We start from the raw sequence: 56,897 nt of genomic DNA, 5'->3' as shown, positions 1-56,897 counted from the left end.
GGGGCTGGTAGCGCTCGGGCACGACGGGCAGACCGGGCGGCGCGGTGACGGTGGCGCCGGCCGCGAAGACCTGCTTGACCAGGCGGTCTTCGAGGGAGTGGTAGGCGAGTACGGCGATACGGCCGCCGACGGCGAGGGCCTTCACCGCGGCGGGGATCGCCGCCTCCACGGAGGACAGTTCGCCGTTGACCTCGATGCGCAGGGCCTGGAAGGTGCGTTTGGCGGGGTTGCCGCCGGTGCGTTTGGCGGCCTGCGGCAGGGCGTCGCGGATGAGTTCGACCAGCCGGGCGCTGTTGCCGAAGGGCTTGTCGGCGCGTTCCCGGACGATCGCCGAGACGATGCGCTTGGCCTGCTTCTCCTCGCCGTACGCCCGCAGGATGCGCACCAGTTCGCCCGGCGGGTAGGTGTTGAGGACCTCGGCGGCGCTCATGCCGGCCGACTGGTCCATCCGCATGTCGAGCGGGGCGTCCTGGGCGTACGCGAACCCCCGCTCCGCCTCGTCGAGTTGCATGGACGAGACGCCGAGGTCGAAGAGGACGCCCTGGACGCGCGGGATGCCCAGCCGGTCGAGCACGTCGGGGAGTTCGTCGTAGACGGCGTGCACGAGGGTGGCCCGGTCGCCGTACGGGGCGAGGCGCTCGCCGGAGAGCCGCAGCGCCTCCTTGTCCCGGTCGAGGGCGACCAGCCGGGCGGCGGGGAAGGTGCTGAGCAGTGCCTCGCTGTGGCCGCCGAGCCCGAGGGTGCAGTCGACGACGACGGCGCCGGGTGCGGCGAGGGCGGGGGCGAGCAGTTGGAGACACCGGTCGAGCATCACCGGAACGTGCCGGGTCGCGGTCATACGCGGTCCTCGCGGGGCCCGGTTGGCTGGCTGCGCTCGCTCATGCGCCCTCTCAGGTCCGGCGTGGACGGACGTACCGCCGAGCGTGAGGAGGCCGGGCCGCACGTACGCCGCACACGCGGGGGAATTCGGGGAGTGTTCCGGCAGGGTGTTCAGGATGTCCGTGAACTCGGCGTCACTTTAGTCCACAGGCCATCCCGGTCAATCAACCGGCCAGCGCGTCGCACGGACCGCTGCGGGCGGAGCGGCGGCGGGGTCCGGCGGGGGAACGGGCGTCGGACGACGGCGATCCGACGGTGCGTCGGCGACGGGCCGGACGGAGAACCGTCGGAGCCCGGAGGGAGGCCGGACGGAAACCGGAGGGACGTCGAAGGGAGGCCGGAGGGACGTCGGAGGGGAAGCCGGGGGGCTCGGACGGACGCCGGGGCGGAGATCTCGTGAAGATCCGGACGGGGCCGGTGACGGGATCGCGTGCGATCGACAGCGGCGTCCCCGCTCGTCCGCGGAACAGGATCCGCACCCGTGTGGCTTACCTCACACCGGCCCTCGTTGACGATGTTTGTCCCGTCGTACAGCGGTCCCCGGAGGGGGCTGAGCATTACCGTCTATGGGTATGTCGACTTCCGCGCACCTCCCCGCCGCGCCCGCCCCGGCTTCCGCCGGCGCCGCCCGCACCGACGGTACGGTCACCGATCGACTCGTGGACGCCAACCGGCGCTACGCCGAGAACTTCGGCGACCCCGGCATGGACGCCCGCCCGGTGCTCCGCGTCGCCGTGGTCGCCTGCATGGACGCCCGTCTCGACCTGCACGACGCGCTGGGCCTGGAGCTCGGCGACTGTCATACGATCCGGAACGCGGGCGGCGTCGTCACCGACGACGTCATCCGCTCCCTCACCATCAGCCAGCGCGCGCTGCGGACCCGCAGCGTCGTCCTCATCCATCACACCGGCTGTGGCCTGGAGGCCCTCACCGAGGACTTCAGGCACGAACTGGAAATGGAGGTCGGGCAGCGTCCGGCCTGGGCCGTGGAGTCCTTCCGGGACGTGGACCAGGACGTACGGCAGTCGATGCGGCGGGTACGGACCTCACCGTTCCTTCCGCACACCGACGACGTGCGCGGCTTCGTCTTCGACGTGTCGACCGGTCTGCTGCGGGAGATCGACCCGGCGGGCTGACCGCGCCGCGCACACCGACGACGCGCTCCGCCGACCCCACCGCACAGCCCACGAACCGCACGGCCACGCACCACCACGCCGCCGACGACGTACCCGGCCGACGGCGCGTACACCAGAAACCCGGCCAACTCCGGCAATCCACACCCACTTATCCACAGGCGAGTGACACGAAGCGGTAACGGCAACAAGAATGCGTGAGTGACGGCGGCGGTCCGGTCTTTCCGGACCCTCGCCCGTATTGCAGGGGTGGGCCGGGCCGTGAGAATGCCTCGGCCCGTATGAACGGGCCGAGGAGGGCCGGGTGACGACCTATGACGATCGAGCGAGCCTCACAGATCTGACCACCACAGCGGAGCGTGTCCGCGCATCGGTGGAAGGTGTGATCGAAGGCAAGCCTGAGGTCGTACGGCTTTCGCTGACAGTGCTGCTCGCCGAAGGACATCTGCTCATCGAGGATGTCCCCGGCGTCGGCAAGACCATGCTGGCCAAGACGCTCGCGCGGTCCATCGACTGCTCGGTGCGGCGTATCCAGTTCACGCCCGACCTGCTGCCCTCGGACATCACCGGGGTGTCCATCTACGACCAGCAGCGGCGCGACTTCGAGTTCAAGCCGGGAGCGATCTTCGCGCAGATCGTGATCGGCGACGAGATCAACCGTGCCTCGCCGAAGACCCAGTCGGCGCTCCTGGAGTCCATGGAGGAGCGCCAGGTCACCATCGACGGGCAGACGTACGAACTGCCCAGTCCCTTCATGGTGGTGGCGACGCAGAACCCGGTCGAGATGGAGGGCACCTACCCCCTCCCCGAGGCCCAGCGCGACCGTTTCATGGCCAGGGTCTCCATCGGCTATCCGAGCGCGGAGGCCGAACTGGAGATGCTGGACGTGCACGGCGGGGTCTCACCGCTGGACGACCTCCAGCCGGTGGCCCACGCGCACGACATCGTGAAGCTGATCGACGCCGTGCGGAACGTGCACGTGGCCCCCTCCGTCAAGCGGTACGGGGTGGAGCTGGTCGCCGCCACCCGTGAGCACCCGGATCTCCGGCTCGGCGCCTCGCCGCGCGCGACGCTGCATCTGCTGCGCGCGGCGAAGGCGTCCGCCGCCCTGAGCGGCCGGGAGTACGCGCTGCCGGACGACGTGCAGGCGCTGGCGGTGCCGGTGCTCGCGCACCGGCTGCTGCCGACCGCGCAGGCACAGCTCAACCGCCGGACCGCCGAGCAGGTGGTGCAGGAGATCCTCGGGCGGGTCCCGGTGCCGACGGCCGACGGCGGCCGGCAGGCCCCCACGGCCGCCGCGCCGCTCTACGACCGGCAGCAGCCGGGCGCACGGCGGCTGTGATGGAGCCCGGCGCCACCGCCTCCGGCGCCGACGACAAGGGCGGACTGCGGGCGGCGCTGGGCGGTCTCACCACCCGCGGCCGGTCCTTCTTCGCCGCGGGCATCGCGGCGGCGGTCTGCGCCTACGTCCTCGGCCAGGCGGATCTGCTGCGGGTGGGGCTGCTGCTGGCCGTCCTCCCGCTGGTCTGTGTGGGCGCGCTGTACCGGACGCGCTACCGGGTCGCGGGCAGCAGACGGCTCTCGCCGTCGCGGGTGCCGGCGGGGTCCGAGGCCCGGGTCCATCTGCGGATGGACAACGTGTCGCGGCTGCCCACCGGTCTGCTGATGCTCCAGGACCATGTGCCGTACGTGCTGGGGCCGCGTCCCCGGTTCGTCCTGGACCGGGTCGAGGCGGGCGGACGCCGGGAGGTCTCCTACCGGGTGCGCTCGGACCTGCGCGGGCGCTATCCGCTCGGACCGCTCCAGCTCCGGCTGAGCGACCCGTTCGGCATGTGCGAGCTGACGCGTTCGTTCAGCGCCCAGGACATCCTGACGGTCGTCCCGCGCACCGAACCGCTGCCGCCGGTGCGGCTGGCGGGAGCCGCGGCGGGGTACGGCGACGGGCGGCAGCGCTCCATGGCGGCGGCCGGCGAGGACGACGTCATCCCGCGCGGCTACCGGCACGGCGACGACCTGCGCCGGGTGCACTGGCGCTCCACGGCGCGCTACGGCGAGCTGATGGTGCGCCGCGAGGAACAGCAGCAGCGGGCCAGATGCACGGTGCTGCTCGACACCCGGCAGGTCGGTTACGAGGGCGCGGGTCCCGAGTCGGCGTTCGAGTGGGCGGTGTCGGGCGCGGCCTCCGCGCTGGTGCACCTGCTGGAACGGGGCTTCGCCGTACGGCTGTTGACGGACACCGGACGCTCGGTGCCCGGCGAGGGCGCCGAGGGGTTCGCCGGCTCCTCGCACCAGTCCGCCGACACGGCCGGACTGATGATGGACACGCTCGCCGTCGTGGACCACTCCGACGGTACGGGGCTCAGCCGCGCGTACGAGGTGCTGCGCGGCGGCAACGAGGGGCTGCTGGTCGCCTTCCTCGGTGATCTGGACGACGACCAGACCGCCGTGGTCGGCCGGATGCGGCAGCGCGCCGGCGCCGCGGTGGCGTTCGTCCTGGACAGTTCCGCGCGGCTCCAGGACGGCGGCGACCTGCCCGCGCCGGTCCAGGAGCGGCTGCGGCGGCTCCGTGAGTCCGGGTGGACGGTCCTGCCGGTACCGGCGGGGGCCGCCCTTCCCGAGCTGTGGCAGCAGGCGGCACACCAGCGCGCCGAGTCGGGTACGACACCGGGCTCGGCCGGTTTCTCCGGAGGTTGGTCATGAGCGGTGCCGCGAGGCTGGCGCTGTGCGCGTTCGCCGCCACGATGATGTCGGCGGGCGCGCTGCTGCCGCTGGTCGATCCCGCCATCTGGATCCTCCAGGCGGCGCTGATGGTGGGGATCGTCACCGGGGTCGGTGTGCTGGCGAGGCGGGTGCCGCTGGCCAGGGCGCTGACGGTGGCGCTCCAGACGGTCGCCGGACTGCTGATGCTCACCGTGGCGTTCGCCTCCGAGGACGCCGTCCTCGGTGTGCTGCCGGGTCCGGAGGTCTTCCTGCGCTTCGGCGAGCTGCTGAACGAGGGCGGTCAGGACGTCGGCCGGTTCGCGATCCCGGCCCCCGCGACCGACGGCATCAAACTGATGCTGGTCGGCGGCGTGATGGTGATCGGTCTGGCCGTGGACGTGCTGGCCGTGACGATGCGCGGCGCGGCGCCCGCCGGACTGCCGCTGCTGGCCCTGTACTCGGTCGCCGCCGGTCTCTCCGGCGGCGACGCCTCCTGGCTGTGGTTCCTCCTGGCGGCGGGCGGGTATCTGCTGTTGCTGCTGGCCGAGGGCCGCGAACGGCTCTCCCAGTGGGGCCGGGTCTTCGGCAGTGCTCCACGGCGGCCGGGCGACCTGACCGGGGCCGCGAACGCCCTCTCGGCCCCGGTGCGCACGGGCCGTCGTATCGGTGTGATGGCGCTGGGCATCGCCCTCGTCGTGCCCGCCGCGCTGCCGTCCCTGAACGGCGGGCTGCTCGACGGCACGGGGTCCGGCGCGGGTTCGGGTCTGGGCGGCGGCACGATCTCGGCCGTCAATCCGCTGGTGTCGCTCCAGGACAACCTCAACCAGCCCGAGGACCGGGAGGCGTTGCGGTACCGGACGAACGCGGAGGACACCCGGAACCTGTATCTGCGGATCATGGCTCTGGACGACTTCGACGGCGCGTCCTGGCGGTTCTCCCAGCGCAGTGTGGAGGACGTGCCGGACCGCCTTCCCGGCCCGCCCGGCCTGAGCGGTGACGTCAGCACCACCGAGATCACGACGAACATCACCGCCGCCGGCTGGTACCGGCAGAACTACCTGCCGATGCCGTACCCCGCGTCCGAGGTGGACATCGAGGGACGCTGGCGCTTCGAGCCGAGCGGCCGGACCCTGGTCGGCGACCGGGGCGAGACGACACAGGGCGCGCGCTACCAGGTGACCAGCCTGCTGGTGGAGCCGTCCCGGGAGCAGCTGGCGTCGGCGCCGCGACCCCCGGCGTCGGTCGTCCGGGAGTTCACGAAGGTCCCGGACGTCCTGCCGGACATGGTGCGGACCACCGCGCGCGACGTGACCGCGGGCGCGGCGAACGACTACGAGCGGGCGGTCCGGCTCCAGGACTGGTTCTCCGTGGAGGGCGGCTTCACGTACGACACGCAGGTCTCCTCCGGCACGGGTGTCACGGCCATCAGCCGCTTCCTCCGGGAGAAGGAGGGCTTCTGCGTCCACTTCTCGTTCGCGATGGCGGCCATGGCCCGCACGCTGGGCATACCGGCGCGGGTGGCGGTGGGCTTCACCCCGGGCACGCCCCAGCCGGACGGCACGACGTCCGTGGGGCTGCGGGACGCCCATGCCTGGCCGGAGCTGTATTTCGAGGGCGCCGGCTGGACGCGTTTCGAGCCGACGCCGAGTCGGGGCAGCGCACCTGACTACACCATTCCGGAGGCTCCCTCGGCCGAGGCCGAGGACCCGTCCCAGCCCGAGGCCAGCGCCTCGGCCGCGCCGGACGCCTCGCCGTCCGCGTCGGAAAGCTGCCCGCCCCAGGCGGCCCGGATCGGCGACTGCGGCCCGCTCACCCAGGCGGGGGCGCTGCCTCCGACCGACTCCGGCCCGTCCGCCGGGACGATCGCCCTGGTGACGCTGATCGTGCTGGTCGTGCTGCTGGTGCCCCTGTTGCCGCTGCTGTGGCGGACCAGGGTCCGGGCCCGGCGCCTCGGTTCCGGGGGGCGTACGCCCGCCGATGCCACGGCGCGGGCGCTGGGCGCCTGGCGGGAGATCGTCGACTCGGCCTGGGACCACGGTGTCCGTCCCGACGACGCGCGGACTCCGCGCCGGACGGCGGCCCGGATCGTGCGGCTGGGGCAGCTGGAGGGTGAGCCCGCCGACGCCGTGCACCGGGTGGCGAGGGCGGTGGAGCAGGTGCTGTACGCACCGGAGCCCCGGCCCGTTCCGGGGCTGGCCGAGGACGTGCAGCGGGTGCGCGCGGGGCTGGGCGAGGCGGCCGGCCGCTGGACCAGGCAGCGCGCGCTTCTTCTGCCGCGCTCCTCCATTCGGGTGATGTGGGCGCTGACCGCGCGCTGGGCCGCCGTGACCGATCGCTGGGGGATACGGCGCCTGGAGCTGGGCCGCCGGTGGGCGGCGCTGTTCCGCAGGCCGTCCCGGCAGCAGGGCTGATCCCGGCAGGCGGAAAGCGGTGCGGGGCGGGCGGGGTACGAGGGCGGTTCCGGGCCTCGTACCCCGCCCTCCGTCGTCCGCCCGCTACCGTCCGCCCGCTGCCTCTCCGCCTGTCCTCCGCCCGGGGTCTGCCCCTCTCAGCCCCTCTCAGCTCAGCGCCTCCCAGCCCGTCGCGAAGGCGCGGTGCGGCCACCAGGTGCGGACGGAGAGGCCCGTACGCGCGAAGACGGGTGAGGGGCGAACGCTGTCGCGTTCGCCCCTCACCCGTCTCAGCCGTTTCTCACGGCCGTCGCACCACTACTGCGAGTCCGGAAGCCTCTGTGCTCGTCCTACTGCCCCTGCTCGTCACGGCGGCGCTGCCACCGCTGCTCGATCCGGTTCATGAACGAGCGGCGCTGCCGTGGTTGTCCGCGGTCGCCCGCGGCCTCGCCGGGTGCCTGCTGCTCACCCGGTTTCGGAGCCTTGCGCCAGCCGGTGACCGCGAGAACCGCGCAGCCCAGCATGACGAGGAAGCCCACCACGCCGATCCAGATCTGTTTGGCGACCATACCGGTCATGAGGAGCGCGATACCCACCAGAAAGCCAGCGACCGCCTGGTAGACCCGTCGCCGGGTGTATGTACGCAGCCCGCTTCCCTCAAGCGCTGTCGCGAACTTGGGATCTTCGGCGTACAGCGCTCGCTCCATTTGCTCGAGCATTCGCTGCTCGTGCTCCGAGAGCGGCACGGAGTCCTCCTAGTCGTCGGTCGCGGGGGGCGACCGGTATGCGGCCCCTTCAGGATAGGCAGGGAATCGCCCCCGTGAAACCCGCCCTCTACGCCATTTCGCCAATCCGGGCCGCCATGCCGACTCGGCCGTTGAGGCGTTGATTCCCCAACCGTCGACCCGTCATGCCGGAAGGCGTACCCCGATCATACGGCGCCGAGCGCTCCGCCGGGGGGCCTGTGGCGCACTCCATGCGATGCTGCGTCGCTGATCAGCCCCGCGATCAGTGCTCCGGGGCCACTCCGTCAGGCCCGCTTCTCGCCCAGGACGTGCAACTGGCTCGCGACGGAGTGGAAGGAGGGAAGCTCCGCGGCGGCCGTCTCCAGCTTCAGCAGGGCCTCCAGAGCCCCCGGCTGAGTGTCCACCAGAACACCCGGGACCAGGTCCGAGAAGACCCGTACCCCGTGCACCGCGCCCACGTCGACACCGGCCTTGTCGACCAGTCCGGTGAGCTGGTCGACGGTGAAGCGGCGGGGCACCGGGTCGCCCTCGCCCCAGCGGCCCGCCGGGTCCGTGAGCGCCTGCCGGGCGTCGGTGAAGTGCCCGGCGAGGGCCCTGGCGAGGACGGCGCCGCCGAGCCCGGCCACCAGGAGGCTGAGGGCGCCGGAGGGGCGCAGCGCCTCGACGGCGTTCCGGACGCCGTCGGCCGGGTCGTCGACGTACTCCAGGACGCCGTGGCAGAGCACGGCGTCGTAGCCGCCGCGCTCCACGACGTCGAACAGGCCGTGGATGTCGCCCTGGACGCCGTGGACCCGGTCGGCCACGCCCGCCTCGGCGGCCCGGCGCTCCAGCGCGAACAGCGCGTTGGGGCTCGGGTCGACCACGGTCACCCGGTGGCCCAGGCGCGCCACGGGCACGGCGAAGTTACCCGTGCCGCCCCCGGTGTCGAGGATGTCGAGGCCCGCCGTACCGACGGCGGCGTTACGGGCGGCCAGGGCGCGCTCCAGCACCTCCCACACCACCGCGGTGCGCAGGGAGTTGCGGGGGCGCGACGGCGTCTCTCCGCCGACGGCAGGGGAAGGGTCCGACACGGCAGGTGACTCCTCGGCGCGGCGCCGCCCCTGGTACCCGGGGCGTGAACGGTGCGGGCTCCGCACAGCCTATTGCCTCCGCCGCGCGGCGCCCGCCTCCGCCGTCCGCCACCCTCCTCCCCCGTCACCCCGGCCGCGCGGCTCGTCACCCGGCGGCGTCACCGTCCCCCGGCTGTTCGGGCGCGGGCCGGGGCAGCACCGGCTGGAGGACGAGCAGCCGTTCCACGAGGCGCAGGAACATGGCCACGTCCCGCAGCAGGTCGTCGGCGTCGCGGGTGCTCGCCGCGCCCTGGATCCCGGCCTCGGCCCGCGCCCGGCGGGCGGCCCCGGAGGCGAAGAGGGCGCTCCACTCGGACAACTCGGGCGCGATCTCCGGCAGCACCTCCCAGGCGCTCCGTATGCGCTTGCGGCGCGCGTTCGTCGTGGGTTCGGGCCGGCCCCGGGCGGCCAGCACGGCCGCCGCCGTGCGCAGGGCGGCCAGATGGGCCCTGGCATAGCGCTCGTTGGGCGTTTCGAGGGCCGCCGCCTCGTCCAGCCCCGCGTGGGCCTGGGCGAGCAGATCGAGAGCGGCGGGCGGCGCGGTCTCGCGCCTGAGGACGGGGTGGACATCGTTCGCGGCGCCGGTCAGTGAGGGGGCAGGGCCGCCTGTGCTTCGCCGGTGCGCGGCTGCGGCGTAGGAACGGGCCATGACGAACCTCCTGGTCGTCTCTGTGACGGCTCTGTGGCCGTATGTGCCCATGGTGGAGCACGCCACTGACAATCGGTCCTGACCTGGACATCTACCCCGTCGGGCCGCTCGTACCGCGCTGAGCGCCGACCGGACGGGCCTCAGCCGTCCGCCGCCCCGCCGCCCCGCCGCCCCGCCGCCCCGCCGCGCCCGGGGCCGGGGCCGGGGCCGGTGGCCCGGCTCCGTCCGGAATTGAGCCATGCGCCGGATACGCGCGCCCGCACCTGTGACAATCACGCGCATGGACAGGAGCAGCGCCCGCCGCCAGGCCACCCGTCGGAAGCTCTACGAGGCCGCGGTGACGCTCATCGCGGAACAGGGCTTCTCGGCGACGACCGTGGACGAGATCGCCGAGCGCGCCGGAGTCGCCAAGGGCACCGTCTACTACAACTTCAAGAGCAAGACGGATCTCTTCGAGGAGCTCTTACGGCACGGCGTCGGCGTGCTGACCGGCTCCCTCCGGGACGCGGCCGACGCGACGGCGGGGCGTGGCGGGAGCAGCGTCGAGGCGCTGGACGCCATGATGCGGGCGGGTCTGGACTTCATCGACCGGCGCCCGGCCTTCACCCAGCTGTACGTCGCCGAGCTCTGGCGCACCAACCGCCCCTGGCAGTCCTCCCTGCTGACGGTGCGTCAGCAGGTCGTGGGGGTCGTGGAGAAGGTGCTGCGGGAGGGCATCGAGCGGGGTGAGCTGAGCCGGGGGATCGATGTCCCGCTGACGGCCGCCGCGTTGGTGGGGACGGTGCTGGTGGTGGCGCTCGACTGGCAGGCGTTCCAGCCCGAGCGGTCGCTCGACGAGGTGCACGCGGCGCTCTCGCTGCTGCTGCGCGGCCGGCTCGCCGGCGAAGGCGACAGCTGATGCCCGACCCCGAACCGGCACCTGGAACCGGCGCCTGAGGGCGGTCGGCCGGGCGGCGGACGAGCCCGAACCCGAGACGCGGACGAGCCCGCGCCCGGGACGGACGCCGGGCCCGAGCCCGGGAACAAGCCCCCCAGAAGCCGAGGTGACGGCGCGCCGTCGGCCCCCGGCGGCGAAAACGCGCCACTCCGGCCGGGCTTCCTCACTCCGGGCCCGACCGGAACGGCTCACCGCCCACCTCGTACCGGTCGGGGTGCCACACCGCTCCGCCGCCCCGTGCCGGCGGTCTCGGCACCGCGCCCCTCCCGTTGCCCCCACTCTGCCGTCCGCGCAGGTGGGACCCCATCCGCGCGTCTACTCATCTCATGTCCTAGGTACGGATACTCACGTCGGCGTTCCGGAGCTCACCCGTCCGGCGGACACGCTGGCTACGCTCTGGTCCGTGTCCGTACTTCCGCTTGTCTTCACCAGTGGCTGGGCCAGCGGGATCAACGCCTACGCGGTGGTCCTCCTGCTCGGCATCTTCGGCGCGACCGGGCTGACCGACGAGGTCCCGGAGTCGCTCCAGCGCACCGACGTGCTGATCGTCGTCGGTGTGCTCTTCGTCTGCGAGGCGGTGGCGGACAAGATCCCGTACGTCGACTCGGTCTGGGACGCGGCGCACACGGTGATCCGGCCGGTGTCGGGCGCCGTGGTGGCCGCGCTGCTCGCCGGGCAGAGCGGTTCGCTCCCGGAGATCACGGCGGGCGCGGTCGGCGGATCGACCGCGCTGGTGAGCCATCTGGTGAAGGCCGGTACGAGGATGGCGGTCAACACCTCCCCCGAGCCCTTCAGCAACATCGCCGTGAGCACGGCCGAGGATCTGGCCGTGGCCGGGCTCATCACCTTCGCGATCTTCCACCCGCTGGCCGCCGCGCTGATCGCGGGCGGACTGCTGCTGAGCGGCATCGTGATCATCTTCTTTCTGGCCTCGAAGATCCGGCAGTTCCGGCGGCGCCGGGCGGACCGGCGCGCGGAGCGGGAGACCGCCGTCCCCTGGCCGCCCTGACACTCCCCGGCCGCCCTGACGCCCCGTCGGTTCGGCTCCCCCGGCCGGGCATCCCGGGCGCGGTGCCGGGAAAAGGGGCCGCTAGGGTCCGTTCCATGGCACGGATTGCGGTGATCGGCGCCGGGATGGGCGCGATGGTGGCGGCTGCCCGGCTGGCGGTGGCGGGGCACCGGGTGACGGTGTACGAGCGCTCGGCGACGTACGGCGGCGCCCTCGGCCGGCTGGAGCGCGACGGGTTCGCGTACGACACGGGGCCGGGCCTGCTGCATCTGCCCGCCGTCTACCGGGACTTGTTCCTCAAGACCGGCAAGCAGCCTCTTGAGGAGTGCGTGCGGATGACCCAGGTCGATCCGGCGAGCCGGCATCTCTTCCCGGACGGCACCGACGTGGCGCTGCCCAACGCGTCGCGGGCGGGTGTCGTCGCGGCCCTGGACGCCGCGCTCGGCGCGGGCGCGGGCGAGCGCTGGGGTGATTTCCTCGGCCGGGCCCGGGACGCCTGGGACCGTTCGCGGCGGCCTCTGCTGGAGGAGCCGCTGCGCGCGGACTGGCAGGTGCTCGGGCGCGATCCGTATCCGGCCGTCCCGCGGCGGCGGCTGCTGCGCGCGCCGCTGCTCGCGGGCACCGTCGCCGAGGTGGGGGCCCGGGAGCTGGCCGATCCCCGGCTGGCCGCGCTGCTGGAGGGGTACGCCCTGGCGTACGGGCTCGATCCCCGGCACACCCCGGCGGGCGCCGCCCTGCTGCCGTACATGGAGCAGACCTTCGGCAGCTGGTACGTGCGGGGCGGTATGCGGGCACTGGCGCACGCCGTGTACGAGCGGTGTCTGGCCCGCCGGGTGGAGTTCGTCTTCCACGCCGATGTCGTCCGGGTCGTGGAGAAGGACGGCCGGGCGGCGGGTGTGGAGCTGGCGCCGGGGCCCTCGGCCGGGGGCTCGGCCGTCGTGGCGGCGGACCATGTGGTGGCGGGCACGGCGCCCGCCGGGCTGGTGGACCGGGACCTGTGGCCGGCCGGCGGCGTACGGCCCCCGGCCGCCGGGGCGCCGCCGGTGCCCGGCCGGTTCTCGGTGCTGCTGGCCCTGCGGGGCGGCCGGCCGGACGGTACGGCGCACCGGACGGTGGTCCACTCCCCCGTCGGCGGCGCCGAGGCCGACGCGGTGTTCTCCGGGCGGACGGCGGAGCGGCCCACGGTCACGGTGCTGCGGCCCGACGACCCGACGACGCGTCCGGACGACGGGCACGAGGCGGTGACCGTCACGGCGACGGTCGCGCCGCAGGGGCCGGTGGACTGGACGGACGCCGGGCTGCGGGAGCGGTACGCGGACGTGCTCGTGGCGGTGGCCGGTGCCGCCGTGCCGGGGCTGCGGGAGCGGCTGCTGCGGCGGGAGATCCTGACGCCGGCCGATACGGCGAACCGGACCGGGGCGCGGGGCGGTTCGGTGCCCGCGCCCTCGCTGGCGGGTGCCGGGGGGCGGCTGCTGCGGCCGGCCAACACCACGCTGCTGCCCGGTCTTCATCTGGTCGGCGGCGAGGCGCACCCGGGGGGCGGGCTCGCGCACGCGGGGATGTCCGGGACGCTGGTCGCCGGGCTGATCGTGGAGGGGGCGGACTTCCGCGGCTCGCGCTGATCCGGGGCGGCGGTCCTGCCCCGAACCCGCCCGCACAGGGCGGCAGTTGCGGGCCCGTCAGCCGCCCGTCCGAGGGCCCGTCGAGGCCGACGGGCCGTCAGGGACGGTCAGTAGCGGTAGCGCTGCTCGTCGTAGGCGGGGTCGAAGCCGTACGGCCGGGGCTCCTGGTCGGGCATCGGGGGCACGTCCTCGCCCTCGCGCTGCTGCGGGACCCAGACACCGCCGGGGGGTGTGTCCGCCGCGTACTCCTGACGGGCCGCCTGCCCGTTCTGCTCGTCGTAGGGCTCCGCGTACTGCTGCTGCCGTCCGTCGTAACCGTCGTACCCGCCGTAGGAGTCGGTCGTGGCGCCGCTGTACGGGTCGGTGTAGGCGGCGTACTGCTGCTGGCCGTTGCCGTAGTCGTACTGCCCGTTCTGGCCGGCGCTCTGCCCCGGGTACCCGTCCTGCGCGCCGTAGCCGTCCTGGCCGCCGTACGCGTCCTGGCCGTGGCTGGCGTACGGGTCCGTGGCGCCGTACGTGTCGGCCGTGCCGTACGCGTGCTGCTCCTGGCCGTCGTAGGCGTCGCCGTTCGCGTAGCCCGTCCCGCCGCCCGTGGGGGCGTCGTAGCCGGTGTACGGGTCGTAGTTGCCGTACTGGGTGGCCTGGTAGGCGGCGTCGCTGTACACGCCGTACTGCCCGGTGTCGTCGGGCATCGGCTCCGGTTCGTACACGGACGCGGAGGGGGACGGGGCGTAGGGCGGCTCGTCGGGCACGGCCGCAGTGAGGTCCGGGAATTCGGGGTCGGGCCGGTACTCCAGGCCGGAGACCTCCAGGCTCGGTTCACGCACGTCGGACGCGGGCCCGGCGGCCCGGCGGCGCCGGCTCGCGCCGGGGCTGCCGCCGATCGCCCACCCGGTGGAGAAGCCGCGCCGGAACGACAGCGTCACATAGGTCTGGCCGACCGCGAACGCGATCGCGCCGACCGCGATGACCGGGACGGAGGCCATCAGGACGCCCAGCACCACACCGACGAAACCCGTGAAGGCGAGTAGTCGCCAACGGAGCCGCGCCTTGTACTGGAGGAGTACCTCGCCCAGTAGCCACAGCGCGACGATGCCGAACGCGATGTAGAGGACCGTCCAGCCCATGCCCGCCCCTCTCCTGCGGTCACCGCCCCGGGACAGGGCGGGTACGACCGGTCACGACTGCTCGTGCAGTCCGAGATTCTCGTAGATTTCGAGCGTCGCCGTGGAGTTGTTGAGTGTAATGAAGTGGAGTCCGGGGACACCCTCCGCACGCAGCGTCGCGCAGAACTCCGTCGCGTACTCGATACCGATGGAGCGTACAGCGGCGGCGTCGTCCTTGACGGAGAGGATCCGTTCCCGCAGTGCGGGAGGCACCTCCGCGTTGCTCAGCCGTGAAAAACGTTCCAGCTGGCGGACGTTGGTGATCGGCATGACCTCGGGGATGATCGGGGTGTCGCAGGCGGCGGCCGACACCTTGTCCCGCAGGCGCAGATAGTCGACGGGGTCGAAGAACATCTGGGTGATGGCGTAGTCGGCGCCCGCGCGGCACTTGGCGACGAAGTGCCGGATGTCGCTCTCCCAGTCGGTGGAGCGCGGGTGCATCTCGGGGAAGGCCGCGACGCCGACACAGAAGTCGCCGGAGTCCTTGATGAGCCGCACCAGGTCGGCCGCGTACGCCAGGCCCTCGGGGTGCTGGACCCACTCGGCCATCGGGTCGCCGGGCGGGTCGCCGCGCACGGCGAGGATGTTCCTGATGCCGGCGTCCGCGAACTGGCCGATCATGTTGCGCAGCTCGGCAACCGAGTGGTCGACGGCGGTGAGGTGGGCGACCGGGGTGAGCGTGGTGTCGGCGGCGATCTGCTGGGTCGCCCGCACCGTGCCCGCGCGGGTGGAGCCGCCCGCGCCGTAGGTGACCGAGACGAAGTTCGGGGCGACGGCCTCGACCCGCCGCAGCGCGTTCCAGAGGTTCCGTTCGCCCTTCTCCGTCTTGGGCGCCCAGAATTCGAAGGAGTACGACAACCTGTCGGTCGCCAGCAGTTCACGCACCGTACGCGCGTGATCCGTCCTGGTCGAGGCTGTACCAAGGGCCATGCCGCAAGGCTATCGAGGGTGACCCCCGGACCCAACCAGAGCCGGGCTGTTTGTCCATTTCACACCATCCCTGTCCACGCCTCGGACAGTTCCCGCACCTGGGACGGTGCGGGAACAGGGCGGGCGGGAGACGGGCGGGGCGGCCCTTGGGTCAGGCGACGCGGTCCCGGACGCGCTTGGCGAGACCGGCGGCGGCCGTGGCCGGATCGTCCGCCTCGGTCAGGGCCCGGACGACCACGACCCGGCGGGCGCCGGCGTCGAGCACCTCTTCCAGATTGCCCGCGTCGATCCCGCCGATCGCGAACCAGGGGCGCCGGGTGGCCAGCGACGCGGCGTACCGCACGAGGCCGAGTCCCGGCGCGGACCGGCCGGGCTTGGTGGGGGTCGGCCAGCAGGGACCGGCGCAGAAGTAGTCCACGCCGGGCTCGCCGGCCGCCGCCATGGCCTCGGCCTCCGAGTGGGTGGAGCGGCCGATGAGCGGCTCCGTGCCGAGGACGGCGCGGGCGGCGGAGACGGGCAGGTCGCCCTGGCCGAGGTGCAGCACGTCGGAGCCGACGGCGTGGGCGATGTCGGCCCGGTCGTTCACGGCGAGGAGCCTGCCGTGGCGCCGGCAGGCGTCGGCGAAGACCTGGAGGTGCTCCAGCTCCTCGGCCGCCTCCATGCCCTTGTCGCGCAGCTGCACGATGTCGACCCCGGAGGACAGGACGGCGTCCAGGAACTCGGGGAGGTCCCCCTGCCGTTTCCGGGCGTCCGTGCACAGATAGAGCCGGGCGTCGGACAGCAGGTCGAGTGCGCTGGGCGCGCCGGGCACTGCGGGCATGCGGATCTCCCCCGTCGGGTGTTCGCCGTCGGACGGCCGCCGGCCGGCTGTGCCGGGGACGGCCGTACGCGGAGCGGTGCCGGCCGGACCGGGCCGGCCGGACTCGTGTCGTGGGGCGGGCCGTGCGCGGGCCGGGGCGGCCCGGTCCGCGCACGGCCGGTGGTGGCGTCGTCAGACGGCGAGCGCCTGCGCGCGGCGCTTCACCTCCGTACCGCGGTTCTCACCGAGTGCCTGCGCGGGCGTGCCCGGCAGGGACGGGTCGGGAGTAAAGAGCCACTCGAGCATCTCTTCGTCGGTGAAGCCGTCGTCCCTCAGGAGCGTCAAGGTCCCCGCGAGGCCCTTGACGACCTTGTCGCCGTCGAGGAAGGCGGCCGGCACCTGGAGCGCGCGGTTCTCACCGCGGCGTACGGCGATGAGCTGGCCCTCCTTCACCAGCTGGCGCACCCGCGTCACCTCGATGTCGAGCATTTCGGCGATATCGGGCAGGTGGAGCCACGCGGGGACGAGAGCATCGATCTTTGCGTCAATCTCAGTCACAGGACAAGCCTGCCATCCCGGACTGACAGTCGGAAGCCGAGCGGGCAACCGGGCGGGCCGCCGGGCGGCGCGACACGGCCTCGTACGGCGCCCGGAGCGTGTTCAGAGAGCTGCCGCCTTCAGGGGTACGCCCGGGTCGGCGGCCCGCGCCGGGTCGATCCGCGCGGCCGACGCGACGAGTTTGCGGCCCTGGGCCAGATCGCGCGGCCGGCCGACCGCCAGCAGCGCCACCAGGACCCCGCCGCGCAGCCAGAGGACCGACCAGGAGGCGTCGGCCGGGTCGCCGCGCCACAGCGGGGTGTCGGCCCCGGCGTGGTGGCCCGCGTACTGCACGAAGCGGCCGAACTGCTCGGACCAGAAGTACGGGACCGGGTCGTACGGCGCGTGGGCCTCCCCCACGATGTCGGCGGCGACCGTACGCGGCCCCTGGAGGGCGTTGTCCCAGTGGTGCACCAGCAGCCGCTCGCCGTAGCGGGCCGAGGGGAACGAGGCGCAGTCCCCGACCGCGTACACACCGGGCACCGAGGTCCGCAGCCGGTCGTCCGCCGTGACGGCGCCCTCGGGGCCGGTCGCGATACCGGAGCCCGCCAGCCAGGCCGTGGCGGGCCGGGCGCCGATGCCGACGACCACCGCGTCCGCCACCAGTTCCCGGCCGTCGGCGAGGGACACCGTGCCGGGCCCGACGCTCGCCACGCGCGCGTGGGTGAGCAGTTCGGCGCCGCTCTCCGCGTACCAGTGCGCCATCGGAGTGGTGACCTCGGCGGGGAGGGCACCGGCGAGGGGACGGCCCGCCGCCTCGACGACGGTCACCGCGCAGCCTGCCTCCCTGGCCGCCGTGGTGAACTCGGCGCCGATCCAGCCCGCGCCGACCACGACGACGTGCCGCTCGGGCGCCAGGACGGGGCGCAGCCGCGCGGCGTCGTCCAGGGTGCGCAGCAGATGGACACCGGGTACGCCGTGGGCGCCCGGCAGGGTGACCGGTTCGGCGCCGGTGGCGACGACCAGCACGTCGTACGGGACGGGGCCCGTCCCGGTGTCCAGTTCCCGGTCCCCGGGGCGTACGCCGGTCACTTCGAGACCGAGGCGCAGGTCGACCGAGAGCGCGTCGAAGTCCACGTCGAACGCGGAACTGTCCTCCTTCCCCAGGAGGACGGCCTTCGACAGCGGGGGCCGGTCGTAGGGCTGGTGCGGCTCCGCGCCGATGAGGGTGAGGGCGCCCTCGTACCCCCGTTCACGCAGGGCCACGGCCGTCTGCACGCCCGCCATGCCCGCGCCGACGACGACGACGCGCCGCTGGTCCGTCTGCTTCCGCTGCTCGCTCACCCGATCACCTTAAGGACCCGGCGGCAGCGGCGACTCCCTTACCGGGCGCGGGAGACCGGGTTAGGCTGACCCGTGAAGCACTCATCGGCACTGACGCACAAGAGACTTCACACCTCGCGGGAGCCCGGACGCAGCGGGCTGAGAGGGAGGCTGACGCGGCCTCCGACCGTACGAACCTGATCCGGGTCATGCCGGCGAAGGGAGGAGCTGGACAGCCATGCGGTCATCCCACGTTCCGTTCGGAGAGTCCGTCGCGGACACGGCACCCGACCCCGGGGACGGACCCCCGGATCCTCAGGACAGATCACCGGGCACGGCATCGGGCCCCTCCACGGGGACCGGGCCCCGGGGAGGTGGCGTCCTGGTCGTCGGCGGCGGGATCATCGGTCTGGTCACCGCCTGGCGGGCCGCGCAGCGCGGGCTCGGTGTCACCGTCGTCGACCCCGCGCCGGGCGGCGGCGCGGCCCTGGTCGCGGCCGGGATGCTGGCGGCCGTGAGCGAACTCGACCACGGCGCGCAGGCGCTGCTGGGGCTGAACATGGCGTCGGCGCGGCTGTACCCGGACTTCGTCGCCGAGTTGGAGGCGGTCACCGGCCGGGACACCGGCTACCGCGCGTGCGGCACGCTCGCCGTCGCCCTCGACACGGACGACCGGGCCCAGCTGCGTGAACTGCACGCCCTCCAAAGGAGGTCGGGCCTGGAGTCCGAGTGGCTCACCGGACGCGAGTGCCGGCGGCTGGAGCCGATGCTCGCGCCGGGTGTACGCGGCGGGCTGCGCATCGACGGCGACCACCAGATCGACCCGCGCAGGCTCGCGGCGTCCCTCCTGACGGCCTGTGAGCGGGCCGGGGTGGTCTTCCACCGGGCCTGGGCCGAGCGCCTGCGGGTGGTACGGGACCGGGCGGCCGGGGTGACCCTGCGGGGCGGCGGCGAACTCGGCGCCGATCAGGTCGTCCTGGCCGGTGGCAGCCTGAGCGGGCGGCTCGGCGGCGTACCGGACGACGTCCTGCCGCCGGTGCGTCCCGTCAAGGGGCAGGTCCTGCGGCTGACGGTGCCGCGCCCGTACGCGCCGTTCCTGTCCCGGACGCTGCGGGCCGACGTCCGGGGCGGCCATGTCTATCTGGTGCCGCGCGAGAACGGCGAGCTGGTCGTGGGCGCGACGAGCGAGGAGCTCGGCTGGGACACGACGGTGACGGCGGGCGGGGTGTACGCGTTGCTGCGCGACGCCCACGAGTTGCTGCCCGGCATCACCGAACTGCCCCTCACCGAGACCCGTGCGGGGCTGCGTCCGGCCTCGCCCGACAACGCGCCGCTGCTCGGGCCGACCGCCCTGCCGGGCCTGCATCTGGCGACCGGGCACCACCGCAACGGGGTGCTGCTGACCCCGATCACCGGCCGGGTGATGGCCACCGTCCTCACGACCGGCGAACTGCCGGACGAGGCACGGGCCTTCACGCCCGGCCGCTTCTCGCCGACGGGCGCGCCCCGCACCCGCCCGTCGCGGTCCCTCTCCCCCGCCGTCTCCGCAGGTCAGGAGAAGCACGCATGAGCGACCCCGCCAACCGATCCGGCGACCGATCCGCCAACCGGTCCGCCAACCGATCCGTCGACCGATCCGTCGACCCGTCCGTCAACCCGGCAGGCCCGAGGTCCGTGACCGTCTCGGTGAACGGGGAGCCGCGCGTCCTGGCCGGACCCGTCACCCTCGACGTGCTCGTCGCCACCCTCACCCCCGCCCGGTCGGGCGTCGCCGCCGCACTCAACGAGACGGTCGTCCCGCGCGGTCGCTGGTCGGAGACACCCCTCGCGGACGGCGACCGGGTCGAAGTCCTCACCGCCGTCCAAGGAGGCTGAGCCCGATGTCCGACGACCGCCTCGTCATCGACGGCACCGTCCTCGGCTCCCGTCTCATCATGGGCACGGGGGGCGCGCCCAGCCTGGACATCCTGGAGAGGTCGCTGCTCGCGTCGGGCACCGAACTGACCACGGTGGCCATGCGCCGGCTGGACCCCACCGTGCGCGGTTCCGTCCTGTCGGTGCTCGACCGGCTCGGCATCCGGGTGCTGCCGAACACGGCGGGCTGCTTCACCGCCGGTGAGGCCGTCCTGACCGCCCGGCTGGCGCGGGAGGCGCTGGGCACCGACTGGGTCAAGCTCGAAGTGGTGGCCGACGAACGGACCCTGCTGCCCGACCCCGTCGAACTGCTCGACGCCGCCGAGACGTTGGTCGACGACGGCTTCACCGTCCTGCCGTACACGAACGACGACCCGGTGCTCGCCCGGAAGCTGGAGGACGTGGGGTGCGCGGCGATCATGCCGCTCGGGTCGCCGATCGGGTCGGGTCTGGGCATCCGCAACCCGCACAACTTCCAGCTGATCACCGGCCACGCGCGCGTGCCGGTGATCCTGGACGCCGGGGCCGGTACGGCGTCGGACGCCACGCTCGCCATGGAGCTGGGCTGCGCGGCCGTCATGCTGGCGTCGGCGGTCACCCGCGCCCAGGAGCCCGTCCTGATGGCGGAGGCGATGCGGCACGGGGTGGAGGCGGGCCGTCTCGCGTACCGGGCGGGGCGTATCCCGCGCCGGCACTTCGCCGACGCGTCGTCCCCCACGGAGGGGCTGGCGATGCTGGACCCGGAGCGGCCGGCGTTCTGAGGGCGGGTCCCCGGGTGCCCGGAGCGGGGGCGGGCCGTTTGCGGCGGGGCGGTGCGGGGGCTGTCACAGAACGGCACCATTGGCGTGTCGGGCCCGTTCCGGGGCTGCGGGAGTGTCGGCGGCGGCTCGTAGACTCGCCGGGTGGACACGACGCTTAAGGACCCGCTCGTCGGGCAGGTGCTCGACGGCCGCTACCGGGTCGACGCGCGTATCGCCGTGGGCGGCATGGCCACGGTCTACCGGGCCGTCGACACCCGGCTGGACCGTGTCCTGGCTCTGAAGGTGATGCACCCGGCCCTGGCGACGGACGCCGTCTTCGTGGAGCGTTTCATCCGTGAGGCCAAGTCGGTGGCGCGGCTCGCGCATCCGAACGTGGTCGGGGTCTTCGACCAGGGCGCCCACGGCGCGTACGTCTATCTGGCCATGGAGTACGTCGAGGGCTGCACGCTGCGCGACGTGCTGCGTGAGCGCGGCGCCCTGCGGCCGAGGGCCGCCCTCGACATCCTGGAGCCGATGCTGGCGGCGCTGGGCGCGGCGCACCGGGCGGGTTTCATCCATCGCGACGTCAAGCCGGAGAACGTCCTGATCGGGGACGACGGCCGGGTCAAGGTCGCCGACTTCGGTCTCGTACGGGCCGTGGGCTCGGTCACGAACACCACGGGCACGATCCTCGGCACCGTGTCGTATCTCGCGCCGGAGCAGATCGAGTACGGCACCTCCGACACCCGCGTCGACGTGTACGCGTGCGGTGTCGTGCTCCACGAGATGCTGACCGGTGCCAAGCCGCACGGCGGCGACACCCCCGCACAGGTGCTGTACCTGCATCTGAACGAGGACGTGCCCGCGCCGTCCGCAGCGGTGCCGGGGATGGCGGCCGAGCTGGACGACCTGGTCGCGGCGGCCACCGCGCGCGATCCGGACCGCCGTCCGGAGGACGCGGTGGCGTTCCTCGCGCGGGCCCGGCGTACGCGCGCGGCGCTGAGCGACGCGCAGCTGGACGCGGTGCCGCCGGAGGCCGCGAACGCGGACGCGCGGGCCGGTTCGGGCGCCGGCGGCGGGCGCGCGGGCAGGGCGTCCGCGCCGTCCCGGGACGGCCTGGGCAACGGAGCCGACAGCGGGTCGGGGCGCGCCCACGACGCCTCGACCGCGTCGGTGGCCTCGCACGACGCCTCCTCCTACGGAGTTTCCGCCGGTCCCGCCGACGGCTCCGACGATCCGACGAGCGTGCTGACCCGCCCCGCGCGCCCGCACCCGTCGCCCGGCCCGTACGGCGCCCCCGACCCGTCTTCGGACGCGGGGGACAGCGGTGTCCGCCGGACCAGCATTCTTCCGATGCCGCCTCCGGGGCCGCCGGACCCGCCGCGACGGCCGCCCGCGCGCCGTTTCCCCGGGCGGGGCTCCGCAAGGCCCCGCAGGGGTGTCCTGGCGGCCGTGGCGGGCGCGCTGCTGGTGCTCGGTCTGGGCCTCGGTGTCTGGTACATCAACTCGGGGCAGTTCACCCGGGTCCCCTCGGTGCTCGGACAGACCGAGCAGGCCGCGAAGCAGCGTCTCGGCGAGGCGGGTCTGGACGCGCGCGTGGAGCGGGACTTCAGCGAGGCGTACGAGCGCGGCACGGTGATGCGTACCGAACCCGGGCCCCGCGCCCGGATACGGGGCAACGGCTCGGTGACCCTGGTCGTCTCGCGCGGCCCGTCGATCGTGCGGGTGCCCGACCTGGCCGGCCTGTCGCTGGCCGAGGCCAGGGACGCGCTGAAGGAGGCCGGGCTCGCGCCCGGCGTCGTCGCCCGGACCTTCGACGCGGAGACCGCCCAGGGCGACGTGATCCGCTCCCAGCCGAAGACGGGTACGGAGCTGCGGCCGGACGCCGGGGTGGCGCTCGTCGTCAGCAAGGGCAGGCCGGTCCACATGCCCGACGTGACGGGGCAGTCCGAGGAGGAGGCCACCGCCGCGCTCGAATCCGCCGGTCTCGATGTGAAGATCGCCGCCGAGCGGGTCAACTCTCCTGAAGAGGAGGGCGCGGTGGCCGCGCAGTCGGCGAAGGAGGGCGCCCGGCTCGCCGGGGGCGACACCGTCACGCTGACTCTCTCCAAGGGCCCCCGGATGATCACCGTCCCGGACGTCACGGGCCTGTCCGTGGACGCCGCCAGGACCGAGCTGACCGGGGCGGGCTTCCAGGTGGAGGTCGACCGGACCTTCCCGTTCTTCGACGACACCGTGGCGAAGCAGTCCGTCGAGGGCGGGCAGACGGCCCCCGAGGGCGGCACCATCACGCTCACGACCAAGGGAATCTGAGGCTTGACGCTCCCCGACCGCCCGCGCAATCCCGTCGGCGGCCATGTTCCGGTCGCGGGCGGTCTCGCGCGCGTGGGGCTCGCCTGGGCCCGGGACATCGGCGCCGAGACCGTCCAGGTGTTCGTCGCCAATCCGCGCGGCTGGGCGACCCCGGCCGGGAATCCGGCGCAGGACGAACGGTTCCGCGCGGAATGCGCCGCCGAGGGGCTGTCCGCGTACGTCCACGCGCCGTATCTGATCAACTTCGGCTCGCACACACCGGAGACCGCCGAGCGGTCCGTCGACTCGCTGCGGCACAGTCTGCGGCGGGGCCGGGAGATCGGGGCCCGGGGCGTGGTGGTGCACACCGGTTCGGCGACGGGCGGGCGGTCGCGTGAGGTGGCGCTGGCGCAGGTACGGGAGCGGATGCTGCCGCTGCTGGACGAGCTGACGCGGGACGACGACCCGTATCTGCTGCTGGAGTCGACGGCGGGCCAGGGCTCCTCGCTCTGCTCGCTGGCCGAGGACTTCGGGCCGTACCTGGACGCGCTCGACGCGCACCCCCGGGCCGGGATCTGCCTCGACACGTGCCACATCTACGCGGCGGGCCACGATCTGGCGGCTCCCGGCGGGACCCACCGCATGCTGGACCGGCTGGTGGAGACGGCGGGGCCGGGGCGGCTGCGGCTGATCCACGCCAACGACTCGAAGGACGTGTCCGGCGCCCGCAAGGACCGGCATGTGAACGTCGGCGCGGGCCATATCGGCGAGGCGCCCTTCCGGGCGCTGTTCTCGCATCCGGCGACGGAGGGCGTGCCGCTGGTGATCGAGACGCCGGGCGGCAAGGAGGGGCACGCGGCGGACGTGGCCCTGCTGAAGAAACTGCGGGAGGACGGGCGGCCGTAGGGCGTTCGTTCCGTGGGGGCGGGCGCGGGTGATTTCAGAGGTCCGGGACGAGCCGGCGGCGGGCTCCGTCGACGGGCGGGCTCCGGGCCCGCGCGGGTGGTTTCAGAGGTCCTCAGAGGTCCGGGCTCAGAGGTCCGGGCCGTCGCCGGGACCCTCCTGGTACGCGTAGCGCTGCTCGCGCCAGGGGTCGCCGATGTTGTGATATCCGCGTTCCTCCCAGAATCCGCGCCGGTCGGCGGTCAGGTATTCCACGCCCCGGACCCATTTCGGGCCCTTCCACGCGTACAGGTGCGGCACGACGAGCCGCAGCGGAAATCCGTGTTCGGCGGTGAGGAGTTCACCGCCCTTGTGCGTGGCGAATACGGTCCGTTCCGAAGTGAAATCGGAGAGCCGGACATTGGCGCCGTACCCGTACTCGGCCCAGACCATGACATGGGTGACGGCCGGCGCCGGCGGAGCCAGTTCCAGGATCGTACGGGCGAGGACGCCACCCCATTCGGCCCCGAGCATGCTGAATTTCGTCACGCAATGCAGATCGGCGATCACTGTCGAGAACGGCAGGGCCGAGAACTCCTCGTGATTCCAGCAGTGCTTGTCCCCGTCGGCCGTGGCACCGAAGACACGGAACTCCCAGCGGGCCGGTCTGAAGGTGGGGACGGGCCCGTAGTGCGTGACCGGCCAGCCGCGCTGGAGCCGCTGACCGGGCGGAAGCCCGGACCGCGCGGACTCCCGTTTCTCCCGGCTTTCCGGCTGACCCATGCGTTCCATGGTGACAGACCGCCTGCGGTGCTCATGACCAGGTACGGCCCGATTGGTGCAACCACTACCAAGGTGGGCCTTACTGGACGGTCTTCGGATCTCAGTGCGAGGATGCGCGCAACCTGGCCAGTCCCCGCGTGGAAGGAGCCTCTGCGATGCAGGGCGACCCCGAGGTCCTTGAGTTCCTCAATGAGCAGTTGACCGCCGAATTGACCGCGATCAACCAGTACTTTCTGCATGCCAAAATGCAGGAGAACTTCGGCTGGACGAAGCTCGCGAAGTACACACGGGCCGAGTCCTTCGACGAAATGAAGCACGCGGAGATCCTGACCGACCGGATTCTCTTCCTGGACGGTCTGCCGAATTATCAGCGGCTTTTCCATGTACGGGTGGGACAGACCGTCACCGAGATGTTCAACGCCGACCGGCAGATCGAGGTGGAGGCGATCGACCGGCTGCGGCGCGGGGTCGATGTCATGCGCGCCAAGGGCGACATCACCTCGGCGAAGATCTTCGAGTCGATTCTCGCGGACGAGGAACACCACATCGACTATCTCGACACCCAGCTCGAACTGATCGAGAAGCTCGGCGAGGCGCTCTACATCGCCCAGTTGATCGAGCAGCCCAGCAGCTGACCGGCCCGGCCGGCCCCGGTACGGATCGGGGACGCAGCTCGGGGACACAGGTCGGAGTTGCGGGTCGACCCGGCGCCGGCGCGCACGCCGCCCGCTGTACGGTCAGGCGGCTTTCAGACGCGCGGCATCCAGGCCCACGGGCTCCAGACTCGCGGGCTCCCGATGCGCGGTGTCCGGCCGCGCGAGCGCCGTCTCCGCCACGGCCGACTCCACGGCGGCCGTTCCCAGCAGATCCCGGCGGGGGCATCCGCCACGGCCGAGGATCGACTGGATGCTGCGCACGCACGAACCGCAGTCCGTGCCGGCCTTGGAGGCCGAGGCTATCTGGCGCGGGGTGCGGGCACCCGCCGCCGCGTGTTCCCGGACCTGCTTCTCGGTGACGCCGAAGCACGAGCAGACGTACACGCGGGTCCACCTCCGGGCAGGACGGTTCGTACGACACCGCCCCCTTCCGGGCGGTGAGGCAAACCTAACCTTACCTGCCGTCCGGGGCACCGCACAGCCCCCCGGACGGGTGTGGGGCGCGGATCACATCGCGATCCGCGCCCCACTGTGCGTATGTGCCCCGCGGTGCGTACGTGCTCCGCTTCGGCCGTTCCGGCGGGCTACTGCGCCCGGTACATCTCCGCGACCAGGAAGGCCAGGTCGAGCGACTGGCTGCGGTTGAGCCGGGGGTCGCAGGCCGTCTCGTACCGCTGGTGCAGGTCGTCGACGAAGATCTCGTCGCCGCCGCCCACGCACTCGGTGACGTCCTCGCCGGTCAGCTCCACATGGATGCCGCCGGGGTGCGTGCCGAGGCCCTTGTGCACCTCGAAGAAGCCCTTGACCTCGTCCAGCACGTCGTCGAACCGGCGGGTCTTGTGGCCGGACGCCGCCTCGAAGGTGTTGCCGTGCATCGGGTCGGTCACCCACGCCACCGTCGCGCCGGACGCGGTGACCTTCTCGACCAGGTCGGGGAGCTTGTCCCGGACCTTGTCGGCGCCCATCCGGACGATGAAGGTCAGCCGGCCGGGCTCACGCTCGGGGTCGAGCCGGTCGATGTAGCTGAGCGCGTCGTCCACCGTGGTCGCCGGGCCGAGCTTGATACCGATCGGGTTGGCGATCTTCGACGCGAACTCGATGTGCGCGCCGTCCAGTTGACGGGTGCGCTCGCCGATCCAGACCATGTGGCCCGAGACGTCGTAGAGCCTGTCGGTGCGGGAGTCGATCCGGGTCAGAGCGGTCTCGTAGTCGAGGAGCAGGGCCTCGTGCGAGGAGAAGAACTCGACCGTGCGGAACTCCGCCGGGTCGGTGCCCGCCGCCTTCATGAAGTTCAGCGCGTTGTCGATCTCGCGGGCGAGCCGCTCGTAACGCTGCCCGGACGGCGACGACTTGACGAAGTCCTGGTTCCAGGCGTGCACCTGGCGCAGGTCCGCGTAACCACCGGTGGTGAAGGCGCGCACCAGATTGAGCGTCGCGGAGGACGCGTGGTACATCCGCTTCAGCCGCTCGGGGTCCGGGACCCGGGCCTCCTCGGTGAAGGCGAAGCCGTTGACGGAGTCGCCCCGGTAGGTGGGCAGCGTCACGCCGTCACGCGTCTCGGTGGGCTTCGACCGGGGCTTGGAGTACTGCCCGGCGATCCTGCCCACCTTCACCACCGGCACCGACGCCGCGTAGGTGAGGACCGCGCCCATCTGGAGCAGGGTCTTGAGCTTGCTGCGGATCTGCTCGGCGGACACGCCGTCGAACGCCTCCGCGCAGTCACCGCCCTGGAGCAGGAACGCCTCGCCCTTGGCGACGGCGCCCATCCGGGCGCGCAGCTGGTCGCACTCGCCCGCGAAGACGAGCGGCGGATAGCTCTCCAGCTCCGCGACGGCGGCACGCAGGGCCGCGGCATCGGGATATTCGGGCTGCTGAGCCGCGGGGAGGTCTCGCCAGGTCGCCTGGGTGGCGGATGCTCGGGTGTCAGCGTTCACGGTCACGCGGACAACATTACGGGGTCACGGCAGCCGCTCTCGCCGTCTCTCAGTGAATGAGACGGCTGTCCGAAAACGTGGCGGAAGCGGGTCGTACCGGGGGCGGGTGTCGTGGGTTATGCTCCCCCGCATGTTGGCGCAGCTGAACCAGGCTTGGTGGTGGACCGCACATCCGGCGGTCCGCTGATTCACGCGCGCAACACCGAATCGCAAGGCCGCCCGAGGGGCGGCCTTCCGTGTTTCCCGGCCCACCGGCCGGCGCGGACCGGGAATCGGGGCCGTTCCTCCACTCCGGAAGGACACGCCCCGCATGGACACGACCCGCCCCGACGCACCTCACAGAGACACGCACCCCGGAGATGAGACCCACGGAGTCGCGGCCCGCCCCGGCGCTCCCCGCGTGGACCGCGCGCGCACGGGCACGACGCCCACCACCCGCGCGCTCCTCGCCCGGCCCACCACCCGCGCGCTCCTCGCCCGGCTCGCCGCCGGCGACGGCCCGCCGTTCGCCCTGCTGCGCCGCCGTACACCGGGGCGCGACCACGACACCGTGGAACTGCTCGTCGGTGAGGTGCGCGAGGTCGAGCGGCTGGCCGACCTCCCGGTCGGCGACGAACGGGGCGGTGACGGGCCGGGCGGTGAAGGGCGGGGCGGTGACGGGCGCCCCTCGCTGGCTCTGATCCCGTTCCGGCAGATCCGGGAGCGCGGCTTCGAGGCGCACGACGACGGCACTCCGCTGTCGGTGCTGATCACCGACGAGTCGTACGAACTGCCGCTCGCCGAGGTCCTCGCCGAACTGCCCGCGCACCGGGTCCGGGTCGAGGACGGGGGCTTCGACATCGACGACGAGCGGTACGCGGACGTCGTCCGGCGGGTCGTCGAGGACGAGATCGGGCGGGGCGAGGGGGCCAACTTCGTCGTCCGGCGGACCTTCGAGGGCCGTATCCCCGGCTTCGGACGCGCCGACGCGCTCGCGCTCTTCCGGCGGCTGCTGACCGGCGAGCGGGGCGCGTACTGGACGTACGTGGTGCACACCGGCAAGCGGACGCTGGTCGGGGCCAGCCCGGAGGTGCATGTGCGGATGAGCGGCGGCACCGTCGTGATGAATCCGATCAGCGGCACGTTCCGCTATCCGCCCGGGGGGCCGACGGCCGAGGGGCTGCTGGAGTTCCTCGGCGACCGCAAGGAGACCGACGAGCTGTCCATGGTCGTGGACGAGGAGCTCAAGATGATGTGCACCGTCGGTGACATGGGCGGGGTGGTGATCGGGCCCCGGCTCAAGGAGATGGCCCATCTCGCGCACACGGAGTACGAGTTGCGCGGGCGCAGTTCGCTCGACGTGCGCGACGTGCTGCGGGAGACGATGTTCGCCGCGACCGTCACCGGATCGCCGGTGCAGAACGCCTGCCGCGTCATCGCGCGGTACGAGCCCCTGGGGCGTGACGGCACCGGGCGCGGCTACTACGCGGGCGCGCTGGCCCTGCTCGGACGGGACGCGGGCGGCGCCCAGACGCTGGACTCCCCCATCCTGATCCGGACGGCCGACATCGACGCCGGCGGCGGGCTGCGCGTGCCGGTCGGCGCGACGCTCGTACGGCACTCGGACCCGGCCGGCGAGGTCGCCGAGACGCACGCCAAGGCGGCGGGCGTGCTGGCGGCGCTGGGCGTACGGGACGGGCGGCCGGGTGGCTCCTCCGTACGGAGGGCGCTCGCCGACGACCCGCGGGTACGGGCCGCGCTGGACGCCCGGCGCGCCCAACTGGCGCCGTTCTGGCTGCGGATGCACGGCGGGCCGGGGGCGCTGTCCGGGCACGCCCTGGTCATCGACAGCGAGGACACCTTCACGGCGATGCTGGCGCATCTGCTGCGGTCCGCAGGTCTGGAGGTGACCGTACGGCGCTACGACGAACCCGGCCTCCGTACGGAGGCGGTGCTCGCGCACCGGGGCCTCGTGGTGCTCGGCCCCGGGCCGGGCGATCCGTCCGACGCCGGCGATCCCCGGATGCGGACGCTGCGCGCGCTGGCCTCCGTACTGCTGCGGGAACACCGGGGCGGACTGCTGGGGGTCTGCCTGGGCCACGAGCTGATCGCGGCCGAACTCGGGCTCGTGACGGCGCGCAAGGAGCAGCCGTACCAGGGCGCCCAGACACGGATCGACCTCTTCGGCGGGACGGAGACGGTCGGTTTCTACAACAGCTTCACCGCGCGCTGCGACGACGCGGAGGCGGCGGGGCTGGCGGCACGCGGGGTCGAGATCAGCCGGGACGGGGCGGGAGAGGTCCACGCGCTGCGCGGGCCGGGCTTCGCCGGGGTGCAGTTCCATCCGGAGTCGGTGCTGACCCTGCGGGGGCCGGAGATCGTCGCGGGGCTGGTCGCGGACGCGACGCGGGGGCGGGTCGTGGGGTAGAGCGGGGCGGGGGCGGATGGGGCGGGGAGCGGTCGGGGGTGCTGGGCGGGGGCGGGCGGGGGCCGCTGCGCGGGGCCTGTTCCCCTGCCCGCCCCTTCCCTCAACCGGGGCTCCGCCCCGGACCCCGCTCCTCAAACGCCGGAGGGGCTGGATGTGCCCGCTCCTCAGGCACCGGAGGGGCTGGATGTGACTGCTCGGGCGCCGGAAGGGACAGGAGCGGCCGTCAGCCGAAGAAGACCCCCACCTCCTCGTACAGTTCCGGCTGGACCGTCTTCAGTCGCGCCGTCGCCTCCACGATCGGGACCCGCACGATGTCCGTGCCGCGCAGGGCGACCATCCTGCCGAAGTCGCCGTCCCTGACCGCCTCGATCGCGTGCAGACCGAACCGCGTGGCCAGCCAGCGGTCGAAGGCGCTCGGGGTGCCCCCGCGCTGCACATGGCCGAGGACGGTGGTGCGCGCCTCCTTGCCGGTGCGCTTCTCGATCTCCTTGGCCAGCCACTCGCCGACGCCCGACAGCCGGGCATGGCCGAAGGAGTCCAGCGTGCCGTCCTTGAGGATCACCTCGCCGTCCTTGGGCATCGCACCCTCGGCGATGACGACGATCGGCGAGTACGACGCCTTGAAACGCGACGTCACCCAGGCACAGACCTGGTCGATGTCGAAGCGCTGCTCCGGTATGAGGATGACGTTCGCGCCGCCCGCGAGACCCGAGTGCAGGGCGATCCAGCCCGCGTGACGCCCCATCACCTCGCAGACGAGGACGCGGTGGTGCGACTCGGCGGTGGTGTGGAGGCGGTCGATGGCCTCGGTGGCGATGCCGACCGCCGTGTCGAAGCCGAAGGTGTAGTCGGTGGCCGACAGGTCGTTGTCGATGGTCTTGGGCACGCCCACACAGGGCACGCCGTGCTCGTCGGAGAGCTGGGCCGCCACGCCCAGGGTGTCCTCGCCGCCGATCACGATGAGCGCGTCGACCCCGCCTTCGGCGAGGTTCTCCTTGATGAGCCGGACGCCGTCCGCCCGCTTGAGCGGATTGGTGCGCGAGGAGCCGAGGATGGTGCCGCCACGGGGCAGGATGCCCCGCACGGTGGGGATGTCGAGCCGTACGGTGTCGCCTTCCAGCGGTCCGCGCCAGCCGTCCCGGAAGCCGGTGAACTCGTACCCGTACTCCTGGACGCCCTTGCGCACGATGCCCCGAATGACCGCGTTGAGCCCTGGGCAGTCGCCGCCTCCGGTCAATACTCCGACCCGCATGGAAACACTTCCCTTCGCCGTCGGTGACGCGCCTGGGTCACGTCCGAGTGACACAGGTCACTCCGGCATGGTGCGCAGGGTCGTTTCCGTAGCACCAGGGGTCGGCGGGAGGCGGTTGCCGGGCGGGCCGGAAGGGGCGGGTCAGATGTCGTCGAGGCCGCGCTCGATCGCGTACCGCACCAGTTCCACCCGGTTGTGCAGCTGGAGCTTGCCGAGGGTGTTCTGCACGTGGTTCTGCACGGTGCGGTGCGAGATGACCAGGCGTTCGGCGATCTGCTTGTACGAGAGCCCCTTGGCGACCAGGCGCAGCACCTCCGTCTCGCGCTCGGTCAGCTCCGGTGCCTTGGGCTTGTCGGACGCGGCGGGGGCGGGCTCGGAGGCGAGCCTGCGGTACTCGCCGAGGACCAGGCCCGCGAGGCCGGGGGTGAAGACGGGGTCGCCGGCGGCGGTGCGCCGTACGGCGTCGGTCAGTTCGGCGGTGCTGGCCGACTTCAGCAGATAACCGGTGGCGCCGGACTTCACCGCTTCGAGTACGTCGGCGTGCTCGCCGCTCGCCGAGAGGACCAGGACCCGCAGGCCGGGCCGGGCGCCGACGAGTTCCTTGCAGACCTGGACGCCGGGCATGCCGGGGAGGTTCAGGTCGAGGACGAGGACGTCGGGGGTGGTGGCCGTGGCCCGGCGTACCGCCTGAGGGCCGTCGCCGGCCGTCGCCACGACGTCGAAACCGGCCTCGGTGAGGTCGCGGGCCACGGCGTCGCGCCACATGGGGTGGTCGTCCACGACCATCACACGTGTCGCGCCCGCCGCCCCGGCGCCCCGCCGCTCGTCGTCCGCCGGGAGGCCGCCCGGCCGGCCCGTGTCCGTCGGCCCGCTCGTGTCGGGCCGGCCCGTGTCCGTCGCCATGCTCGTGTCCGTCCGCGCGCCGCTGTCCGTCTGTTCGCTCATCGCTCCGCCTTCCCCCGTGGAACCGTCAACTCGACCTCCGTGCCCTGGCCGGGGACCGAGATCAGCTCGGCCGTGCCGCCCAGCTCCCACAGCCGCCCCCGGATCGACAGGGCGACACCGAGCCGCCCCTCCCCCTCGGCCTGCGCGAGCCGGCCCTCGGGAATGCCGGGGCCGTCGTCCCTGACCGTCACGATCACCTCGTGCGGCGCGTCCTCGACCAGGATCCAGGCGCGCGCGCCGTCCCCGGCGTGCGCCCGGACATTGTCCAGCGCGGCGCGGACGGCCGCGGTCAGCTCCCGGGCGGCGGCCGGCCGCAGCGTGACGGGGGCGCCCGGCTCGGAGAGCGTCACCGCCGGGCCGGAGAGCGGCGCCAGCAGCGTCCGCAGATCGCACCACCCGGCCTCGTCGCCGTCGTCGTCGCCGTCCCGGGTGCCGCCGTCCGCCCGGACCACCGCCCCCCGCGCGCTGTCCTCGGACACGCGCGCGGTCGGCACGAGACCGCTGGAAACCAGGGTCCGCAGGGCGATCTCCTGCTCCCCGGCCATCCGGCCCAGCTCCGCCGCCTCGCCGCCGAGGGCGGTGCCGCGCCGCTGCACCATCGCCAGGACCTGGAGGACGCTGTCGTGGATGTCGCGGGCCAGGCGCTCGCGTTCACGGGTCGCCGCCTCGATCTCCAGGGCGCGCGCCAGGGTGCGTTCGGAGGCGCGGGCGACCTCCACGATGTAGCCGATGGCGATGGACGCCACCCACACCAGCAGCACGTTGTGCAGGGTGTCCCGGCTGGGCGTGCCGCGCCCGATCAGGTTGGCGACGGCGACCAGGGAGGACGCGAAGGCCGCCCAGCGCCAGCCGCCCTTGACGGCGAAGGCGAGGACCGAGCCGGCGGTCCATATGCTCGGCAGGGTGGGGCCGTCCACGAAGCGGGCCTGGGTGTCGACCACCGGGGTGAGCAGGATGCCGACGAGCGCCACGGTGAGGTCGACGCCGAGGAAGCGCTTGGTGCAGCTGGTGGCGTTCGCGACCTTGGGCAGGGTGGCGACGGTCCAGACGACGAGGACGGCGAGGAAAGCGGCGGCGACCCAGGGGCGTTCGAACTTGTCGCGCCCGAAGGCGAAGATCAGGACGGCGTAGACCATGGTCAGCACGCGGTACGCGGTGAGCGCGCGCCACAGCGGCTGCTCGACCGACATCCGTACGACCCGCACCCGTGGCGCCCGTTCGCGTCCGGCCATCTGTCCCACCCCCGTACGGGCCCGGTCGGCCCGCCTTCCCGGTGTTGCCCGGGTCTCCCGTGTCTCTGGTGATTCCGGTGATTCGCGCGATTCCGGTTCTGCCGTGGTCCCCGCGATTCGCGGGTTCCTCGTCCCGCCCGACCGCTCCGCCTACTCCGGTGTCCCGGCCCCGGCCCCGGCCTCGTCCTGCTTGCCCGCCGGCCCGGCCGTTCCGTCCTTCGCCGCCGTCGCCGCCTTCTCGTCCTTGGCCGCCTTCTCGGCTTTCGCCTCGTCGGCGATCCTGCGCTTGGCCGCCGTGGCGTAGATGTCGACGTACTCCTGACCGGACAGCTTCATGATCTCGTACATGACCTCGTCGGTCAGCGACCGCAGGATGAACCGGTCGCCCTCCATGCCCTGGTAGCGGCTGAAGTCCAGCGGCTTGCCGATCCTGATCCCCGGCCGCATCAGCTTCGGCACCACCGTGCCGGGCGGCTGGATCTTCTCGGTGTCGATCATGGCGACCGGGATCACGGGCGCGCCGGTGGCGAGCGCCACGCGCGCGAGGCCGCCGGGCTTGCCCCGGTACAGCCTGCCGTCGGGCGAGCGGGTGCCCTCGGGGTAGATGCCGAAGAGCTCGCCGCTCTCCAGGACCGCTATGCCGCTCTTGATGGCCGCCTCGCCCGCGCCCCGCGCGCCGGAGCGGTCGACCGGCAGCTGGCCGACGCCCTTGAAGAACGCCGCCGTGAGGCGCCCCTTCACACCGGGCGAGGTGAAGTACTCCGCCTTGGCGATGAAGGTGACCTTGCGGTCCAGGACCGCGGGGAGGAAGAAGGAGTCCGAGAACGAGAGATGATTGCTCGCGAGGATCGCGGGCCCTTCCTCGGGAATGTTCTCGATGCCCTCGACCCAGGGCCGGAACGCAAGCTTCAGCGATCCTCCGATGGAGAACTTCATCGCGCCGTAGATCAACTCGGGTGCCTCCTGTGTGCTGTCGACCGACCTTAACCCGCGCCGGACACGCGGGTTCCGTCCACGGACCGCCGACGGCTCTGGTCGGTGTCGGTCCGGTCGCGTACGGTGAAGTACCACTTCGAGAACCACGAACAGGAGACCCAGTGCCGGTCCTTCCTGGAGCCGAGCCGTACCGCCACGAGGGCGGGGATGTCGGTGTGCTCCTCTGTCACGGATTCACCGGCTCCCCGCAGTCGCTGCGCCCCTGGGCCGAGTATCTGGCCGCCCGGGACCTCACGGTGTCGCTGCCGCTGCTCCCCGGGCACGGCACCCGCTGGGAGGACATGGCGGTCACCGGCTGGCAGGACTGGTACGCGGAGGTCGACCGGGCGCTGCGGGAGCTGGGCGAGCGGTGCGAGCGGGTCTTCGTGTTCGGTCTCTCCCTGGGCGGGACGCTGGCGCTGCGGCTCGCCGCGAAGCACGGGCACGCGGTGGACGGCGTCGCCGTCGTCAACCCGGCCAACAAGGTGCACGGTCTGTCGGCGTACGCCCTGCCCGTCGCCCGGCATCTCGTGCGGACGACGAAGGGGCTGCGCAGCGACATCGCGCTGGAGGGCAGCGAGGAGGTCGGTTACGACCGGGTCCCGCTGCACAGCGCGCACTCCTTGCGGAACTTCTTCCGGCTGGTGGACGGGGAGTTGCCCCAGGTCACCCAGCCGCTGCTGCTCATGCGCAGTCCGCGTGACCATGTCGTGCCGCCCGCCGACGCGGCGAGAATCCTGGGCCGGGTCTCCTCGACCGACATCCGGGAGGTCATCCTGGAACAGAGCTACCACGTGGCGACGTTGGACCACGATGCGGAGCGGATTTTCCAGGAGAGTCACGCGTTCATCGGCCGACTCGCTCCGAACGTCGGGAAGAAGGGGAGCACTACCGGTGGCTGAGCAAGACGCGAACCGCGAACCGCAGCCGATCGACGAGGACGCCGCCTGGGCGGCGATCGTCGCGGGTTACGGCGAGGAGCCGGCCGACCCGCCGGGTGCCAAGCCCTTCAAGTCGGTCGAGGATCTGGCGCTCCTGGAGAGCGACCGGAACGGCACCGAGCCCGCGCCGCAGAAGGACAAGGGCGGCGCCAAGACCACGGACCTGGGGCCGGTGAACAGGTCGGAGCCCGTACCGGGGCACGGCCGGAACACCTCCGACGCCGAGTCCGCCCCGGCTCCGGACCGGACCCCCGGGCCGGAGCAGACACCGGGACCCGAGCAGGCGCGGGAGCCGGACGCCGAGCCCGACAAGCCGTCGCTGGGCGGTTCGATCGTCTTCGCGCCCGGCGTGGGTGGCGGCGGCCCCCGGGACTACGCGGTGGCGGAGGCGAGCGACGACGACCTGGACGAGGGTGACGAGGGCCACTTCGTGCCGCCGGAGCCCCCGCCGCTGCCGGAGGCGGACGTCACCGCGAAGTTCGCGTGGCTCGCGGTGATCGGCGGTCCGGTGCTGATGCTTCTCGCCGTGCTGTTGCAGTGGGACATGACCTGGTGGCTCACGACGGTCTGCATCGGCGGCTTCCTGGGCGGTTTCGTCACGCTGGTGGCGCGGATGCAGCACGACGACGACGAACAGGACGATCCCGGCCGGGGCGCGGTGGTCTGACCTTCCGTCGGGTCCTTCCGCGGGAGTACCCGTCCCGCGGAGGGACCCGACGGAGCGTCCGGGCCGTCCGCTCCGGTGGCGCGGCTCAACCCCCTTGTCTGCCGCGTCCGATCCGGTGACGGTTCAACCCCCGTGCGCGCCTTGGGCGGTGAGGGGGTCAGGACGCGGGCACCCGGAGGGCGGCCAGTACCGGAAGGTGGTCGGTGGCCGCCCGCAGATCGTCCTCCTCGATGCCCGGCAGCCCCAACGGCACGCCGCAGCCGAGGACTTCGACGCCCTCCGTGACGAAAATCGCGTCGATGCGCTGACGCGGGTCGGCGGGTGTCGAGGTGTGCTCGCCGCCCCACGGCTTGACCGCCCAGGCGTCCCTGAGTTCCCCGGCGATCCGCCGGAAGGCCCGCCCTCGGGGCCGCTCGTTGATGTCCCCGGCCACGATCGTGTGCGGCACGTCCAGCTCCCGTACGCGGTCGAGCAGCATCCCGGCCTGGGCCAGCCGCTCGTCCGCCCGGAGGCTGAGGTGGCAGCTGAGCACCCCGAGACGGGCGCCGCCGATCCGTACGACGGCCGTGGCGAAGCCCCGCCGGTGCAGACCGGGGGTGAGCGGCAGCAGTACGTCCTCCGTACGCTCCACGGTCGCGCGCAGCGAGCACAGCAGCAGCGGGCCCGCGGCCGTGCCTCCGCCGCCGAGGACGACGAGATCGGTCCGGGCGGCCAGCCACGCGGCGCGCTTGCGCCAGCGGAAGAAACGCGGCGCCTCCTGGACGAGGACCAGGTCGGGGGCGCAGGCGCGGATCACCCGGGCCAGGGCCTCGCAATCGTCGCGCATGGAGCGGATGTTGTAGCTGAGGACGCGGATCACGGCCGAACCGTCGGGCTCGGTGCGGGAGTCGGGCAGCGAAATCTTGGGGACGGGTAAACCCCGTCCACTCACCGGAGTCGTCACCGGTCCACGATAGGACAACGCCCGCCGTGCCCCGGGAGGGCGCGGCGGGCGTGATCGTCCGGGTCGGGCGGGCGCGGCAGTTCGCGTCCGCCCGACGTGATCGTGCGTGTTCGAGTGCGTGATCGTCCGGGTCCGGCGGACCGATCGTCCGCGTTCGACGGGTGCCGCCGTCCGGGTCCGGTGGATTCGTCCGGTGGACCCGGACGGGTGGGCTCAGCCCTGGCGGGCCAGGTCCGCGGCGCCCACCAGCCCGGCCTTGCCGCCCAGTTGGGCGGCGAGGACCTGCGCGTGCGGGCGCCATTCGCCGCCGATCAGCCAGCGGCGGAAGGACCGGCGGATCGGGTCGAGGACCAGTTCGCCCTCGTCCGAGACACCGCCGCCGACGATGAACGCCGACGGGTCGAAGAGCGAGGCCAGGTCGGCCAGGCCCGCGCCCGCCCAACGGGCCAGCTCCCGGAAGGAGTCGACGGCCACCGGGTCGCCCTCACGGGCGGCGGCGCTGATGTGCTTGCCCTCGATGCCGTCGGGAGTGCCGTCACCGAGGCGCAGCAGGATCTCCGCGTTCTCGGGGGTGGCGTTGGCGCGTTGCTTCGCGTACCTCACGAGGGCGCGCCCCGACGCGTACTGCTCCCAGCAGCCCTGGCTGCCGCAGCCGCACAGCAACCCGTCGGGTACGACCCGGATATGGCCGAATTCCGCCGCCACGCCGAAGCGTCCGCGGCGGAGTTTGTTGCCCATGATGATGCCGCCGCCGAGGCCGGTGCCGAGCGTGATGCAGATGACGTCGTCGTGGCCCTGTCCGGCCCCGAACCTGTACTCGCCCCAGGCCGCCGCGTTGGCGTCGTTCTCCACGACGACCTGCATGCCGACCCGCTGCTCGACCTTGTCCTTGAGCGGTTCGTGGCGCCAGTCGATGTTCGGTGCGAACAGCACGGTCGCGCGCTTGTCGTCCACGTAGCCGGCGGCGCCGATGCCGACGGCCTCGATGTCGTGTCCCTTGCCGGCGCCGGACACCGCCGTGCAGATGGCGTCGATGATTCCTTCGGCCGTCGGCGGGGTGGGCACCTGGTGCGTGTCGAGGATCGCGCCCTCTTCGTCGACCACGCCCGCCGCGATCTTCGTGCCGCCGATGTCGACGCCGATGGTGAGTCCCATGTGTCCCTCAGTTTTCGGTCGAGCCCCGCTGGGCCCAACCGTACCCGAGGGCGGGCGTGTCGCTGGTCAGTCGAGGTCGATGTGGGTACCGGAGGCGGGGCCGTCGTCGCGCCCGTCGGAGGGGCCGTCGGTCTTCCCGTCCGGCTTCCCGTCGGTCTTCCGCTCCGTCCCGCCGTCGGTCTTCCGCTCCGCCGCGCCGTCCGGTTTGCCGTCCGTCCCGCCGTCCGGCTTCTTCAGCCGGATGTCCGGTGCCTCGTCCGGTCCCCGGGTCCAGCGGCGCTCGTCGCCCTCGACGGCGGAGCGGTAGGCGGCGAGCAGTTCGTTTCCGGCCGCGGCGAGGTGGTCGAAGATGCCGGGGTTGCGCTCGATGACCGGCTCGACGGCGGACCTGGCCTGGTTGATGAACTGCTGGACCGCGCCCTGGGCGGCCATGCCGAGCAGCGGGCTCTGGAGGGAGGACACCTTGTCGGCGACGGCGTCCACGAAGCGGAGCAGTTCCTCGGAGGCGGAGCCGGGCGGTGTCCCGTGGACGGAGCGGCGACGGGCCTTCTCGGCGGCCAGGTCCTCGGCGCAGGCCGTGGCCCAGGCGTCCGGGTCGGCCGCGGGACGCTCGGTGGCATCGCTCATGGGGTACTCCCGCTGGGACAGGGTGCCTCGTCCGGGGCGGAGCGGAGGCTCGTACCTTCGACGGTACCTGAACCGGGGCGGGACATTCAGGGAGTGCGCGGCCAGAGCCCCGGCTCCGGCGTGAACCGGACCTTCAGGACACCCTCGGTGAGCGCGGCGCCCGTGACGGTGCAGCGGCGCAGGGCCCCGGGGAGGGGCAGGATGCGGTGGAACGGGCCCACGGTCAGCAGGAGTTCGTCGCCCCGCCGCACCAGGCCGACGTCCGCCTTCACGGCGCCGGGCAGCGGCAGGGCCCACACCAGCAGACCGTCCTCCTCGCGCCGGTCCTCCACCCACCACGGGTCGGCGCTCACGGCCGTGCCCGGCTCCCCGGCGGGATCCGGGACGAGGTCCGGGGCGAGATCGGCGAGGTCGTGCGGCCCGCGCGGATCGCGGCCGAGATGCCGCACCGGCCGCAGCGGCCACGCGGGGCCGTACTCCGCGCCCCACTCGTCCAGACACTTCTGCTGCTGGGCGGCGAGGGTCGCGAGCCAGACGTCGGACGACTCGGTCGGCAGCACCTTGTTCGCCACGAGGGCGTCCACCCGCAGCCCGTACAGGCCGATCCCGTCACGTGCCCGGCGCAGCGCGTCCCCGGCGGCCGGGCCGGGCTCGGCGACCAGCCGTACGGTCGTGCCGGGGGCCCCGATCAGTGCCTGGACGGCGGCCAGTTCCTCGTCCCGGCGGGCGGCGGCGCCGTACAGCCAGCCCGCGGGCATCGGCACGCCGGCCAGCTGCGCCATCATCGGGCGCAGCGCCCGCGCGGCCTGCCGTTCGGCGGGCAGGAGACGCGCCAGCAGCCGGCGGAGGCGTTCGGGCAGGGCGAGCACGGAGAGGGCGTCGCGCAGCGGCGGCAGGTCCACGACGAGCGTGTCCCAGTCACCGGCCGAGGCCCGGCGCAGTGCCTGGAGCAGGGCGAACTGGTCGCTGCCGGGCAGCTCGGTCAGTTCCTCGCCGTCGAGCCGGCGGGCACCGAGCATGTCGAGGGCGGTGGCGGCGCGTTCCTGGAGGGTGAGGAACTCGGCGCGGACGTAGTCGGCGGGGTCGACGCGCGCGGCCCAGAGGCCGGGGGCGGCCTCGGCCGGTTCGACGGCGACGGGGACCGTGACGCCGAGGACGGCGCCGGGGCCCGCCGGGTCGGCCGAGAGCAGCAGCGTGCGGCCCCCGCGCCGGGCGGCGGCCAGGGCGGTCGCCGCCGCGACGGTGGTACGGCCCGCGCCGCCGGGTCCGGTGACCAGGACCGTACGCGGGAGCCCCGCCGTGCGCGCCCTGCTCGGCGGCATCAGACGGTGGGCGTCTCGGCGGCTCCGGCGGTCCCGGCGGTTCCGGGGGCGCTCTCGACGCGCTTCTTCAGACCGGCCAGGGCGCGGTCGATGATGACCTTCTCGGCCTTGCGCTTGATCATGCCGAGCATGGGGATCTTGACGTCGACGGTCAGCCGGTAGGTGACCTCGGTGCGGGCGCCGCCGGCGGCCGGGGCCAGGTGGTAGGAACCGTCGAGCGACCGCAGCATCTGGGACTTGACCAGCGTCCAGCTGACCTCGTCACCGCCGGTCCAGGTGTACGCGAGGGTGTGGTCGTCCTTGATCGCGCCCGCGTCCAGGACCAGCCTGACCTGCTCGGCGCGGCCCTGGGCGTCGGTGGAGAGCACCTGGGCCTCCTTGACCTCGCCGGTCCACTCGGGATAGCGGGCGAAGTCGGCGATCACGCCCATCACGTCGGCGGGCGCCGCCTCGATCGTGATGCTCGACTTGGTGTGTTCCGCCATCGACGTGCTCCTCCACTGGTGTCTCCCCGGTGCGACGGGGCGACGGTCACGCTTACCGGTACCGGCCGTGCAGCGTGCAGGCTATCGCGTGCGCGCCGGTCACCATTCCATGGCCCAGGGCCGTCCGGTGGACGCGAAGTGGCCGACGTTCACGCACTCCGTGGAGCCGACGCGCATCCGGGGGGCGAGCGGCTGGTGGACATGGCCGAAGAGCGCGTACCGGGGTTTCGTACGGTGGACGGCGTCCAGCAGCGCGCGGCTGCCGCGTTCGAAGCGGCGGGCGACGGTGTCGTACGTCAACTCGGGCACGTCGGGCGGGATGTGCGAGCAGAGGACGTCGACGTCGCCGAGCCGCTCGACCTTGGCCGCGTACTCCTCGTCGGAGATCTCGTAGGGGGTGCGCATGGGGGTGCGCAGGCCGCCGCCGACGAATCCGAAGACGCGCCCGCCGATCTCGACCCGCTCGCCGTCGAGGACGGTCGTGCCGGGCCCGGCGAACTCCGGCCAGAGGGCGGGGATGTCCACGTTGCCGTAGGTGGCGTAGGTCGGGGTGGGGAAGACGGCGAACAGCGCGGCGTACTGGCGGCGGACCGCCGACTCGATGGCGGTGTCGCGGTCGGTGTCCAGCCCGGCCCAGAGGCGGCGGCCGAGGTCGCGGGCCTCGTCGAAGCGGCGGGCGGTGCGCAGGGCGACGAGGCGGTCGGCGTTCTCCTCGCCGAAGAGGTCGGGGAAGATACCGCGCGAGTGGTCGGCGTAGTCGAGGAAGAGGACGAGGTCGCCGAGGCAGATCAGGGCGTCGGCGCCTTCTCCGGCGGTGGCGAGGTCGCGGGCGTTGCCGTGGACGTCGCTGACGACGTGGACGCGGGTGCGTACGGGGTCGGCGGCGCTCGTACGGGGAGCGCCGGGACCGCTCGTCGCGCCCTGCCCGCCGCCGCCGTCCCGCCCGCCGCTCGTGACGCGTCCGTCGCTCGCGTCAGGTACGTCGCTTCCGCCGCTGTTGCCGCCACCGCGCATACCGCTCACCCTAGAACGCCGCCCTTCTCCTGTGTAGAGGGGTCCGGACCTGCGGTTACTCACACGTCCGCACGCCTGTGGACTACTGTGCGCGAAGGACCGTCAAAAACGTGTGACGCGGGGAACATCTGGCCGGGGCCCTCTATCCGGAACCGAGTACCGGTGGGTAACGTCCGGGCAGTCCCGTCGTGCTCACCCCCGAGAGCACCTGCCCGATGTGGATCGCAGCCGGTTCGGCACAGTGTGGTGTCACCCGGCGCCCGACGAGGAGCAGCAGTCTTGCGCGAGTTCAGCCTTCCGGCCCTGTACGAGGTCCCCTCCGACGGCAATCTGACGGATCTCATCGGCCGCAACGCGGCTCAGCACCCCGAGGTCGCGGTCCTCGGCCGCAAGGTCGACGGGGTGTGGACGGATGTCACCGCCGTCCAGTTCCTCGCCGAGGTGCGGGCGGTGGCCAAGGGGCTGATCGCGTCCGGGATCAGACCGGGCGAGCGCGTCGCCCTGATGTCGCGCACCCGGTACGAGTGGGTGCTGTTCGACTTCGCGATCTGGAGCGCGGGGGCCGTCACCGTACCGGTGTACGAGACCAGTTCGGCCGAGCAGGTGCAGTGGATCCTCGGTGACTCGGGCAGCGTCGCCGTGATCGTGGAGACGGACGCGCACGCGGCGACGGTGCGGTCCGTCTCGGTGGGGCTGACGGGACTGCGGCACGTCTGGCAGCTCGACCGGGACGCGGAGCCGGGCTGTGTGGCGGAGCTGGTCTCGGCGGGCGCGGAGGTCCCCGAGGCGGTGGTGGACAAGCGCGGCGCCACGGCGAAGGCGGACGATCCGGCGACGATCGTCTACACGTCGGGGACCACGGGGCGGCCCAAGGGCTGTGTGCTGACGCACCGCGCGTTCTTCGCGGAGTGCGGCAACGTGGTGGAGCGGCTGAGGCCGCTGTTCCGCACGGGTGAGTGTTCGGTCCTGCTGTTCCTGCCGGCGGCGCACGTCTTCGGGCGGCTGGTCGAGGTCGCTTCCGTGATGGCGCCGATCAGACTCGGCTGCGTACCGGACATCCGGAATCTGACCGAGGAGCTGGCCGCGTTCCGGCCGACGCTGATCCTCGGGGTGCCACGGGTCTTCGAGAAGGTCTACAACTCGGCGCGCGCCAAGGCCCAGGCGGACGGCAAGGGCGCGATCTTCGACCGGGCGGCGGCGACGGCGATCGACTACAGCCGGGCGCTGGGCGGCGGGCAGCGGCCGTCGCTGGGGCTGCGTGTCCGGCACACGGTGTTCGACCTGCTCGTCTACCGCAAGCTGCGGGCGGTCCTCGGCGGGCGGGGCGAGTACGCGATCTCCGGCGGCGCGCCGCTGGGCGAACGGCTGGGTCACTTCTTCCGGGGCATCGGGTTCACGGTGCTGGAGGGGTACGGCCTGACGGAGACGTGCGCGGCGACCGCGTTCAACCCGTGGGACCGGCAGAAGATCGGCACGGTGGGGCAGCCGCTGCCGGGCTCGGTGATCCGTATCGCGGACGACGGCGAGGTGCTGCTGCACGGCGAGCACGTGTTCACGGGCTACTGGAACAACGAGGCGGCGACGGCGGAGGCGCTGGCCGACGGCTGGTTCCACACGGGTGACATCGGCACGCTGGACGAGGACGGGTATCTCGCGATCACCGGCCGCAAGAAGGAGATCCTGGTGACGGCGGGCGGCAAGAACGTGGCGCCGGCCGTGATCGAGGACCGTATCCGCGCGCACGCGCTGGTCGCGGAGTGCATGGTGGTCGGCGACGGGCGCCCGTTCGTGGGCGCGCTGGTGACGCTGGACGAGGAGTTCCTGGTCCGCTGGGCGCGGGAGCACGGCAAACCGCCGGGCTCGACGGCGGCGTCGCTGCGCGACGACCCGGAACTGCTGGCGGCGGTGCAGCAGGCGGTGGACGACGGCAACGCGGCGGTCTCGAAGGCGGAGTCGGTCCGCAAGTTCCGCGTCCTGGAGGCCCAGTTCACGGAGGACGCGGGCCACATCACCCCGTCGCTGAAGCTGAAGCGCGGCGTGGTGGCGAAGGACTTCGCGGACGAGATCGAGGCGCTGTACGGGGCGTAGCACCGGCACGGGGCGCAGCACCGGCACGGGGCGCAGCACCGGCACGGGGCGCAGCACCGGCACGGCCTGCCGTCCGGGAGGCTCCCCGCTCGGGCCTCCGGGGCGCGAGGGGCGGGCCTTCCGGGGCCGGCTGCCGACCGGTCGGGACGGGCGGCACCGGTACGGCGCGACGCGGGTGGTCGGCGTGCAGGGCAGCCCGGCCGACCGCCGCGCGCCACGGACACCCCCGCCGAGCGTTGCGCCACCCGGTAGCGGCAGGACGAAGCCCGTGACGGGCCCCGCCCGGTGGGACGGGCAGGGCGCGGCCTGGCGCAGCCGTGACCGACGCCGCCGCCGACCCGCCCGCAGAGCGGGCGCGTCACCGTCGCGGAGCGGTCGATGCCCCCGCCGAGGCGTGCGCTCGCAGCGCGCGAGGATCGGCGTGGTCGATGCCCCGTCGCCGTACGCGGCCGACTCGGCAACGCGGGGCCCGGGGAGAGCGCACGCACCGACCGCCGCGCCCGGGGCCCGTCGTGCGGATCAGGCCGGATCAGGCGAGCCCCGCCGCAGCGGCTGATGTCACGTCGGTGCGTGCGCGATCGCGGCGCCGAGGGGCGAGGCCCGGCGGATCCGTCCCGGCCGACGACAGCGAAGAGGCACCTCCCGCGCCCCCTCCGGGGCCTGGTGGACAGCGTCCGTGCCAGGGAGCACGCGCCTCGCCGCGTCCACCCGACGGGCCCTACAGCAGCTCGCGCAGTCGGGTCGCCAGGAGGTCCCAGCGCCAGCGGTCCTCGACCCACTGGCGGCCGCGGGTGCCCATCCGGCGGCGGAGTGCCGGGTCGTGGAGCAGCGTCACGACGCGGGCCGCCGTTTCGCGGGCGGCGAGGGCCGGGGGGCCGCCCGGGACCACCCAGCCCGTCTCGCCGTCCAGTACCGCGTCCGGCGCGCCGCCGGAGTCGCCCGCGACCACCGGGAGGCCCGTCGCGGACGCCTCCAGGTAGACGATGCCCAGGCCCTCCACGTCGAGGCCGCCGCGCCGGGTGCGGCACGGCATCGCGAAGACGTCGCCCGCGCCGTAGTGGGCGGGCAGTTCGGACCAGGGCACGGGGCCGGTGAAGCGTACGGAGTCGGCGACGCCCGTCTCGGCGGCCAGTTTCCGCAGGTCCCCGGCGTAGGGTCCGCCGCCGACGATCAGGAGCACCGCGTCCGGCACCTCGGCCAGGATCGCGGGCAGGGCGCGGATCAGGGTGTCCTGTCCCTTGCGCGGCACCAGCCGGGAGACACAGACGACGACGGGCCGTCCGGCGAGCCCGAGCCGTTCGCGTACCGCGTCGCCCCCGGACTCCGGGTGGAACGTCTTCTCGTCCACGCCGGGCGGCAGTTGGACCATCCGGCCGGCCGCCTCCGGGGTGAGCGCGGCGGCGATGCGGGAGCGGGTGTATTCGCCGAGGTGGGTGATCGTGTCGGTGCCCTCGCCGATCCGGCGCAACAGCTGCCGGGCGGCGGGCAGTTGTGCCCATCCCGCCTCGTGGCCGTGCGAGGTCGCGACGATCCGGCGGGCACCGGCCCGGCGCAGCGCGGGGCCCATCAGTCCGAGCGGCGCGGCGGCGCCGAACCAGACGGATTCGCAGCCGTGTTCGCGCAGCAGTCCCACCGCGCGTCGGGTGACGCGCGGGGTCGGCAGCAGCATGGTCGTGCGGTCGCGCACGACCGTGAAGGGCTGCTCGGCGTCGAAGGCGGCCGTCGCCTCCGCGCCCTCGGTGCCGCGCTTCCAGGTGGAGGCGTAGACGACGACCCGGTCGGGGTCCAGCCGCAGCGCCATGTTGTGCAGGAACGCCTGGATGCCGCCGGGCCGGGGCGGAAAGTCGTTGGTCACGATCAGGGTCTTGTGCATCGCCGCCGACAGTACCGAACGGCCCCGCCTCATCGTTCCCGCGCCCGTCCCGCCGCATGATGACCCCGCCAACGCGTACGTACATTCCGGTCATAACGGGCAGGTAGTCATGGCGATCGAGAACACGACACGCTCCCCCGCCGGGGCGGTCACGGAGGCCGGGGAGATCCGGGAGGACGCGGGCGGCCACCGGCTCGGCACGGGCGCGGCGCCGCTCGCGGTATGGCTGGTCACCAGGACGGTCCTGCTGCTCGTCGTCCTCGGTGTCCTCGTCGCACCGGGCCCCGACGTCACCCCGGACGTGTCGGTGACCTACCAGGGCTGGTACGACGTCCTGCGCTCCGGGACCTTCCCGCGCTCCGACGTCACCTGGCAGTACCCGCCCGCCGCCGCGTTCGCGATCCTCTCCCCCGCCCTGCTGCCGTTCCTCGGCTACGCCCCGGCGTTCTTCACGCTCTGTCTGCTCTGCGACGCGCTGGTCCTGGCGCTCCTGCTGCGCGCGGGACGCCGGCCGGGGCACTCCGCGCGCGGTGCCTGGGTGTGGGTGGCGGGAGTGGCGGTGCTCGGCCCGACCGGGTACGCGCGGTACGACGTGATGGTGACCGCCGTCGCCGTCTGCGCCCTCCTCGCCGGCCTGCGCAGACCCCAACTGCTCGGCGCGCTGGCCGGGTTCGGGGCGCTGCTGAAGGTGTGGCCGGTGCTGCTGCTGATCGGTACGGAGCGCGGCCGGGCCACCCGGCTCGCCTGGTCCGCCGCCGCCGCGACCGCGCTCGCCCTGCTCGCCGCCCTGTCCGCCGTCCTGCCGGGCGCGCTGGACTTCCTCACCGCGCAGCGCGACCGGGGCACGGAGGTGGAGTCGCTGGGCGCGCTGGTCTTCCATGTGGCCCGGCATCTGGGCTGGGACGGGGTGGTGATGTTCAGCTACGGCTCGGTGGAGTTCCGGGGGCCGTACGTTCCCCTGGTCAGCGCGCTCGCCCTGCTGCTCAGCGCGGTCGCCTTCGGCTGGCTGCTGGTCTGGCGGCTGAAGGCGGCCACGCTCCGGGGCGCCGACCTGGGCGACGCGGCGTTCACCGCCGTCCTGTTGTTCACCGTCACGAGCCGGGTGATCAGCCCGCAGTACATGATCTGGCTGGTGGGCCTGGCCGCCGTCTGTCTGCTGCGCCGGTCGGCCACGATGACCCGGCCCGCCGTGCTCGTGGTGGCCGCGTCGGCGGTCACGGTGCTCGAATTCCCGCTGTTCTTCTCGCATGTGACGGCCAGCGACTGGCTGGGCGTGACGCTGCTCGCCGTACGCAACGGGCTGCTGGTCGCCGCGACGCTGAGCGCGTGCCGCCGGCTCTGGCGCGCGACGGTGCCGGACCCTCGTACACCCGCGCGGGGGGACACGGCGGAACCGGTGGACCGGAAGGCGCCCGCCGGCCCCTGAGAGGCCCGCACAGGCCCGTACGAGGCCCGCGCACGCCCCGTACGGCCGTCCCGAGGAGCTACCCGGGCCGGCACCGGCGCCCACGGCCCCGCGCCGTCCCGCCCCGTCAGCGCAGGCGCTCGCGCACGTACTCCCGCCACAGCGCGTCGAACGCGTCCGGCGTCACCGACAGCACGTCGTTCATCGCGTCCTCCACGGCGCCCTCCCGCTCGTCGTGCGCCCCCACGGCCCGGTAGAAGTCCGTCAGTTCCCGCTCGCCCCAGCGGCGCGCGATCAGCTCGCAGGCGAGGCGCCCGCCCTCGTAGGCGCGGGCCAGTCCGGCCGCCCCGGCGTCGAAGGCGAAGTCGCCGTCCTGCGGCAGCGCGGCGGGCAACTCGCCCCGGTGCAGGGACCGTTCCAGCTCCGGCGCGGCCGGGCCGTGCGCGGGGCCCGCGTCCCGGTAGGCGAGCCAGTCGGAGAACCCCTCCGACAGCCACATCGGGGTGGCGTCCGAAGTGTCCGCCCGCGTCGCCACATGGGTGGTCTCGTGGGTGAGGACCACCCGGCGCCCGAAGTCGCCCAGGGTGCGGTACGCGTCGGGGTTGACGATCACCCGGTCCGCCGGTGCGGCGCCCCGCCGCCGGATCTCCCCCGTGGTGACGGCCGCGATGCCCCGGTAGCTCCCGGCCGAGGCGCCCAGCAGACCGGCCATCGACGCCTCCGACCCGGGCACCAGCACCACGACGCGCCCGGCCCAGTCGCCCGGCCAGGCGTCGTCCACGGCGGGCACCGCCCGGTCGGCGACGGCGGCGATCTCACGCAGCCGGGCGTTGTCCTGGCCGACGCCGAGGACCAGGCTCCGCCGGCCGTGGACGACGTCGACGGCGCCCTGCTGCCAGAGCTGCTGGACGCCCGCCGCACCGGGCCGGTCGGCCGTCACGTACCAGCGCCCGTCACGTTCGGCCAGTTCCAGGGTGCGGGCGGAGGTGACGGGCGACCGGTCGTAGCCCGCCATCCGGTAGCGCAGTTCGGCGTGGGCCGTCGCGCGGGGCCCGTCGCGCTCGACGTCCCGCAGCCGGTACTCCCAGGACCGCACGGGTACGTCGCCGAGATTGCGGTACGTGCGCCGCTCGGCGGCGAGCAGCTCGCGGGCCGCCGGGTCGACGGCGGCGAGATAGCCGCGCTCGTCACGGTCCAGCAGGGCGTCCGCCCGGCGATCGAGGACCCGCTGGATGGCGCCCGTGCCGGGGTCGTCCGCCGAGGGCGCGGAGCAGCCGGGGGCGACCAGGAGGCAGCCGAGCAGCAGGCTCACCGCGCGGCGGCGTGCCGCGTCGCGACGGGGCGTCGCTCCGCGATCCGCCGCACGTCCCGGAGTCGTCCGTCCCTGACCTGCCACCCCGCCGATCGTACGGGGCGTGTCACCCGGGCCGAGGCGGGGCCGCCACCGGCCCCCGTCCGGCCGGACCGGACCGGGTCCGGCAGTGCGCGTCCGGCGTCCGGCCGCGACACCCGGCACGCACGGCCGGGCGCGGCCACGCGCGGCCCGACCACGCACCACCACGATCCGCCGCCTCGCGGGCGCGCGCCCACCGCCGGAGGCCGCACCACGACGGGCGGAGGCCGCTGCTCGCCCTACACGCGTGCGACCTTACGAGATCGGCATCATGCCGACCGGGCCGAGGCGGGGCCGGACCTGGGCCGGGTCCGGCGGTGCACGTCCGGCCGGAGGCCGCACCACGACGGGCGGAGGCCGCGGCTCGCCCTACACGCGTGTGACCGACGAGATCGGCATCATGCCGACCGGGTCGTAGCGCACCGCCGCGCCGGGGTAGGGGGCGTGCACCACCTGGCCGTTGCCCATGTACATGCCGATGTGGCTGGCGTCGTCGCGGTAGGTGACCAGGTCGCCGGGTCTCGCCTCGGAGAGCGGGACCTGTACGCCCGCGTACCGCTGCGCCTGCGAGGTGCGCGGCAGCGAGACCCCGGCCTGCGCGTACGCCCACTGGGTCAGGCCCGAACAGTCGAACCCCGAGGGTCCGTTGGCGCCCCACACATAGGGCAGGCCGACCGCACCACGGGCGGCACGCGCGGCGGTGGCGGCCCGCGCGGACGCCGGGGCCTCGCCGGACAGCGGCACGTCGCGGCCCGAACGGGAGGCCCGGTCGGTGTCCCTCCCGGCGTCGGGCAGCGCGTTGAGCAGCCGCCGGGCCTCGGCGAGCTTGGCCTCCACGGTGCGTTTGTGGCGGGCGACGGCGGCCCGGCTGCGCTCCAGTTCGGCGAGGTCGCCGGCCGCCTCGTCCCGCTGGACCCCGAGCTTGCGCTGGGCCTGCCCGAGGTCGCGCAGGGCGACGGCCTGGCGGTCGCTGAGCCGGTCGAGGGCCTCGGCCCGGCCGAGATAACTGTCCGGGTCGGAGGAGAGCAGCAGCGCGAGTGCCGGGTCGAGTCCGCCGGAGCGGTACTGGGCCCCGGCGATCGAACCGAGCGCGCCCCGCATGCGGTTGACCCGCTCCTGGCCCCGGGCGACGCTGTCCTGGAGCCGGTTCACGCGGGCCCGCAGCACGCCCGCCCGTTCGCCCGCCGCGTTGAACCGCTCGGTGGCCTTCTCGGCCTGCTCGTACAGCCGGTCGACGGCCGACCGGGTCGCCTCGGTCGTGTCCCGCTCCCGGGGATCGGCGCCCGCCGGGGCGGTCCCGAGGGCGGCGGCGGCCGTGACGGCCGCCGCGGACAGGACTGTGACCCGGGTACCGCGGCTGTGACCGGGCTGTGGGGAACGACGGTGGGTCACCACAGGACGCCGCACTTCCTTCCGCTGAGGCAACTGCGCAGCCCCTGCCGCCCGACGGGCGGAGACATGACCGGGAGCTGCGGCGCAGCAGACAGTAACCGTGCGGACACGGAGCGACCAAGGAGCGCGCCGGGCACACACAGTGATGCCCCGCCGGAGACCACAGGTCACCGGCGGGGCGATGCGTCAGCGGGAGTAACCGGAGTTCGCCCGAACGAGCGCTCGCGGTCGGTCCGTGCGCGCGGACTCCGTGGGGAGTCCGCGCCCGTGCGGACGGGTCCGTGCGTCAGACGCGGACGCCGAACTGGAAGCTTCCGGCCCACTCCATGGCCTCGTAGCGCACCACGGTGCCCGGCTTGGGGGCGTGCAGTACCTGCCCGTTGCCCGCGTACAGCCCGACATGGCTCAGACCGCTGAAGAAGACCAGGTCGCCGGGGGCGAGTTGGCTGCGGCCGATCTTCACACCGTCGTTGACCTGGGTGTACGTGGTCCGGGTGAGGGCGACGCCCGCCTGCGCGTAGGCCCACTGGGTCAGCCCGGAGCAGTCGTAGGAGTTGGGGCCCTCGGCGCCGGAGATGTACGGCTTGCCGATCTGGGTCGCGGCGGCGGAGAGCGCGGCGGCGGCACGGCCCGAGGAGGCCGACTCGTTGCCGAGGTTGACCCGCTCGTTGCCGCGGGCGGCGCGGTCGGCGTCCTCCTGCGATATCTGCCGGCGCTCGTCGGCGGTCAGCGTGTTGAGGAGCTTCTGCGCCGCGTTGAGCTTGGTCTGGACTTCCTTCTTCTTCTTCGCGAGCTCGACCCGGGTGTCCTCCAGGTCGGCCAGCTTGAGGGAGGCTTCCTGACGCTGCTGCGCGAGGCCCCGCTGCTTGCCCTGGATCTTCTCCAGCGCGGCGACCTGCTTGCCGCCCATCTGGTCGAGGACGGACGCCTTGTCGAGGTAGTCGTCCGGGTCCGAGGAGAGGAAGAGCTGGAGCGAGGGGTCGATGCCGCCGGAGCGGTACTGGGCGCTGGCCATCGAACCGAGGCCGGTGCGCAGCTCGTTGAGCTCCTCCTGGCCACGGGCGACCTTGTCCTGGATCGCCTCGACCTGCTTCTCGAGCTTCTTTTCCTTCTCCTCCGCGCCGCTGTGCCGCTCGGTGGCGGCCTCAGCCTCGTGGTAGAGCTTGTCGACCTTCTCCTTGACGTCGTCCTTGGACGGCTTCGGATCGGCCTGCGCGGCCTGGGACGTCAGGGCGACAGCTGCGGCTGCGGTCGCGGAGAGCACGGTCACGCGGGCGCGGCTCGGCTGCTTGGGACGACGGTGGGACGCCACGAAGGCGAGCTCCTTCTTCCTCGACCGCCTACCGGGTCCTGGGGAGCGGGCCTCGGCTCCGTGAGTCAGCTTTCCCGGCGGGGCCGGGAATCCGGTACGGACCGGACTGAACTACGCGAATTCGACGGTTCCTTCGCCGCCACCCCGGATGGGTGATCAACCGCGCGAAGGTTCGAGCACTGACCCTAGTGACCTTCTCGTGATCAGTTCAAATCCTGAAGGGAAAAAATTTCGGCTCGGAGTGGTTTCTTCACATACATCGCACGGACAGTGACGGTCAATTGACGCTGTGAGGTGACATGGGGGGATCAAATGCCGCATTGGCCGCAGGAGTTGTTCAGACGCGCGAAAGCCGCTTCAGCAACAAGGCGGACGCAACGGGTCTCGCCCCGGCGCGGGCCACTCCGTCGGCGACCTCACGGTCGGTGGAGACCACCACCACCGGCCGCCCCGGCGGCTCCGCCCGCACCAGCTGACGGATCAGTTCGTCCGCCGTCACCCCCGGTTTGGAGAACAGCACCCGCACCCCGCGCGGCGGCGCGAGGAGGACGGGGGCGGCCAGTTCGGCCCCGTCGAAGACACAGGTCATCTCCGCGCCCGTCTGCGCCGCGAGCATCGCGAGACCGCCGAGCAGCCGCAGCCGCTGCTTCTCCAGCGGCATCGTCGGATAGCCGGTCTTGGTGACGTTGTAGCCGTCCACCACCAGGTGCGCCTGCGGCAGCGCCAGCAACTGGTCCAGCAGCGCCGGGTCCATGTCGGACAGCGCGCGGGCCGCGACGTCCTTCGGTGACATCCGGCCCGGCTCCACCGCGTCCACCAGATCCGCCGGATGCGCGGCGGCCGGCGGCAGCGCCAGCTCCCGCCGCAGCCCCTGCGCCGACTCCAGGACGGTGTCCAGCAGCAGCCGCAGCCGCATGTCCTCCACCGACCGGCCCTCGCGCGCGGCCCGGCGCCCGGCCTCCACCGCCGCCTCGGCCTCCGCCAGCCGCGCCTTGAGCCGCCGGGTCTCGCTCTCCGCCGCCGACACCTGGGCCGCCGCCTCCGCGCGGACCGCCTCGATCTCGGCGGCCGTACGGCGCAGGGCGGCCTCGCCGCGCTTGACGTCGCTCAGGGCGCTGCGCAGTCTGCGCTGCGTCGACTCGCCCTCCCTGCGGGCGGCGTCCAGCTCCGTACGCAGCCGCTCGGTGTCGGTCCGGGTCGCGGCCCGTGCCTGGACCAGTTCCTCGCGCAGCCGCTCCAGCTCGCGCCGGTTCTCCTCGTCCACCCGCTCGGCGTCGGCGCGCTGCACCTCCTCGCCCGCGGCGGCCACCAGCTTCGCCCACCCGACGGGACGCAGGACGTACGCGGCGGCGGCCACCTCGACGGGGTCGGCGGCCGGCGGCGGTGAGCCCGCCCGCACGGCGGCGGCCAGTTCGGGGTCCGCCTCGGCGAACCCCTCGCTGATCCGGCGGCGGAACACCGGGTCGCTCTCCAGGGCGGCCGCCATCGCGTTGCCCGCGAACTTGGCCCGTCTGCTGGGCGTGAAGCGCGCGTACTGCCGCAGCTGGGTCGGGAGTTCGGTGACGGTCAGCCGGCCGAAGGCGTCCGACACCAGCGCCACGACCCGGCGCCGTACGCCGTCGGGCAGCGGCCTGTCGAGCGCCTCGGCGTCACCGCCGGCCGCATCGGCCGGCTCAGCGCCATCTGCGGGCTGCTCCACGATCCGTCACCCCACTACCCTTTCGGGCGGCTCCCTCAGGAACCGGCGCCCGGCCTGTCAACCAGTTCGATCTGATCCACCGCGTCGCACCAGCGGCAGCGGACGGACTCGATGGTCTCACTGACCACGTCGCGCTCCTCGACCTTCGACTCTCCGGCCAGGTCCAGATGGACGTACTCCACCACCTTGGACGAGCGCGTCACGTCGAACCGGGTGAGATTGCCGCACAGGGTGCAGCGCCACCGGGTCGCGTCGGTCGGCAAGGGAACCGTCGTCATCGTGCCGTCCTCACGTCTGGAGATGTCCTGAGCGCCTGATGTCGTGCCGAACCCGCCGCGCCGCCCGCCCCGTGCGTTACCGGCACCGGGTGAGCACGCGCCCGTAACCCTACGGCCTCCCGCGTATCCCGTGTCGCGGCGAGGCGGACCGGTCCACCCCGCCCGGGTGCGGGATGATCCGGGGATGATCAATTGGCGCGCGGCGGCCGGAGCGCCGGTGGTGACCTACGGTCTGATCGGTCTGTGCGCTCTGGCCTTCCTGACCGGCCCGCTGTCCGGGTTCAACCCCTCGTACGGGACCGGCGACACGCTGCTCGCCGCGCAGAGCGCGTACGTCGAACGCTGGGGGGTGATCCCCGTCCAGCTCACGAGCGGCGAGCCGCACGCGCTCCTCACCCCTCTCACCGCGCTGTTCGTCCACGGAAGCTGGCTCCATCTGCTCGGCAACCTGCTCTTCCTCTACGTCTTCGGCGCGATGGCCGAGGAGCGGATGGGACGGGTGAGGTTCACCCTCTTCTATCTCGTCTGCGGCTACCTCGCCCTGCTGGCCTTCGCGGCGGCGAACGCGGACTCCGACCAGACCCTGGTGGGGGCGTCGGGCGCGATCTCCGGGGTGCTCGGGGCCTTTCTCTGTCTTCTTCCCCACGCGCGCGTCACCAGCCTCTTTCCCTTCCTCTTCTTCCTGCCGCTGCGCTTCCCGGCCTGGATCGTCCTGATCTTCTGGTTCGTCCTCCAGTGGCTCGCTGCCCGCGACGCCGAACCGGGTCCCGGCGTCGCGTATCTGGCGCACCTGGTGGGCTTCGCCCTCGGCTTCGCCGGTGCCTGGGGGCTCTTCCGGCGTACGGCTAGAGTGAAGCCCCCTGCCGCGGCCACCGAGGGAGAACGTCAACCGTGATCACCGCGATCGTGCTCATCAAGACCAGCGTCGACCGGATCCCCGAGATCGCGGAGTCGATCGCGGCGCTGGAGAGCGTCAGCGAGGTCTTCTCCGTCACCGGCACCTACGACCTGATCGCCATGGTCCGGGTCGCCCGGCACGACGATCTGGCGGACGTCATCCCCGGCAGCATCAGCAAGATCCCGGGCGTCGAGGCGACGGACACGCATGTGGCGTTCCGTACGTACTCCCAGCACGACCTGGAAGCGGCGTTCGCGATCGGCCTCGACGCCTAGGCCCTGTCCGGCGGTGTCCCGCGCGACCGGTCCGGTCAGCCGCGGTCCGGGACGCAACGGCCGTCCTCGGTGCGGTAGTTCCAGCGCGCGCCGTCCCGTACGAGTTCCCGTACGGCGCCGACGAACCGCTCCACGTGCTCGTCCGGCGTGCCCGCCCCGAAGCTGACCCGGATCGCGTTCAGCGACTTCTCGCCGGGGGCCGCGTCCGGCGCGCCGCACTCCCCGGGGTCCCCGGCGTCGCCGCCCAGCAGGGTCCGCACCAGCGGGTGGGCGCAGAAGAGTCCGTCCCGTACGCCGATGCCGTACTCGGCCGAGAGCGCGGCGGCGAAGTGGGAGCTGTTCCAGCCCTCCACCACGAACGAGAGAACGCCCACCCGGGGCGCGTCGTCGCCGAAGAGCGAGAGCACCCGGACCTCCGGGACGTCCGCGAGGCCCTCGCGCACCCGCTCGATCAGTTGCCGTTCCCGCTCCACCAGCCGGTCGAAGCCCGCGTCGGTGAGCGCCTTGCAGGCCGAGGCGATCGCGTACACGCCGATGACGTTCGGCGAACCGGCCTCGTGCCGGGCCGCGGTGGTGTGCCACTCGACATCCACCCCGCCGTCGGCGCGGCGCCCGACGGTACGGCTGGCGCCACCGCCCGCGAGATACGGCTCCGCCTCCCGCAGCCAGTCGGCGCGGCCCGCGAGCACACCGGAACCGAACGGCGCGTACAGCTTGTGCCCGGAGAAGGCCACCCAGTCCACATCCAGGTCCACGACGTCCACCGGGTGGTGGGGGGCGAGCTGCGCGGCGTCGAGGACGACCCGCGCGCCGTGGGCGTGCGCGACGGCGGCCAGTTCGCGCACCGGCCACAGCTCGCCGGTGACGTTGGAGGCGCCGGTGACACAGACCAGCGCGGGCTCCCGGGGGTCACGCCCGGCCAGCGCGCGCTCCAGGGTGGCGACGGCCTCGGCGGGGGTACGGGGCGCGTCCAGATAGCAGACCCGGGCGTCGCGCCAGGGCAGCAGCGACGCGTGGTGCTCGGTCTCGAAGACGAACACCTCGCAGCCGGCGGGCAGTACGGCGGCCAGCAGGTTGAGCGAGTCGGTGGTCGACCGGGTGAAGACGACCTGGTCGTCCTCGCGGCAGCCGAGGAACTCCGCGACGGTACGGCGGCTGTTCTCGAACAGGTCGGTGGACAGCTGCGAGAGATACCCGGCACCCCGGTGGACGCTGCCGTAGTACGGGGCGTAGGCGGCCACGTCGTCCCAGACACGCTGGAGGGCGGGGGCACTCGCGGCGTAGTCGAGGGCGGCGTAGGTGACCTCGCCGCCGGTGACGAGGGGGACCGTGACATCACGTCCGAGGACGGGCAGCGGCTGCTCGGTACGGGTTCGGGTGAGGGCGTCGAGGGGTGCGGACATGGCGGTATCTCCCGGCAGGACGAGGCGGAAACGGCATCAGGACCCGGCGGACGGACACGTCGTCCCGCCGGCGGATGCCGGGACGGCGCGGAGGTCCACGGGGGTGGCGCTCACTGAGGAGGGCGGGCCCTGTCCGGCCGGATCAACACAGGCCGGAGACGGGCCGGAGGCCCTATCGCATTCGCTTGCTCACGAGACTGCTCCCTTGAGGACCAGGACCCCAGGGATGACGACATCCGAACGATGTCCAGGGGTCCGCGCTTGCCGCGGGCCTCGCTGCCCACGGCCTGGTCTTCACCCGGGGCACCCCGCCACGGACGGAGGGTTGCCGGACAGCGGGCCGGGGCCGTAGTCGCTGTCACTCATGACCTGGGGCGAGGTTACCCCACCACAGGGCGACGGCCCAGACGGGGTCCGCGATGCGGGACGTGGGGGCGGGGGTCCGACGGGGCGGGGCGGCAGGGGCGGGGCCGGGAAGTGCCTCTCCTCAAGCGCCGGAGGGGCTGAAGGTGCCCGCTCCTCGAACGGCGGCGGGGCTGGAACTGCCGAGCCTGGTGCCGGGAGCCGGGTGGGGCCGCGACTGCTGATCGCACGCCCCGCCTGACACACCGCGAACGGCTCCCGAGCCGCACGACGGCGCTTCCCCCGGTGGCGACCGGGTCGGCCCCCGGAGCCGTACACCCGGAAAGCCCCGGCCGGGGCTACGCGTTGCTCGCCGTCACCCAGCGTTCCAGTGACTGCTTCGCCGCGCCCGAGTCGACCGCCGTCGCCGCGCGGGCGAGGCCCGCCGCGAGTTGGTCGTCCAGTGGGGCGTCGCCCGGCTCCAGGGCCACCAGGGCCGCCGCCGCGTTCAGCAGGACCGCGTCCCGGACCGGGCCCGTCTCGCCGGCCAGGAGGCGGCGGGCGACGTCCGCGTTGTACGAGGCGTCCGCGCCGCGCAGGGCCTCGACCGGGACGAGGTCCAGGCCGATGTCGCGGGGGTCGAAGGTGTGCTCGGTGACCCGGCCGTCGCGAACCACCCAGACGTGTGACGTGGCGGTCGTGGTCAGCTCGTCCAGACCGTCGTCGCCCCGGAAGACGAGGGACGAGTTGCCCCGCTCGGCGAGCACGCCGGCCACGATGGGCGCCATCCGGAGGTCCGCCACACCGACCGCCTGGGACCTGACCCGCGCCGGGTTGGTGAGCGGCCCCAGGATGTTGAACGTGGTCTGCGCGCCCAGTTCCTTGCGGGCCTTGGCCGCGTACCGCAGCGCCGGGTGGAACTTCACCGCGAAGCAGAAGGTGATGCCCGCCTCCTCGGCGACCTCCTCGACCCGGCGCGGGGTCAGTTCCAGATTGACGCCGAGCTTCTCCAGCACGTCGGAGGCGCCGCTCGCGGACGAGGCCGACCGGCTGCCGTGCTTGACGACCTTGCCGCCCGCCCCGGCCACCACGATCGCGGCCATGGTGGAGATGTTGACGGTCTTGGCGAGGTCCCCGCCGGTGCCGACGACGTCGACCGTGGCCCCGGGCACCTCGATGGTCTTGGCGTGCTCGTACATGGCGTCGACGAGGCCCGTGACCTCGTCCACCGTCTCGCCCTTGGCGCGCAGCGCGACCGCGAAGCCCGCGATCTGCGCGTCGGTGGCCTCGCCGCTCATGATGCGGTCCATGGCCCAGGCGGTGTCACCGGCGTCCAGATCCCGGCCGCGCAGCAGCGAGTTCAGTACACCCGGCCAGGAACGCGCCGCCAGGGTGTCGCCTCCGGCCGGGGTAACAGCGCTGCTCATGCTCGCTCCTGTGGGTC

General features: G+C 73.3%; 51 protein-coding genes and 2 riboswitches (1 of these 53 only partly in view). Of the genes, 20 read left to right on the top strand and 31 right to left on the bottom strand.

Annotated features, from left to right (window positions below):
* Nucleotides 1-838: the 5' portion of a 16S rRNA (cytosine(1402)-N(4))-methyltransferase RsmH gene (gene rsmH, locus OG875_RS23785; protein ID WP_330176256.1), read on the bottom strand. The gene continues 119 nt to the left of window position 1, outside the view; the window shows 838 of its 957 coding nt (coding positions 1-838); the start codon lies at nt 836-838; its stop codon lies beyond the left edge, outside the window.
* 613 nt (nt 839-1,451) lie between these two features.
* Here rsmH and OG875_RS23780 point away from each other — a divergent pair.
* From OG875_RS23780 to OG875_RS23765, 4 genes are all read left to right on the top strand, one after another.
* Nucleotides 1,452-2,015, top strand: coding sequence for a beta-class carbonic anhydrase (locus OG875_RS23780; RefSeq protein WP_330176255.1), 564 nt, complete (start codon nt 1,452-1,454; stop codon nt 2,013-2,015).
* 301 nt (nt 2,016-2,316) lie between these two features.
* Nucleotides 2,317-3,354, top strand: a complete 1,038-nt coding sequence (locus tag OG875_RS23775) for an AAA family ATPase (RefSeq protein WP_330176254.1) — start codon at nt 2,317-2,319, stop codon at nt 3,352-3,354.
* The gene (locus OG875_RS23770; RefSeq protein WP_330176253.1) at nt 3,354-4,712 is read left to right on the top strand and encodes a DUF58 domain-containing protein; all 1,359 of its coding nucleotides are present in this window, start codon (nt 3,354-3,356) and stop codon (nt 4,710-4,712) included. Before OG875_RS23775 ends, OG875_RS23770 begins: the two co-directional genes overlap by 1 nt.
* The gene (locus OG875_RS23765; protein ID WP_330176252.1) at nt 4,709-7,123 is read left to right on the top strand and encodes a transglutaminase TgpA family protein; all 2,415 of its coding nucleotides are present in this window, start codon (nt 4,709-4,711) and stop codon (nt 7,121-7,123) included. Before OG875_RS23770 ends, OG875_RS23765 begins: the two co-directional genes overlap by 4 nt.
* Before the next feature lie 329 nt (nt 7,124-7,452).
* On the opposite strand, the gene OG875_RS23760 is transcribed toward OG875_RS23765, so the two are convergent.
* The 3 genes from OG875_RS23760 to OG875_RS23750 all read right to left on the bottom strand — a co-directional run bounded on the left by OG875_RS23760 (nt 7,453) and on the right by OG875_RS23750 (nt 9,606).
* Nucleotides 7,453-7,848 carry a DUF3040 domain-containing protein gene (locus OG875_RS23760; protein WP_330176251.1) on the bottom strand — a complete coding sequence of 132 codons (396 nt, stop codon included), beginning with the start codon at nt 7,846-7,848 and terminating at the stop codon, nt 7,453-7,455.
* Between the two features lie 284 nt (nt 7,849-8,132).
* Complete coding sequence (locus OG875_RS23755; RefSeq protein WP_330176250.1) at nt 8,133-8,918, bottom strand: methyltransferase; 786 nt, start codon at nt 8,916-8,918, stop codon at nt 8,133-8,135.
* Nucleotides 8,919-9,063: 145 nt separating this feature from the next.
* Nucleotides 9,064-9,606, bottom strand: coding sequence for an SAV_6107 family HEPN domain-containing protein (locus OG875_RS23750; RefSeq protein WP_330176249.1), 543 nt, complete (start codon nt 9,604-9,606; stop codon nt 9,064-9,066).
* A 280-nt stretch (nt 9,607-9,886) separates the two neighbouring features.
* Here OG875_RS23750 and OG875_RS23745 point away from each other — a divergent pair, with 280 nt between their 5' ends.
* The 3 genes from OG875_RS23745 (at nt 9,887) to OG875_RS23735 (ending at nt 13,174) form a co-directional block, all read left to right on the top strand.
* Nucleotides 9,887-10,504 (top strand): TetR/AcrR family transcriptional regulator, encoded by a 618-nt coding sequence (locus OG875_RS23745; protein ID WP_330176248.1) that lies wholly within the window; start codon nt 9,887-9,889, stop codon nt 10,502-10,504.
* 442 nt (nt 10,505-10,946) lie between these two features.
* Nucleotides 10,947-11,552 (top strand): DUF4126 domain-containing protein, encoded by a 606-nt coding sequence (locus tag OG875_RS23740; protein ID WP_330176247.1) that lies wholly within the window; start codon nt 10,947-10,949, stop codon nt 11,550-11,552.
* A 95-nt stretch (nt 11,553-11,647) separates the two neighbouring features.
* Nucleotides 11,648-13,174 (top strand): phytoene desaturase family protein, encoded by a 1,527-nt coding sequence (locus tag OG875_RS23735; protein WP_330176246.1) that lies wholly within the window; start codon nt 11,648-11,650, stop codon nt 13,172-13,174.
* Nucleotides 13,175-13,281: 107 nt separating this feature from the next.
* Here the strand turns inward: OG875_RS23735 and OG875_RS23730 are convergent, their stop codons facing one another.
* The 5 genes from OG875_RS23730 to OG875_RS23710 form a co-directional block, all read right to left on the bottom strand.
* A complete protein-coding gene (locus OG875_RS23730) occupies nt 13,282-14,301 on the bottom strand; it encodes a hypothetical protein (RefSeq protein WP_330176245.1) in 1,020 nt (339 codons plus the stop codon).
* Between the two features lie 51 nt (nt 14,302-14,352).
* Complete coding sequence (metF, locus tag OG875_RS23725) at nt 14,353-15,270, bottom strand: methylenetetrahydrofolate reductase [NAD(P)H] (RefSeq protein WP_330176244.1); 918 nt, start codon at nt 15,268-15,270, stop codon at nt 14,353-14,355.
* Between the two features lie 151 nt (nt 15,271-15,421).
* Nucleotides 15,422-16,090, bottom strand: a complete 669-nt coding sequence (thiE, locus tag OG875_RS23720) for a thiamine phosphate synthase (protein WP_330176243.1) — start codon at nt 16,088-16,090, stop codon at nt 15,422-15,424.
* A gap of 171 nt (nt 16,091-16,261) precedes the next feature.
* A complete protein-coding gene (locus tag OG875_RS23715; protein ID WP_330176242.1) occupies nt 16,262-16,627 on the bottom strand; it encodes an Rv2175c family DNA-binding protein in 366 nt (121 codons plus the stop codon).
* A gap of 102 nt (nt 16,628-16,729) precedes the next feature.
* Entirely contained in the window at nt 16,730-17,950 is a 1,221-nt protein-coding gene (locus tag OG875_RS23710) for an NAD(P)/FAD-dependent oxidoreductase (protein ID WP_330176241.1), read from the bottom strand.
* Nucleotides 17,951-18,056: 106 nt separating this feature from the next.
* A riboswitch (TPP riboswitch) is annotated at nt 18,057-18,171 on the top strand.
* Here OG875_RS23710 and thiO point away from each other — a divergent pair.
* The 5 genes from thiO to OG875_RS23685 all read left to right on the top strand — a co-directional run bounded on the left by thiO (nt 18,168) and on the right by OG875_RS23685 (nt 23,781).
* The gene (gene thiO / locus OG875_RS23705) at nt 18,168-19,499 is read left to right on the top strand and encodes a glycine oxidase ThiO (protein ID WP_330176240.1); all 1,332 of its coding nucleotides are present in this window, start codon (nt 18,168-18,170) and stop codon (nt 19,497-19,499) included. (Overlaps the previous riboswitch by 4 nt.)
* A 104-nt stretch (nt 19,500-19,603) precedes the next feature.
* A complete protein-coding gene (gene thiS, locus OG875_RS23700) occupies nt 19,604-19,804 on the top strand; it encodes a sulfur carrier protein ThiS (RefSeq protein WP_330177879.1) in 201 nt (66 codons plus the stop codon).
* A gap of 5 nt (nt 19,805-19,809) precedes the next feature.
* Nucleotides 19,810-20,604 (top strand): thiazole synthase, encoded by a 795-nt coding sequence (locus OG875_RS23695; RefSeq protein WP_330176239.1) that lies wholly within the window; start codon nt 19,810-19,812, stop codon nt 20,602-20,604.
* A 141-nt stretch (nt 20,605-20,745) separates the two neighbouring features.
* Entirely contained in the window at nt 20,746-22,896 is a 2,151-nt protein-coding gene (locus tag OG875_RS23690) for a Stk1 family PASTA domain-containing Ser/Thr kinase (RefSeq protein ID WP_330176238.1), read from the top strand.
* A 3-nt stretch (nt 22,897-22,899) separates the two neighbouring features.
* Complete coding sequence (locus OG875_RS23685) at nt 22,900-23,781, top strand: deoxyribonuclease IV (protein ID WP_330176237.1); 882 nt, start codon at nt 22,900-22,902, stop codon at nt 23,779-23,781.
* A 126-nt stretch (nt 23,782-23,907) separates the two neighbouring features.
* On the opposite strand, the gene OG875_RS23680 is transcribed toward OG875_RS23685, so the two are convergent.
* On the bottom strand, nt 23,908-24,540 hold the full coding sequence (locus OG875_RS23680) for a sulfite oxidase-like oxidoreductase (protein WP_330176236.1): 633 nt from the start codon (nt 24,538-24,540) through the stop codon (nt 23,908-23,910).
* Between the two features lie 155 nt (nt 24,541-24,695).
* On the opposite strand from OG875_RS23680, the gene bfr reads away from it, so the two are divergent.
* Nucleotides 24,696-25,175: a bacterioferritin gene (gene bfr / locus OG875_RS23675; RefSeq protein ID WP_330176235.1), complete on the top strand. Its 480-nt coding sequence runs from the start codon at nt 24,696-24,698 to the stop codon at nt 25,173-25,175.
* Nucleotides 25,176-25,277: 102 nt separating this feature from the next.
* Here the strand turns inward: bfr and OG875_RS23670 are convergent, their stop codons facing one another.
* Both OG875_RS23670 and OG875_RS23665 read right to left on the bottom strand, forming a co-directional pair.
* The gene (locus OG875_RS23670) at nt 25,278-25,580 is read right to left on the bottom strand and encodes a (2Fe-2S)-binding protein (RefSeq protein WP_330176234.1); all 303 of its coding nucleotides are present in this window, start codon (nt 25,578-25,580) and stop codon (nt 25,278-25,280) included.
* 200 nt (nt 25,581-25,780) lie between these two features.
* Entirely contained in the window at nt 25,781-27,136 is a 1,356-nt protein-coding gene (locus OG875_RS23665; RefSeq protein WP_330176233.1) for a class II 3-deoxy-7-phosphoheptulonate synthase, read from the bottom strand.
* Nucleotides 27,137-27,440: 304 nt separating this feature from the next.
* On the opposite strand from OG875_RS23665, the gene OG875_RS23660 reads away from it, so the two are divergent.
* Nucleotides 27,441-29,537 carry an anthranilate synthase family protein gene (locus tag OG875_RS23660; protein WP_443079182.1) on the top strand — a complete coding sequence of 699 codons (2,097 nt, stop codon included), beginning with the start codon at nt 27,441-27,443 and terminating at the stop codon, nt 29,535-29,537.
* 223 nt (nt 29,538-29,760) lie between these two features.
* On the opposite strand, the gene OG875_RS23655 is transcribed toward OG875_RS23660, so the two are convergent.
* The 5 genes from OG875_RS23655 to OG875_RS23635 all read right to left on the bottom strand — a co-directional run bounded on the left by OG875_RS23655 (nt 29,761) and on the right by OG875_RS23635 (nt 34,132).
* Nucleotides 29,761-30,789, bottom strand: a complete 1,029-nt coding sequence (locus tag OG875_RS23655; RefSeq protein WP_330176232.1) for a 6-phosphofructokinase — start codon at nt 30,787-30,789, stop codon at nt 29,761-29,763.
* A gap of 141 nt (nt 30,790-30,930) precedes the next feature.
* Nucleotides 30,931-31,575, bottom strand: a complete 645-nt coding sequence (locus OG875_RS23650) for a response regulator transcription factor (protein ID WP_330177877.1) — start codon at nt 31,573-31,575, stop codon at nt 30,931-30,933.
* Nucleotides 31,576-31,730: 155 nt separating this feature from the next.
* Entirely contained in the window at nt 31,731-32,966 is a 1,236-nt protein-coding gene (macS, locus tag OG875_RS23645) for a MacS family sensor histidine kinase (protein ID WP_330176231.1), read from the bottom strand.
* Between the two features lie 150 nt (nt 32,967-33,116).
* A complete protein-coding gene (locus OG875_RS23640; protein ID WP_330176230.1) occupies nt 33,117-33,917 on the bottom strand; it encodes a lysophospholipid acyltransferase family protein in 801 nt (266 codons plus the stop codon).
* Between the two features lie 32 nt (nt 33,918-33,949).
* Nucleotides 33,950-34,132, bottom strand: a complete 183-nt coding sequence (locus tag OG875_RS23635; RefSeq protein ID WP_330177971.1) for a hypothetical protein — start codon at nt 34,130-34,132, stop codon at nt 33,950-33,952.
* Between OG875_RS23635 and OG875_RS23630 the strand changes: the two genes are divergently transcribed.
* Nucleotides 34,064-34,843, top strand: a complete 780-nt coding sequence (locus OG875_RS23630; RefSeq protein WP_330176229.1) for an alpha/beta hydrolase — start codon at nt 34,064-34,066, stop codon at nt 34,841-34,843. The two genes, OG875_RS23635 and OG875_RS23630, sit on opposite strands and share 69 nt — an antisense overlap.
* A complete protein-coding gene (locus OG875_RS23625) occupies nt 34,836-35,549 on the top strand; it encodes a hypothetical protein (RefSeq protein WP_330176228.1) in 714 nt (237 codons plus the stop codon). The genes OG875_RS23630 and OG875_RS23625 overlap by 8 nt, the downstream gene beginning before the upstream one ends.
* A gap of 157 nt (nt 35,550-35,706) precedes the next feature.
* On the opposite strand, the gene OG875_RS23620 is transcribed toward OG875_RS23625, so the two are convergent.
* The 6 genes from OG875_RS23620 to OG875_RS23595 all read right to left on the bottom strand — a co-directional run bounded on the left by OG875_RS23620 (nt 35,707) and on the right by OG875_RS23595 (nt 41,095).
* Nucleotides 35,707-36,492: an endonuclease/exonuclease/phosphatase family protein gene (locus tag OG875_RS23620; RefSeq protein ID WP_330176227.1), complete on the bottom strand. Its 786-nt coding sequence runs from the start codon at nt 36,490-36,492 to the stop codon at nt 35,707-35,709.
* Nucleotides 36,493-36,705: 213 nt separating this feature from the next.
* Nucleotides 36,706-37,647 carry an ROK family glucokinase gene (locus tag OG875_RS23615; RefSeq protein ID WP_330176226.1) on the bottom strand — a complete coding sequence of 314 codons (942 nt, stop codon included), beginning with the start codon at nt 37,645-37,647 and terminating at the stop codon, nt 36,706-36,708.
* 66 nt (nt 37,648-37,713) lie between these two features.
* Entirely contained in the window at nt 37,714-38,274 is a 561-nt protein-coding gene (locus OG875_RS23610; protein ID WP_330176225.1) for a DUF5304 domain-containing protein, read from the bottom strand.
* Nucleotides 38,275-38,360: 86 nt separating this feature from the next.
* The gene (locus OG875_RS23605) at nt 38,361-39,596 is read right to left on the bottom strand and encodes an ArsA family ATPase (RefSeq protein WP_330176224.1); all 1,236 of its coding nucleotides are present in this window, start codon (nt 39,594-39,596) and stop codon (nt 38,361-38,363) included.
* A complete protein-coding gene (locus OG875_RS23600; RefSeq protein WP_330176223.1) occupies nt 39,596-40,081 on the bottom strand; it encodes an SRPBCC family protein in 486 nt (161 codons plus the stop codon). The genes OG875_RS23605 and OG875_RS23600 overlap by 1 nt, the downstream gene beginning before the upstream one ends.
* 99 nt (nt 40,082-40,180) lie before the next feature.
* Nucleotides 40,181-41,095: a metallophosphoesterase family protein gene (locus OG875_RS23595; RefSeq protein ID WP_330176222.1), complete on the bottom strand. Its 915-nt coding sequence runs from the start codon at nt 41,093-41,095 to the stop codon at nt 40,181-40,183.
* Nucleotides 41,096-41,374: 279 nt separating this feature from the next.
* Here OG875_RS23595 and OG875_RS23590 point away from each other — a divergent pair, with 279 nt between their 5' ends.
* Nucleotides 41,375-43,183: an AMP-dependent synthetase/ligase gene (locus tag OG875_RS23590; protein ID WP_330176221.1), complete on the top strand. Its 1,809-nt coding sequence runs from the start codon at nt 41,375-41,377 to the stop codon at nt 43,181-43,183.
* A 718-nt stretch (nt 43,184-43,901) separates the two neighbouring features.
* Here OG875_RS23590 and OG875_RS23585 read toward each other — a convergent pair.
* On the bottom strand, nt 43,902-45,056 hold the full coding sequence (locus OG875_RS23585) for a glycosyltransferase family 4 protein (protein WP_330176220.1): 1,155 nt from the start codon (nt 45,054-45,056) through the stop codon (nt 43,902-43,904).
* A gap of 109 nt (nt 45,057-45,165) precedes the next feature.
* On the opposite strand from OG875_RS23585, the gene OG875_RS23580 reads away from it, so the two are divergent.
* On the top strand, nt 45,166-46,482 hold the full coding sequence (locus tag OG875_RS23580; protein WP_330176219.1) for a glycosyltransferase family 87 protein: 1,317 nt from the start codon (nt 45,166-45,168) through the stop codon (nt 46,480-46,482).
* A gap of 106 nt (nt 46,483-46,588) precedes the next feature.
* On the opposite strand, the gene OG875_RS23575 is transcribed toward OG875_RS23580, so the two are convergent.
* The 5 genes from OG875_RS23575 to OG875_RS23555 all read right to left on the bottom strand — a co-directional run bounded on the left by OG875_RS23575 (nt 46,589) and on the right by OG875_RS23555 (nt 52,535).
* Nucleotides 46,589-47,857, bottom strand: a complete 1,269-nt coding sequence (locus tag OG875_RS23575; RefSeq protein WP_443079181.1) for a hypothetical protein — start codon at nt 47,855-47,857, stop codon at nt 46,589-46,591.
* A gap of 366 nt (nt 47,858-48,223) precedes the next feature.
* Complete coding sequence (locus OG875_RS23570) at nt 48,224-49,249, bottom strand: C40 family peptidase (protein WP_330176218.1); 1,026 nt, start codon at nt 49,247-49,249, stop codon at nt 48,224-48,226.
* A gap of 283 nt (nt 49,250-49,532) precedes the next feature.
* On the bottom strand, nt 49,533-50,558 hold the full coding sequence (locus OG875_RS23565; RefSeq protein ID WP_330176217.1) for a C40 family peptidase: 1,026 nt from the start codon (nt 50,556-50,558) through the stop codon (nt 49,533-49,535).
* Between the two features lie 337 nt (nt 50,559-50,895).
* Nucleotides 50,896-52,257 carry an NYN domain-containing protein gene (locus tag OG875_RS23560; protein ID WP_330176216.1) on the bottom strand — a complete coding sequence of 454 codons (1,362 nt, stop codon included), beginning with the start codon at nt 52,255-52,257 and terminating at the stop codon, nt 50,896-50,898.
* Between the two features lie 35 nt (nt 52,258-52,292).
* Nucleotides 52,293-52,535: a hypothetical protein gene (locus OG875_RS23555; protein WP_330176215.1), complete on the bottom strand. Its 243-nt coding sequence runs from the start codon at nt 52,533-52,535 to the stop codon at nt 52,293-52,295.
* A 184-nt stretch (nt 52,536-52,719) separates the two neighbouring features.
* Between OG875_RS23555 and OG875_RS23550 the strand changes: the two genes are divergently transcribed.
* Together OG875_RS23550 and OG875_RS23545 are read left to right on the top strand one after the other, a co-directional pair.
* Nucleotides 52,720-53,430: a rhomboid family intramembrane serine protease gene (locus tag OG875_RS23550; RefSeq protein ID WP_330176214.1), complete on the top strand. Its 711-nt coding sequence runs from the start codon at nt 52,720-52,722 to the stop codon at nt 53,428-53,430.
* Nucleotides 53,427-53,708, top strand: a complete 282-nt coding sequence (locus OG875_RS23545) for an Lrp/AsnC family transcriptional regulator (protein WP_242570311.1) — start codon at nt 53,427-53,429, stop codon at nt 53,706-53,708. The genes OG875_RS23550 and OG875_RS23545 overlap by 4 nt, the downstream gene beginning before the upstream one ends.
* 35 nt (nt 53,709-53,743) lie before the next feature.
* On the opposite strand, the gene OG875_RS23540 is transcribed toward OG875_RS23545, so the two are convergent.
* Both OG875_RS23540 and trpD read right to left on the bottom strand, forming a co-directional pair.
* Nucleotides 53,744-55,111 (bottom strand): aminotransferase class V-fold PLP-dependent enzyme, encoded by a 1,368-nt coding sequence (locus tag OG875_RS23540; protein WP_330176213.1) that lies wholly within the window; start codon nt 55,109-55,111, stop codon nt 53,744-53,746.
* 252 nt (nt 55,112-55,363) lie between these two features.
* Nucleotides 55,364-55,481, bottom strand: a riboswitch (SAM riboswitch).
* Between the two features lie 331 nt (nt 55,482-55,812).
* On the bottom strand, nt 55,813-56,880 hold the full coding sequence (gene trpD / locus OG875_RS23535) for an anthranilate phosphoribosyltransferase (RefSeq protein ID WP_330176212.1): 1,068 nt from the start codon (nt 56,878-56,880) through the stop codon (nt 55,813-55,815).
* Nucleotides 56,881-56,897 lie beyond the last annotated feature (17 nt).

The sequence above is a fragment of the Streptomyces sp. NBC_01498 genome (assembly GCF_036327775.1).
GTDB lineage: Bacteria > Actinomycetota > Actinomycetes > Streptomycetales > Streptomycetaceae > Streptomyces.
Note: the sequence above shows the minus strand (reverse complement) of the source record. Positions and strands in the feature narration are given on the sequence as shown.

Bases quoted from the DNA above. Each gene is read 5' to 3' on its own strand.
- metF (WP_330176244.1), bottom strand. From the start codon at position 15,270: ATGGCCCTTGGTACAGCCTCGACCAGGACGGATCACGCGCGTACGGTG.
- OG875_RS23730 (WP_330176245.1), bottom strand. From the start codon at position 14,301: ATGGGCTGGACGGTCCTCTACATCGCGTTCGGCATCGTCGCGCTGTGG.
- OG875_RS23735 (WP_330176246.1), top strand. From the start codon at position 11,648: ATGGCACGGATTGCGGTGATCGGCGCCGGGATGGGCGCGATGGTGGCG.
- OG875_RS23555 (WP_330176215.1), bottom strand. From the start codon at position 52,535: ATGACGACGGTTCCCTTGCCGACCGACGCGACCCGGTGGCGCTGCACC.
- OG875_RS23610 (WP_330176225.1), bottom strand. From the start codon at position 38,274: ATGAGCGATGCCACCGAGCGTCCCGCGGCCGACCCGGACGCCTGGGCC.
- OG875_RS23770 (WP_330176253.1), top strand. From the start codon at position 3,354: ATGGAGCCCGGCGCCACCGCCTCCGGCGCCGACGACAAGGGCGGACTG.
- macS (WP_330176231.1), bottom strand. From the start codon at position 32,966: ATGGCCGGACGCGAACGGGCGCCACGGGTGCGGGTCGTACGGATGTCG.
- OG875_RS23550 (WP_330176214.1), top strand. From the start codon at position 52,720: ATGATCAATTGGCGCGCGGCGGCCGGAGCGCCGGTGGTGACCTACGGT.
- OG875_RS23650 (WP_330177877.1), bottom strand. From the start codon at position 31,575: ATGGTCGTGGACGACCACCCCATGTGGCGCGACGCCGTGGCCCGCGAC.
- bfr (WP_330176235.1), top strand. From the start codon at position 24,696: ATGCAGGGCGACCCCGAGGTCCTTGAGTTCCTCAATGAGCAGTTGACC.
- OG875_RS23605 (WP_330176224.1), bottom strand. From the start codon at position 39,596: ATGCCGCCGAGCAGGGCGCGCACGGCGGGGCTCCCGCGTACGGTCCTG.
- OG875_RS23615 (WP_330176226.1), bottom strand. From the start codon at position 37,647: ATGGGACTCACCATCGGCGTCGACATCGGCGGCACGAAGATCGCGGCG.
- OG875_RS23660 (WP_443079182.1), top strand. From the start codon at position 27,441: ATGGACACGACCCGCCCCGACGCACCTCACAGAGACACGCACCCCGGA.
- thiE (WP_330176243.1), bottom strand. From the start codon at position 16,090: ATGCCCGCAGTGCCCGGCGCGCCCAGCGCACTCGACCTGCTGTCCGAC.
- OG875_RS23765 (WP_330176252.1), top strand. From the start codon at position 4,709: ATGAGCGGTGCCGCGAGGCTGGCGCTGTGCGCGTTCGCCGCCACGATG.
- OG875_RS23745 (WP_330176248.1), top strand. From the start codon at position 9,887: ATGGACAGGAGCAGCGCCCGCCGCCAGGCCACCCGTCGGAAGCTCTAC.
- OG875_RS23680 (WP_330176236.1), bottom strand. From the start codon at position 24,540: ATGGGTCAGCCGGAAAGCCGGGAGAAACGGGAGTCCGCGCGGTCCGGG.
- OG875_RS23655 (WP_330176232.1), bottom strand. From the start codon at position 30,789: ATGCGGGTCGGAGTATTGACCGGAGGCGGCGACTGCCCAGGGCTCAAC.
- OG875_RS23595 (WP_330176222.1), bottom strand. From the start codon at position 41,095: ATGCGCGGTGGCGGCAACAGCGGCGGAAGCGACGTACCTGACGCGAGC.
- OG875_RS23600 (WP_330176223.1), bottom strand. From the start codon at position 40,081: ATGGCGGAACACACCAAGTCGAGCATCACGATCGAGGCGGCGCCCGCC.
- OG875_RS23695 (WP_330176239.1), top strand. From the start codon at position 19,810: ATGTCCGACGACCGCCTCGTCATCGACGGCACCGTCCTCGGCTCCCGT.
- thiO (WP_330176240.1), top strand. From the start codon at position 18,168: ATGCGGTCATCCCACGTTCCGTTCGGAGAGTCCGTCGCGGACACGGCA.
- OG875_RS23750 (WP_330176249.1), bottom strand. From the start codon at position 9,606: ATGGCCCGTTCCTACGCCGCAGCCGCGCACCGGCGAAGCACAGGCGGC.
- OG875_RS23585 (WP_330176220.1), bottom strand. From the start codon at position 45,056: ATGCACAAGACCCTGATCGTGACCAACGACTTTCCGCCCCGGCCCGGC.
- OG875_RS23540 (WP_330176213.1), bottom strand. From the start codon at position 55,111: ATGTCCGCACCCCTCGACGCCCTCACCCGAACCCGTACCGAGCAGCCG.
- trpD (WP_330176212.1), bottom strand. From the start codon at position 56,880: ATGAGCAGCGCTGTTACCCCGGCCGGAGGCGACACCCTGGCGGCGCGT.
- OG875_RS23780 (WP_330176255.1), top strand. From the start codon at position 1,452: ATGTCGACTTCCGCGCACCTCCCCGCCGCGCCCGCCCCGGCTTCCGCC.
- OG875_RS23580 (WP_330176219.1), top strand. From the start codon at position 45,166: ATGGCGATCGAGAACACGACACGCTCCCCCGCCGGGGCGGTCACGGAG.